General features: G+C 63.1%; 54 protein-coding genes and 1 pseudogene (2 of these 55 cut by a window edge). 30 read left to right on the forward strand and 25 right to left on the reverse strand.

The genetic code is table 11. From position 1 onward, the window contains the following. The 3 genes from LMH93_RS25515 to LMH93_RS25525 all read left to right on the forward strand — a co-directional run. Positions 1-307 carry the final stretch of a primosomal protein N' gene (locus tag LMH93_RS25515; protein ID WP_230064724.1) on the forward strand. 1913 nt of this gene lie to the left of the window's left edge, so 307 of the gene's 2220 nt are visible here — the last part of the coding sequence; the start codon falls outside the window, past its left edge; the stop codon is at positions 305-307. A 187-nt stretch (positions 308-494) separates the two neighbouring features. Continuing rightward, positions 495-2231: an arginine--tRNA ligase gene (gene argS, locus LMH93_RS25520; RefSeq protein WP_003249124.1), complete on the forward strand. Its 1737-nt coding sequence runs from the start codon at positions 495-497 to the stop codon at positions 2229-2231. A gap of 1 nt (position 2232) precedes the next feature. Further along, a complete protein-coding gene (locus LMH93_RS25525) occupies positions 2233-2931 on the forward strand; it encodes an SPOR domain-containing protein (protein WP_003249122.1) in 699 nt (232 codons plus the stop codon). 91 nt (positions 2932-3022) lie between these two features. Here LMH93_RS25525 and LMH93_RS25530 read toward each other — a convergent pair whose 3' ends face one another. Beyond that, entirely contained in the window at positions 3023-3442 is a 420-nt protein-coding gene (locus LMH93_RS25530; protein ID WP_003249120.1) for an NINE protein, read from the reverse strand. A gap of 166 nt (positions 3443-3608) precedes the next feature. On the opposite strand from LMH93_RS25530, the gene LMH93_RS25535 reads away from it, so the two are divergent. Next, positions 3609-4235 carry a C40 family peptidase gene (locus tag LMH93_RS25535; RefSeq protein WP_003249118.1) on the forward strand — a complete coding sequence of 209 codons (627 nt, stop codon included), beginning with the start codon at positions 3609-3611 and terminating at the stop codon, positions 4233-4235. Between the two features lie 127 nt (positions 4236-4362). On the opposite strand, the gene LMH93_RS25540 is transcribed toward LMH93_RS25535, so the two are convergent. Next, on the reverse strand, positions 4363-5361 hold the full coding sequence (locus LMH93_RS25540) for a type IV pilus twitching motility protein PilT (protein WP_098089513.1): 999 nt from the start codon (positions 5359-5361) through the stop codon (positions 4363-4365). Positions 5362-5426: 65 nt separating this feature from the next. Between LMH93_RS25540 and LMH93_RS25545 the strand changes: the two genes are divergently transcribed. From LMH93_RS25545 to LMH93_RS25585, 9 genes are all read left to right on the forward strand, one after another. Further along, positions 5427-6113 (forward strand): YggS family pyridoxal phosphate-dependent enzyme, encoded by a 687-nt coding sequence (locus LMH93_RS25545; protein ID WP_004575484.1) that lies wholly within the window; start codon positions 5427-5429, stop codon positions 6111-6113. A 38-nt stretch (positions 6114-6151) separates the two neighbouring features. Further along, complete coding sequence (proC, locus tag LMH93_RS25550; protein ID WP_004575483.1) at positions 6152-6970, forward strand: pyrroline-5-carboxylate reductase; 819 nt, start codon at positions 6152-6154, stop codon at positions 6968-6970. A gap of 10 nt (positions 6971-6980) precedes the next feature. Further along, the gene (locus LMH93_RS25555; protein ID WP_012053960.1) at positions 6981-7571 is read left to right on the forward strand and encodes a YggT family protein; all 591 of its coding nucleotides are present in this window, start codon (positions 6981-6983) and stop codon (positions 7569-7571) included. A 99-nt stretch (positions 7572-7670) separates the two neighbouring features. After that, a complete protein-coding gene (gene metX, locus LMH93_RS25560) occupies positions 7671-8810 on the forward strand; it encodes a homoserine O-succinyltransferase MetX (RefSeq protein ID WP_003249108.1) in 1140 nt (379 codons plus the stop codon). 7 nt (positions 8811-8817) lie between these two features. Next, a complete protein-coding gene (metW, locus tag LMH93_RS25565) occupies positions 8818-9438 on the forward strand; it encodes a methionine biosynthesis protein MetW (protein WP_003249106.1) in 621 nt (206 codons plus the stop codon). Positions 9439-9460: 22 nt separating this feature from the next. Further along, entirely contained in the window at positions 9461-9895 is a 435-nt protein-coding gene (locus LMH93_RS25570; protein ID WP_012053961.1) for a DUF4426 domain-containing protein, read from the forward strand. Beyond that, positions 9892-10488, forward strand: coding sequence for an RdgB/HAM1 family non-canonical purine NTP pyrophosphatase (rdgB, locus tag LMH93_RS25575; RefSeq protein WP_004575480.1), 597 nt, complete (start codon positions 9892-9894; stop codon positions 10486-10488). The genes LMH93_RS25570 and rdgB overlap by 4 nt, the downstream gene beginning before the upstream one ends. Then, positions 10485-11660 (forward strand): radical SAM family heme chaperone HemW, encoded by a 1176-nt coding sequence (hemW, locus tag LMH93_RS25580; protein ID WP_003249098.1) that lies wholly within the window; start codon positions 10485-10487, stop codon positions 11658-11660. The genes rdgB and hemW overlap by 4 nt, the downstream gene beginning before the upstream one ends. A 9-nt stretch (positions 11661-11669) precedes the next feature. Continuing rightward, on the forward strand, positions 11670-11996 hold the full coding sequence (locus tag LMH93_RS25585) for a DUF3392 domain-containing protein (RefSeq protein WP_003249095.1): 327 nt from the start codon (positions 11670-11672) through the stop codon (positions 11994-11996). 208 nt (positions 11997-12204) lie between these two features. Here the strand turns inward: LMH93_RS25585 and trmB are convergent, their stop codons facing one another. The 4 genes from trmB to LMH93_RS25605 form a co-directional block, all read right to left on the reverse strand. After that, on the reverse strand, positions 12205-12927 hold the full coding sequence (gene trmB, locus LMH93_RS25590) for a tRNA (guanosine(46)-N7)-methyltransferase TrmB (protein ID WP_004575478.1): 723 nt from the start codon (positions 12925-12927) through the stop codon (positions 12205-12207). Positions 12928-12936: 9 nt separating this feature from the next. After that, positions 12937-13749 (reverse strand): thiazole synthase, encoded by an 813-nt coding sequence (locus LMH93_RS25595; protein ID WP_003249091.1) that lies wholly within the window; start codon positions 13747-13749, stop codon positions 12937-12939. A 54-nt stretch (positions 13750-13803) separates the two neighbouring features. After that, complete coding sequence (gene thiS / locus LMH93_RS25600) at positions 13804-14004, reverse strand: sulfur carrier protein ThiS (RefSeq protein WP_003249090.1); 201 nt, start codon at positions 14002-14004, stop codon at positions 13804-13806. Positions 14005-14106: 102 nt separating this feature from the next. Next, complete coding sequence (locus LMH93_RS25605) at positions 14107-14478, reverse strand: DUF423 domain-containing protein (RefSeq protein WP_010955645.1); 372 nt, start codon at positions 14476-14478, stop codon at positions 14107-14109. Between the two features lie 29 nt (positions 14479-14507). Here LMH93_RS25605 and mtgA point away from each other — a divergent pair. Continuing rightward, positions 14508-15253, forward strand: a pseudogene (mtgA, locus tag LMH93_RS25610) (monofunctional biosynthetic peptidoglycan transglycosylase). Positions 15254-15625: 372 nt separating this feature from the next. Here the strand turns inward: mtgA and LMH93_RS25615 are convergent. The 5 genes from LMH93_RS25615 to ftsY form a co-directional block, all read right to left on the reverse strand. Beyond that, positions 15626-16845, reverse strand: a protein-coding gene (locus LMH93_RS25615; RefSeq protein WP_156747497.1) for an IS3 family transposase whose coding sequence is annotated in 2 segments (ribosomal slippage) — positions 15626-16497 and positions 16497-16845 — 1221 coding nt in all. Because the reading frame shifts where the segments join, the coding sequence is not laid out codon by codon here. Positions 16846-16962: 117 nt separating this feature from the next. Next, positions 16963-17817, reverse strand: a complete 855-nt coding sequence (gene rpoH, locus LMH93_RS25620) for an RNA polymerase sigma factor RpoH (protein WP_003249083.1) — start codon at positions 17815-17817, stop codon at positions 16963-16965. Between the two features lie 111 nt (positions 17818-17928). Continuing rightward, a complete protein-coding gene (gene ftsX / locus LMH93_RS25625) occupies positions 17929-18954 on the reverse strand; it encodes a permease-like cell division protein FtsX (RefSeq protein ID WP_003249081.1) in 1026 nt (341 codons plus the stop codon). After that, on the reverse strand, positions 18951-19622 hold the full coding sequence (ftsE, locus tag LMH93_RS25630) for a cell division ATP-binding protein FtsE (protein WP_003249079.1): 672 nt from the start codon (positions 19620-19622) through the stop codon (positions 18951-18953). Before ftsE ends, ftsX begins: the two co-directional genes overlap by 4 nt. Before the next feature lie 2 nt (positions 19623-19624). Then, on the reverse strand, positions 19625-21109 hold the full coding sequence (ftsY, locus tag LMH93_RS25635; RefSeq protein ID WP_108191984.1) for a signal recognition particle-docking protein FtsY: 1485 nt from the start codon (positions 21107-21109) through the stop codon (positions 19625-19627). A gap of 231 nt (positions 21110-21340) precedes the next feature. On the opposite strand from ftsY, the gene LMH93_RS25640 reads away from it, so the two are divergent. From LMH93_RS25640 to LMH93_RS25655, 4 genes are all read left to right on the forward strand, one after another. Continuing rightward, positions 21341-22696, forward strand: coding sequence for a M16 family metallopeptidase (locus LMH93_RS25640; RefSeq protein WP_004575476.1), 1356 nt, complete (start codon positions 21341-21343; stop codon positions 22694-22696). Continuing rightward, positions 22689-24179, forward strand: coding sequence for a M16 family metallopeptidase (locus tag LMH93_RS25645; RefSeq protein ID WP_230064725.1), 1491 nt, complete (start codon positions 22689-22691; stop codon positions 24177-24179). Before LMH93_RS25640 ends, LMH93_RS25645 begins: the two co-directional genes overlap by 8 nt. Beyond that, complete coding sequence (rsmD, locus tag LMH93_RS25650; RefSeq protein ID WP_003249075.1) at positions 24179-24781, forward strand: 16S rRNA (guanine(966)-N(2))-methyltransferase RsmD; 603 nt, start codon at positions 24179-24181, stop codon at positions 24779-24781. The genes LMH93_RS25645 and rsmD overlap by 1 nt, the downstream gene beginning before the upstream one ends. A gap of 141 nt (positions 24782-24922) precedes the next feature. Further along, the gene (locus LMH93_RS25655) at positions 24923-25915 is read left to right on the forward strand and encodes a hydrolase (RefSeq protein WP_003249073.1); all 993 of its coding nucleotides are present in this window, start codon (positions 24923-24925) and stop codon (positions 25913-25915) included. A 52-nt stretch (positions 25916-25967) separates the two neighbouring features. Here LMH93_RS25655 and LMH93_RS25660 read toward each other — a convergent pair whose 3' ends face one another. Both LMH93_RS25660 and LMH93_RS25665 read right to left on the reverse strand, forming a co-directional pair. After that, the gene (locus LMH93_RS25660; RefSeq protein WP_003249071.1) at positions 25968-26822 is read right to left on the reverse strand and encodes a sulfurtransferase; all 855 of its coding nucleotides are present in this window, start codon (positions 26820-26822) and stop codon (positions 25968-25970) included. Positions 26823-26857: 35 nt separating this feature from the next. Beyond that, complete coding sequence (locus LMH93_RS25665) at positions 26858-27523, reverse strand: TetR/AcrR family transcriptional regulator (protein ID WP_003249070.1); 666 nt, start codon at positions 27521-27523, stop codon at positions 26858-26860. Positions 27524-27674: 151 nt separating this feature from the next. Here LMH93_RS25665 and LMH93_RS25670 point away from each other — a divergent pair, with 151 nt between their 5' ends. From LMH93_RS25670 to LMH93_RS25690, 5 genes are all read left to right on the forward strand, one after another. Next, positions 27675-29105, forward strand: coding sequence for a coniferyl aldehyde dehydrogenase (locus LMH93_RS25670; protein WP_185279810.1), 1431 nt, complete (start codon positions 27675-27677; stop codon positions 29103-29105). A gap of 10 nt (positions 29106-29115) precedes the next feature. After that, the gene (locus tag LMH93_RS25675; protein ID WP_004575473.1) at positions 29116-29601 is read left to right on the forward strand and encodes a hypothetical protein; all 486 of its coding nucleotides are present in this window, start codon (positions 29116-29118) and stop codon (positions 29599-29601) included. A gap of 20 nt (positions 29602-29621) precedes the next feature. Beyond that, positions 29622-31220 carry a GMC family oxidoreductase gene (locus tag LMH93_RS25680; RefSeq protein WP_060544908.1) on the forward strand — a complete coding sequence of 533 codons (1599 nt, stop codon included), beginning with the start codon at positions 29622-29624 and terminating at the stop codon, positions 31218-31220. Positions 31221-31332: 112 nt separating this feature from the next. Then, complete coding sequence (gene coaD, locus LMH93_RS25685; protein WP_003249065.1) at positions 31333-31812, forward strand: pantetheine-phosphate adenylyltransferase; 480 nt, start codon at positions 31333-31335, stop codon at positions 31810-31812. Positions 31813-31919: 107 nt separating this feature from the next. Then, positions 31920-32171, forward strand: a complete 252-nt coding sequence (locus LMH93_RS25690) for a YfhL family 4Fe-4S dicluster ferredoxin (protein WP_003249063.1) — start codon at positions 31920-31922, stop codon at positions 32169-32171. A gap of 160 nt (positions 32172-32331) precedes the next feature. Here the strand turns inward: LMH93_RS25690 and mutM are convergent, their stop codons facing one another. After that, the gene (gene mutM, locus LMH93_RS25695) at positions 32332-33144 is read right to left on the reverse strand and encodes a bifunctional DNA-formamidopyrimidine glycosylase/DNA-(apurinic or apyrimidinic site) lyase (RefSeq protein WP_004575471.1); all 813 of its coding nucleotides are present in this window, start codon (positions 33142-33144) and stop codon (positions 32332-32334) included. 3 nt (positions 33145-33147) lie between these two features. Next, positions 33148-33966, reverse strand: coding sequence for an HDOD domain-containing protein (locus tag LMH93_RS25700; RefSeq protein WP_173881454.1), 819 nt, complete (start codon positions 33964-33966; stop codon positions 33148-33150). A 175-nt stretch (positions 33967-34141) separates the two neighbouring features. Between LMH93_RS25700 and LMH93_RS25705 the strand changes: the two genes are divergently transcribed. Beyond that, a complete protein-coding gene (locus LMH93_RS25705) occupies positions 34142-35338 on the forward strand; it encodes a class I SAM-dependent rRNA methyltransferase (protein ID WP_004575470.1) in 1197 nt (398 codons plus the stop codon). 270 nt (positions 35339-35608) lie between these two features. Continuing rightward, positions 35609-37450, forward strand: a complete 1842-nt coding sequence (ilvD, locus tag LMH93_RS25710; protein ID WP_060544907.1) for a dihydroxy-acid dehydratase — start codon at positions 35609-35611, stop codon at positions 37448-37450. Between the two features lie 69 nt (positions 37451-37519). Here the strand turns inward: ilvD and LMH93_RS25715 are convergent, their stop codons facing one another. Continuing rightward, a complete protein-coding gene (locus tag LMH93_RS25715) occupies positions 37520-38374 on the reverse strand; it encodes a LysR family transcriptional regulator (protein WP_014861500.1) in 855 nt (284 codons plus the stop codon). A gap of 138 nt (positions 38375-38512) precedes the next feature. Between LMH93_RS25715 and LMH93_RS25720 the strand changes: the two genes are divergently transcribed. Next, entirely contained in the window at positions 38513-39181 is a 669-nt protein-coding gene (locus LMH93_RS25720; RefSeq protein ID WP_108191896.1) for an FMN-dependent NADH-azoreductase, read from the forward strand. Positions 39182-39189: 8 nt separating this feature from the next. Here LMH93_RS25720 and LMH93_RS25725 read toward each other — a convergent pair whose 3' ends face one another. Further along, positions 39190-40245, reverse strand: a complete 1056-nt coding sequence (locus LMH93_RS25725; RefSeq protein WP_230064726.1) for a haloacid dehalogenase-like hydrolase — start codon at positions 40243-40245, stop codon at positions 39190-39192. A 244-nt stretch (positions 40246-40489) separates the two neighbouring features. Here LMH93_RS25725 and LMH93_RS25730 point away from each other — a divergent pair, with 244 nt between their 5' ends. Continuing rightward, complete coding sequence (locus LMH93_RS25730) at positions 40490-41881, forward strand: L-cystine transporter (RefSeq protein ID WP_230064727.1); 1392 nt, start codon at positions 40490-40492, stop codon at positions 41879-41881. Positions 41882-42156: 275 nt separating this feature from the next. Here the strand turns inward: LMH93_RS25730 and LMH93_RS25735 are convergent, their stop codons facing one another. After that, positions 42157-42672: a dihydrofolate reductase gene (locus LMH93_RS25735; protein ID WP_003249048.1), complete on the reverse strand. Its 516-nt coding sequence runs from the start codon at positions 42670-42672 to the stop codon at positions 42157-42159. Between the two features lie 54 nt (positions 42673-42726). On the opposite strand from LMH93_RS25735, the gene LMH93_RS25740 reads away from it, so the two are divergent. Further along, the gene (locus LMH93_RS25740; RefSeq protein WP_185279812.1) at positions 42727-44118 is read left to right on the forward strand and encodes a DUF2868 domain-containing protein; all 1392 of its coding nucleotides are present in this window, start codon (positions 42727-42729) and stop codon (positions 44116-44118) included. Continuing rightward, positions 44111-45475, forward strand: coding sequence for a GTPase/DUF3482 domain-containing protein (locus tag LMH93_RS25745; RefSeq protein WP_060546528.1), 1365 nt, complete (start codon positions 44111-44113; stop codon positions 45473-45475). The genes LMH93_RS25740 and LMH93_RS25745 overlap by 8 nt, the downstream gene beginning before the upstream one ends. A 275-nt stretch (positions 45476-45750) precedes the next feature. Here LMH93_RS25745 and LMH93_RS25750 read toward each other — a convergent pair whose 3' ends face one another. From LMH93_RS25750 to LMH93_RS25770, 5 genes are all read right to left on the reverse strand, one after another. After that, positions 45751-46776, reverse strand: a complete 1026-nt coding sequence (locus tag LMH93_RS25750) for a putative 2-aminoethylphosphonate ABC transporter substrate-binding protein (RefSeq protein WP_070096193.1) — start codon at positions 46774-46776, stop codon at positions 45751-45753. An 18-nt stretch (positions 46777-46794) separates the two neighbouring features. Next, positions 46795-48519 carry a putative 2-aminoethylphosphonate ABC transporter permease subunit gene (locus tag LMH93_RS25755; protein WP_230064728.1) on the reverse strand — a complete coding sequence of 575 codons (1725 nt, stop codon included), beginning with the start codon at positions 48517-48519 and terminating at the stop codon, positions 46795-46797. 1 nt (position 48520) lies between these two features. Then, on the reverse strand, positions 48521-49579 hold the full coding sequence (locus LMH93_RS25760) for a putative 2-aminoethylphosphonate ABC transporter ATP-binding protein (protein WP_070096195.1): 1059 nt from the start codon (positions 49577-49579) through the stop codon (positions 48521-48523). Positions 49580-49810: 231 nt separating this feature from the next. Further along, a complete protein-coding gene (locus tag LMH93_RS25765) occupies positions 49811-50680 on the reverse strand; it encodes a LysR family transcriptional regulator (RefSeq protein WP_003249038.1) in 870 nt (289 codons plus the stop codon). A gap of 9 nt (positions 50681-50689) precedes the next feature. Beyond that, on the reverse strand, positions 50690-52942 hold the full coding sequence (locus LMH93_RS25770) for a heavy metal translocating P-type ATPase (RefSeq protein WP_230064729.1): 2253 nt from the start codon (positions 52940-52942) through the stop codon (positions 50690-50692). An 83-nt stretch (positions 52943-53025) separates the two neighbouring features. On the opposite strand from LMH93_RS25770, the gene cadR reads away from it, so the two are divergent. Beyond that, positions 53026-53469, forward strand: a complete 444-nt coding sequence (gene cadR / locus LMH93_RS25775) for a cadmium resistance transcriptional regulator CadR (protein WP_010955676.1) — start codon at positions 53026-53028, stop codon at positions 53467-53469. Between the two features lie 118 nt (positions 53470-53587). Here the strand turns inward: cadR and LMH93_RS25780 are convergent, their stop codons facing one another. Both LMH93_RS25780 and lgt read right to left on the reverse strand, forming a co-directional pair. Further along, positions 53588-54559, reverse strand: a complete 972-nt coding sequence (locus tag LMH93_RS25780) for a thymidylate synthase (protein ID WP_003249029.1) — start codon at positions 54557-54559, stop codon at positions 53588-53590. A gap of 51 nt (positions 54560-54610) precedes the next feature. Then, positions 54611-55367 carry the 3' portion of a prolipoprotein diacylglyceryl transferase gene (gene lgt, locus LMH93_RS25785; RefSeq protein ID WP_003249027.1) on the reverse strand. The gene runs 50 nt beyond the window's last position, so only the last 757 of its 807 coding nucleotides appear in the window; the start codon falls outside the window, past its right edge; the stop codon is at positions 54611-54613.

Genomic DNA, 55367 nt, shown 5'->3' on the forward strand with positions numbered 1-55367 from the left:
GCACCTGGCCTTGCTGCGTGCCGAAGCACACAAGCCGGGGCAGGCCGAAGGTTTCCTCGACGAAGCCTGTGCCGCCGCCGAGCGCCTGGTGGCCGAACAGCACCTGCCGGGCATCGAACTGCTGGGCCCGGTACCGGCGCCCATGGAGCGCCGCGCCGGACGATTCCGCGCACAATTGTTGATACAGGCCAATACCCGGGCGCCGTTGCATCGACTGATCAGCGCCTGGTTGCTAGTGTTGGAACAGTTGCCGAGCGGGCGCCAGGTGCGCTGGTCGCTGGATGTCGACCCGGTAGACCTGTATTGAGCTGCAAGCTGCGAGTGACCAGCGGCAAGCAAGCGCCGGGCGGGTGCGATGCCGCTTTTTCTTGCCGCTTGTGGCCCCCAGCTTGCCGCCCAAAGGTTGGCAACCTGCTCCCGGCAACGGATAATGCCCAGTTTTTCCACCTGCGCATCCAGGCGCTCACCGCGCTTGCGGTCGAAAAGAGATCCCCATGAAAGACACCATTCGCCAGCTGATCCAGCAAGCCCTCACCCAACTCGTCACCGACGGTGTGCTGCCTGAAGGGCTGTCGCCGGCGATCCAGGTGGAAAACGCCCGGGACAAGACCCACGGCGACTTCGCCAGCAACATCGCCATGATGCTGGCCAAGCCGGCCGGCATGAAGCCGCGCGACCTCGCCGAAAAACTGATCAACGCCCTGCCGGCCAGCGCCGACATCAGCAAGGTCGAGATTGCAGGCCCCGGCTTCCTCAACTTCTTCCAGAACACCGACGCCCTGGCCAACCGCCTGGATGCCGCTCTGGCCGACGCCCACCTGGGTGCACGCAAAGCCGGCCCGGCGCAAAAGGTGGTGATCGACATGTCGGCGCCCAACCTGGCCAAGGAAATGCACGTCGGCCACCTGCGCTCGACCATCATCGGCGACAGCGTTGCGCGCGTGCTGGAGTTCCTGGGCGACAACGTCATCCGCCAGAACCACGTCGGCGACTGGGGTACCCAGTTCGGCATGCTGATGGCCTACCTGCAGGAAAACCCGATCACCAGCGACGAGCTGTCGGACCTGGAAAACTTCTACCGCGCGGCGAAGAAACGCTTCGATGAATCGGAAGAGTTCGCCACTCGCGCCCGCGGCCTGGTGGTCAAGCTGCAAGCCGGTGACCCCGAGTGCCTGGCCCTTTGGACACGCTTCAAGGACATCTCGCTGTCGCACTGCCAGAAGACCTACGAGCTGCTCAACGTCAAACTGACCATGGCCGACGTGATGGGCGAAAGCGCCTACAACGACGACTTGGCCAACGTGGTGGCCGACCTCAAGGCCAAGGGCCTGCTGGTCGAAGACCAGGGCGCCCAATGCGTGTTCCTCGACGAGTTCAAGAACAGCGAAGGCGACCCCCTGCCGGTGATCGTGCAGAAGGCTGACGGCGGCTATCTGTACGCCACCACCGACCTGGCTGCCGTGCGTTACCGCAGCAACGTGTTGAAGGCTGACCGCGCACTGTACTTCGTCGACCAGCGCCAGGCCCTGCACTTCAATCAGGTGTTCGAAGTAGCCCGCCGCGCTGGCTTCGTCGGCCACCCGATGCAAATGGAGCACATGGGCTTCGGCACCATGAACGGCGCCGACGGCCGCCCGTTCAAGACCCGTGACGGCGGCACCGTGAAGCTGATCGACCTGCTCACCGAGGCCAAGGAGCGCGCCTACGCGCTGGTCAAGGAAAAGAACCCGAGCCTGGCCGACGACGAACTGCGCCACATCGGCGAGGTGGTGGGCATTGGCGCGGTGAAATACGCCGACCTGTCCAAGCACCGCACCAGCGACTACAGCTTCAACTTCGAGCTGATGCTCAACTTCGAAGGCAACACCGCCCCTTACCTGCTGTACGCTTACACCCGCGTAGCCGGCGTGTTCCGCAAGCTGGGCAAAGGCTTTGACGAAGTCGACGGCAAAATCGTGCTGCACGCAGCCCACGAGCAGGACTTGGCCGCGCGCCTGGCGCAGTTTGGCGAAATCCTCAACAACGTCGCCGAAAAAGGCACGCCGCACGTATTGTGCAGCTACCTGTACGACTTGGCCGGCCTGTTCTCGAGCTTCTACGAGAACTGCCCGATCCTCGCTGCCGAAACCCCTTCGCAGCAGCAGAGCCGGCTGCGCCTGGCCGCCCTGACCGGCCGCACCCTCAAACAAGGTCTGGAACTGCTCGGCCTGGAAACCCTGGAGCGCATGTAAGTTGGCTGCCAAGAAAAAACCTGCCCCGAAACGCGGCGCCAGCCGCCAGACGGCACCGGCCAAACAGCCGATCCCCGGCTGGGTATGGCTGGCGGTCGGCCTGACCGTAGGCGCGTTCATCGTGTTCCTGATGAAGCTCGAACCCGGTGGCGATGACATCAAGCGCACCAAGCCCGAGCAGGAGAAACCGGCGAAAACGGCCGAAGCCGGCAAGCCCGCGCAAGCTACCCCGCAACAGCCGGTGAAGCCGAAGTACGACTTCTACACCCTGCTGCCGGAGTCTGAGGTGATCGTGCCGCCGGAAGCCGTACCGGAGAAAACGCCACCGGTGCCGGCCCAGCCGGTAACCCCGGTGACACCAGCAGAAGCGGCAAAAATCGACACGGCGAGGGCCCAGGCAGCGCTGCTCGGCCAGACCCCGCCGCCGCCACCGCCCGTGATCAAGCCGGCGGCGACCACGCAGTACTTCCTTCAGGCCGGCTCGTTCCGCAAGCAGGCCGATGCTGACAAGGTACGGGCACAGATCATCCTGCTGGGCCAGTCCGTGAAAGTGGAGTCGGGCACGGTCAAGGATGAAACCTGGTACCGCGTGCTGGTCGGGCCGTTCAGCAACCGCGAGCAGTTGACCGGGGCACAGAAGCAGCTGGCTGGGGCCGGATTCAGCAACCTGTTGCTGCAACAGCGGCAGACCCGCCAGTAACAAAGAAGGCCTTGCCGCGGCGGCGCGACAAGGCCTTTTTCATGGGGGGCTGGCTTGCCCCTGAATGGGCTCTAAAACAGCCCCGGTACCGTCAGCCCCGCCCCGCATTCCTCTCGGACACCTGGCTGTTCAACGTCCAGAAGTCATACAGCACCCCCACCAGGAACAACCCGCCGGTAAAGAAGTAGATGATCGCGGTGATCCATTTGCCCTGATACAGCCGGTGCAGGCCAAACACCCCCAGGAAGGTCAGCAGAATCCAGGCGATGTTGTAGTCGATACGCCCGGACTGAAACCTCAGGTCGGCTTCACGGTCCATGGACGGGATCAGGAACAGGTCAATCAACCAACCAATGCCCAGCAAGCCGAAGGTGAAGAACCAGATGGTCCCGGTAATCGGCCTGCCGTAATAGAAACGATGGGACCCGGTGAAGCCGAAAATCCACAGCAGGTAGCCAATGGTTTTGCTGTGGGTGTCGTGAAAGGGCACCCCCTGTTGATAACTGTTCATTCATAGCCCCCGTGGGTTATCCGAAAATTTTCTAAGAAAAAATGTGACTTTCTCGTCGCTACCCGACATACGGCGCCTAGGCAAACGACCAACGGATCAATAACTGATCAAAAAGCTGTTATAAAGTTGCGCGCCCAACACATAACTATTCATAAGAGCTTCATCTATGCCGCCTTTGATCAAGACATGGCTGACCCTCTGCCTATTATTGCCCCTGGCCGCCCACGCCACCAATCGTGAGCAACGTCTTCCCAATGGTTTCACCGGCTACACGACCAACGCGTCGGTGAAACACGCACCCGCCAAGCAGACCGCGCTGCGCGCCCGCCCAAGCAATGCCGTCAGCAACCGCGGTGCGAATGTCGCCGCCATGTCGCCGAAGCAAAGCAGCGATGTGCTGAGCCGTGCGGTAAATGTGCTCGGTACCCCTTATGTTTGGGGCGGCAGCAGCCCGAAAAAAGGCTTTGACTGCAGCGGGCTGGTCAAATACGCCTTCAACGACGTCGCCGACGTCGACCTGCCGCGCACCTCCAATGCCATGGCCCAGGGCCATGGGGTGAAGGTGGCCAAGGGTGATCTGAAGCCTGGCGACCTGATCTTCTTCAACATCAAGAGCCGTCGGGTCAATCACGTCGCCATCTACCTGGGTAACGACCGCTTCATCCACGCGCCACGCCGTGGCAAGCGGGTGAGTATCGACACCTTGAGCAAGCCTTACTGGCAGAAGCACTACGTGGTGGCCAAACGGGTGCTGCCGAAAGAGCAGCAACAGCTGAGTCTGGCCAAGCGTTAATCTGATCGGCGCTATCCGGTACCGGCCCCTTCGCGGGCACGCCCGCTCCCACAGGTACCGCGTCGCTCTCGCGGGCAGCGCCATACCTGTGGGAGCGGGCGCCCCCGCGAAAGGGCCTTTGCAGGTACTACAAGCCTTTGATCAACCCTCGCTCCCTCAGCCTCCGCAACGCCCCCTCCATCGTCAGCATCCCCTCCGCCGCCCCGCCCTGCATCACCGAAGACAACTGCGCCAACCGCCCCTCCCGAATCAGGTTACGCACCGCCGGCGTCGCCACCAGCACTTCCCGCGCAGCCACCCGCCCACCCCCCACGCGCCTGACCAGCACCTGCGCGACCACCAGGCGCAGCGACTCGGCCAGCATCGCCCGCACCAACGGCTTTTCCTCGGCAGCAAAAACCTCCACCAACCTGTCGATGCTGCTGGTCGCCGAACGCGCATGCACGGTTGCCAGCACCAGGTGCCCGGTTTCGGCCGCGCGCAGGGCCAGGCGAATGGTTTCCAGGTCGCGCAACTCGCCGATCATGATCACGTCGGGGTCCTGGCGCAGCGCACTGCGCAGCCCCTGAGCAAAGCCGCGACTATGGCGCCCCATCTCACGCTGGTTGACCAGGCTGCGCTGGCTGGCATGGATGACCTCGACAGGGTCTTCCAGGGTAATGATGTGCAGCGCCCGCTCGCGGTTCAGCTGGTCGAGTAGCGTTGCCAGGGTACTGGACTTGCCACTGCCGGTCGGCCCGCCCACGAGGATCAAGCCATCCCGGCATTGCGCAACAGCTTGAAACACATCCGCAAGGTCCAGCTCACTCACCGTCGCAATGCGCCCCGGAATCAACCGAAAGGTAACCGCCGGGCCATTCAACTGGCGAAACAGGTTCAGCCGAAAGCGCCCAAGCGCCGGCAACTCCAGCGCAAGGTCCATTTCATCGCCTTGGGCCCACTGCCGGCGCTGGTCGTCATCCAGCACGCTCGCCATGCCCTCGATCAAGGCACCCTGGCTCAAGGGCGGCAAGCCCATACGCTGCAACTCGCCATCCAGGCGCAGCATCGGAATCTGGCCCGTCGCCAGGTGCAGGTCTGAAGCCCCCGCATCCACAGCTCGGGCCAACAGGTCGGTCACATCCATGAGACTCCCCAAAGGCCTTCAAGCAGGTAGAATGCCGCAGACCCTACAGCTGCCGGCATCGATCCATGTCCACCCTAGCAGACAACCTTTCCGCGATTTCCGCCCGTATCGCCAGTGCTGCCCAGGCAGTCGGGCGTGATCCGGCCAGCGTCCAGTTGCTGGCCGTGAGCAAGACCAAGCCCGCCAGCGCTATCCGCGAGATCCATGCCGCCGGTGTGCGCGACTTCGGGGAGAATTACCTACAGGAAGCACTGACAAAGCAGCAGGCCCTCAGCGACTTGCCCTTGATCTGGCACTTCATCGGCCCCATTCAGTCGAACAAGACCAAAGCCATCGCCGAGCATTTCGACTGGGTGCATTCCGTGGACCGCCTGAAAATTGCTCAACGCCTGTCGGAACAGCGCCCTGCCGGGTTGGCGCCGCTGAACATCTGCCTGCAGGTAAACGTCAGCGGCGAAGACAGTAAATCCGGCTGCACCCCGGCCGACCTACCCGCGTTGGCCAAAGCCGTAGCCGCACTGCCCAACCTGCGCCTGCGCGGGCTGATGGCAATCCCGGAACCCACCGAAGACCGCGCCACCCAGGAGGCCGCCTTCGCCAGCCTGCGCAAGTTGCAGGAAGGCCTGGGGTTTGGCCTGGACACCCTGTCCATGGGCATGAGCCACGACCTGGAAGCGGCTATCGCCCAGGGCGCGACGTGGGTACGAATTGGCACGGCCCTGTTCGGCGCCCGCGACTACGGCAACACCTGATTCCATGCTTCACTCACTCTTTTCCACAAGGACCTGACATGAGCAAGACACGTATTGCCTTTATCGGCGCCGGCAACATGGCCGCCAGCCTGATCGGTGGTCTGCGTGCCCAGGGCCTGGACGCCTCGCAGATCCGCGCCAGCGACCCGGGCGCCGAGACCCGCAGTCGCATCCAGGCCGAGCACGGCATTGAAGCCTTCGAGGACAACGCCCAGGCCATCGATGGCGCTGACGTCATCGTGCTGGCGGTCAAGCCACAAGTCATGAAAACCGTATGTCAGGCACTGCAACCCAACCTGCAGGATGGCCAGCTGATCGTTTCAATCGCCGCCGGCATCACGTGCGCCAGCCTGCAAAGCTGGGTGGGTGCTCGCCCGGTGGTGCGCTGCATGCCCAACACCCCGGCATTGCTGCGCCAAGGCGTGAGCGGCCTGTACGCCACCGCTGAAGTGTCCGGCGAACAGCGTCAGCAGGCCGAACAACTGCTGTCGGCCGTGGGCACCGCCCTGTGGCTGGAGCAAGAACAGCAACTGGACGCCGTGACAGCTGTGTCCGGCAGTGGCCCGGCGTACTTCTTCCTGCTGATCGAGGCCATGACCGCGGCAGGCGAAAAACTCGGCCTGCCACGCGAAACGGCCTCCCAACTGACCTTGCAGACGGCCCTGGGCGCCGCGCGCATGGCAGTTGCAAGCGATGTCGATGCCGCTGAACTGCGCCGCCGCGTCACTTCGCCCGCCGGCACCACGGAAGCGGCGATCAAGTCGTTCCAGGCCAGCGGCTTCGAAGCCATCGTCGAGCAGGCGCTGCAGGCTGCAGCCACGCGCTCTGCCGAGCTGGCCGAACAACTGGGCAAATAAGGAGTTTTAGATGAATGCACTGTCAGGCGCCGCGATTTTCGTGGTGCAAACCCTGGTCAGCCTTTACCTGGTCATCGTCCTGCTGCGCTTCGTGCTGCAACTGGTCAAGGCCAACTTCTACAACCCGCTGTGCCAGTTCGCCGTTCGTGCCACCCAACCGCTGCTCAAGCCGATCCGCCGGATCATCCCTAGCGTTGGCGGGCTGGATACCTCGTCGCTACTGCTGGCGGTGGTCATCCAGGCCTTGCTGATGGGCTTTGTGCTGATGGTCACCTACGGTACCTTCGGCGACGTCCTGCACCTGCTGATGTGGGCGATCATCGGCATCACCTCGCTGTTCCTGAAGATTTTCTGGGTGGCGATGATCGTCATGGTGATCGTTTCCTGGGTTGCCCCCAACAGCCACAACCCGGCGGCCGAACTGGCCTACCAGATCAGCGAGCCCGTGCTGGCGCCGTTCCGCCGCCTGGTGCCAAACCTGGGCGGCATGGACATCTCGCCGATCTTCGCCTTCCTGGCGATCCAGGTGATCCAGTCGTTTGTCATGCCTCCGCTGGCCGCCTACGCGGGTATGCCTCAAGAGCTGTGGCGAATGATCTGAGGCTCGCCAGAGCCAGCGTGCCCCCAGTCGCAAGCCTTTGCTTGCCGCTGGGGGTAGCGCTCTTTAGACTTACGCCTCCGTCAAGCGTGAGCAGGGTCGATGTCAACTGTCTTTCCCGAAGATTCCGTCGGTCTGGTAGTACCGCAAACCGCCCGGTTCGATGAACCGCTGGCACTGGCCTGTGGCCGTTCACTGGCCAGTTACGAACTGGTCTACGAGACCTATGGCACCCTGAACGCCAGCGCGAGCAACGCCGTGCTGATCTGCCATGCCCTGTCCGGCCACCACCATGCCGCTGGCTACCATGCCGCCACCGACCGCAAGCCGGGCTGGTGGGACAGCTGCATCGGCCCTGGCAAACCGATCGACACCAACCGCTTCTTCGTGGTCAGCCTGAACAACCTCGGCGGCTGCAACGGCAGCACCGGCCCCAGCAGTGTCAACCCGGCCACCGGCAAGCCATATGGCGCCGAGTTCCCGGTATTGACCGTGGAAGACTGGGTGCACAGCCAGGCACGGCTGGCCGACCGCCTGGGCATCCAGCAGTGGGCAGCTATCGTCGGCGGTAGCCTGGGGGGCATGCAGGCGCTGCAATGGACGATGACCTACCCCGAGCGCGTACGCCACTGCGTCGACATTGCCTCGGCACCCAAGCTGTCGGCGCAGAACATCGCCTTCAACGAGGTGGCGCGTCAGGCCATTCTTACCGACCCCGAGTTCCATGGAGGCTCGTTCCAGGACCAGGGCGTGATCCCCAAGCGCGGCCTGATGCTGGCACGCATGGTCGGCCACATTACCTATCTGTCCGATGATTCGATGGGTGAAAAATTCGGCCGAGAGCTGAAAAGCGACAAGCTCAACTACGACTTCCACAGCGTCGAGTTCCAGGTCGAAAGCTATCTGCGCTATCAGGGCGAGGAGTTTTCCGGCCGTTTCGACGCCAACACCTACCTGCTGATGACCAAGGCACTGGACTATTTCGACCCGGCCGCCACGCACGGTGGTGATCTGGCCGCCACCCTGGCCCACGTCAAGGCAGACTACTGCATCATGTCGTTCACCACCGACTGGCGCTTTTCTCCGGCCCGTTCGCGCGAGATCGTCGACGCGCTGATGGCCGCGCGCAAGAACGTCTGCTACCTGGAGATCGATTCGCCCTACGGGCACGATGCCTTCCTGATCCCCACACCTCGCTACATGCAGGGTTTCTCGAACTACATGAACCGCATTGCCATCTGAGGACAGCATGAGAGCCGATCTGGAAATCATCCACGACTGGATCCCCGCCGGCAGCCGGGTACTCGACCTGGGCTGCGGTAGCGGCGAACTGCTGGCCTCGCTGCGTGACCGCAAACAGGTCACCGGCTACGGCCTGGAAATCGACGCCGACAATATCGCCGCCTGCGTGGCCAAGGGCGTCAACGTCATCGAACAGGACCTGGACAAAGGCCTGGGCAACTTCGCCAGCAACAGCTTCGACGTGGTGATCATGACCCAAGCCCTGCAGGCCGTGGAATACCCCGACCGCATCCTCGACGAAATGCTGCGAGTGGGCCGTCAGTGCATCATCACCTTCCCGAACTTCGGCCACTGGCGCTGCCGCTGGTACCTGGCGACCAAAGGCCGCATGCCGGTATCGGACTTCATGCCGTATACCTGGTACAACACGCCGAACATCCACTTCTGCACCTTCGCCGACTTCGAAGAACTTGTGCACGAACGCCGAGCCAAGGTACTCGACCGCCTGGCGGTCGACCACTTGCACCGCAACGGGTGGGGTGGCCGGCTATGGCCTAATCTTCTAGGTGAGATCGGCATCTACCGCGTCAGCAGTCCGGGCCTGCAAGAGCATCAGCTCGCGGTCTGACGCCCACCGGAGGAATCGCACCATGCGTCGCCTAGCCCTGTTCCTGATCAGCCTGTGCCTGGCCCTGCCAGTATTGGCTGCCGATGCCGCACGCCCCGAGCGCAAGGAGGTATTTGGCGACGTGACGGTGCACTACAGCGCATTCACCTCGAGCATGCTCACACCCGAGGTGGCCGCGGCCACCGGCCTGGTTCGCAGCAAGAACCAGGGCGTGCTCAACATTGCCGTGCTCAAGGCCGGCAAACCCACCCCAGCACTGGTCAGCGGTAAGGTCAGAGACCTGACCGGGCGCATCAGCCCGCTGTCGTTCAAGCAGATTACCGAACCGGGCGCGGTGTACTACATCGCCCAGTTCAAGATCGAACAACCAGAAACCGTCACCTTCGACCTGACCATCGAAACCGGCGGCATCAGCAACTCTCTCAGCTTCAACCAGGAAGTGTTCCCAGGCGAATGATGAATTTCCAGCAACTCGTATTGGCCAGCCACAATGCCGGCAAACTGAAGGAACTCCAGGCCATGCTCGGCCATTCCGTGCAACTGCGCTCGATTGGTGAGTTCAGCCAGGTGGAGCCGGAAGAAACCGGCCTGTCGTTCGTCGAGAACGCCATCCTCAAGGCGCGCAACGCCGCACGCATTTCCGGCCTGCCGGCCCTGGCCGATGACTCTGGCCTGGCAGTGGACTTCCTCGGCGGCGCGCCGGGCATCTACTCGGCGCGTTATGCCGACGGCAAAGGTGACGCGGCAAACAATGCCAAGCTGCTCGAAGCCTTGAAAGACGTGCCTGAAGCTGAGCGCAGTGCACAGTTCGTCTGCGTTCTGGCGCTGGTGCGCCACGCCGACGACCCATTGCCGATCCTGTGCGAAGGCCTGTGGCACGGGCGCATCCTGTTCGAGGCCAGCGGCGAGCAGGGCTTTGGCTACGACCCGCTGTTCTGGGTACCGGAGCGCAACTGCTCCAGCGCCGATCTAGCCCCAGCAGACAAGAACCAGCTCAGCCACCGCGCCCGTGCCATGGCCCTGCTGCGCAAACGTCTGGGCCTGGCATGATCGAAATGCTGTCGCCCCCCGGCGCGGCAGGCTTTAGCAGCCTGCCGCCGCTGGCGCTGTACATCCACATTCCGTGGTGCGTACGCAAATGCCCTTATTGCGACTTCAACTCCCACGCAGCCGGGCCTGAACTACCGGAAGATGCCTACGTCACAGCCCTGCTCGACGACCTCGACCAGGAACTGGCTGCCGTACAAGGTCGCCCGATCAGCTCGATCTTCTTCGGTGGCGGTACGCCAAGCCTGTTCAGTGCCAACGCCCTTGGCCGGCTACTGCGTGGCATAGAGCAACGTATTCCGTTCGCGCCAGACATCGAGATCACCCTCGAAGCCAACCCGGGCACCTTCGAGCAGGACAAGTTCAAGGCCTACCGGCAGACCGGTATCAACCGTCTTTCGATCGGCGTGCAGAGCTTCCAGCCAGCCAAGCTGGAGGCACTGGGGCGCATCCACAATGGCGACGAAGCGGTGCGGGCCGCCGACATGGCGCGCGCGGCCGGTTTCGACAATTTCAACATGGACCTGATGCACGGCCTGCCCGACCAGTCGCTGGACGATGCGCTGGGTGACCTGCGCCAGGCCATCGATCTGGGGCCGACACACCTGTCGTGGTATCAGCTGACCGTGGAGCCGAACACGGTGTTCTGGAACCAGCCGCCAGAGCTGCCCGAAGACGATATCCTCTGGGATATTCAGGAAGCCGGCCAAGCGCTGATGGCCGAGCACGGCTACCGCCAGTACGAGGTATCGGCCTACGCCCAGGCAGGCCGCGCCGCCCGGCACAACCTCAACTACTGGCGCTTCGGTGACTTCATCGGCATTGGCGCTGGCGCTCACGGCAAGCTCACCTTTGCCGACGGGCGCATCCTGCGTACCTGGAAGACCCGCCTGCCCAAGGATTACCTGAACCTGGCCAAGCCGTTCAAGGCCGGCGAGAAGCTGCTGCCAGTCGATGAACTACCGTTCGAGTTCCTGATGAACGCCCTGCGCCTGACCGATGGCGTGGAAGCCGAACTGTTCACCCAACGCACCGGCTTGCCGCTGTCACAGCTGCAGGAAGCACGCCGTGCCGCCGAACAAAAGGGCCTTTTGCAGGTCGAACCGGATCGACTGGTAGCCACGCCGAGGGGCCAGTTGTTCCTCAATGACCTGCTGCAGTATTTCTTGACCTAAGGATGACCCATGGATCTGGTACTTGATCTGCTCGCGACGGTTTCCCGCTGGAGCCGCAGCAACCTGTCGGAGATTTCACTGGCCTTGGTAGGCTGCCTGCTGGTGCTGTTCGGCACCGATGTCAAAGCCTGGGCCGAGCAGCGCCTGGGCGGCCTCGCGGGCGCCCTGCGCGTGCCGTTCATGGCGCTGATGGTCATGATCGGTAGCGGTGCTGCGCTGATCTATGCCACACCGTGGGTGGTGAAGGGGCTCAGCCAGTTCAACAACTATGCGTTGGCGCCTGTGTTGCTGGTGGTGCTGGTATTGATTGGCGTGGTGGCAGATCGCCGAGGCTGAGCCAATGGCCCCGGGCCTTTGTAGGAGCGGGTTCACCCGCGAAAGGGCCGGCCGTGCTGGCCAATCTCCACCCGCCGTTCACCGTTGCCGTCACTACCGTATTCGCGGGTGAACCCGCTCCTACAAAGAAAAAACCGCCCTTCTCAAGGCGGTTTTTTTCGCCTGCATTCCTGCAAGCATCGGCACATCGAGAAGCCGTATCAGCCGCTCAATCGACCTTCTCGAACTTCAAGTCCCACACCCCGTGCCCCAGCCGCTCACCGCGGCGTTCGAACTTGGTGATCGGGCGCTCTTCGGGGCGCGGCACATAGGTGCCGTCTGCCGCACGGTTGCGATAGCCAGGAGCTGCGCTCATCACTTCCAGCATGTACTCGGCATACGGCTCCCAATCGGTGGCCATGTGGAACACACCACCAGGCTTGAGCTTGCGACGTACCAGCTCGGCGAACTCCAGCTGGACGATGCGGCGCTTGTGGTGACGCGCCTTGTGCCATGGGTCTGGGAAGAACAGCATCAGGCGATCAAGGCTGTTATCCGCCACGCAGCGGTTCAGCACTTCGATAGCATCGCAGTCATACACCCGCAGGTTTTTCAGCCCCTGGGTCAGCACGCCATTGAGCAGCGCGCCAACACCCGGGCGGTGCACTTCCACACCGATGAAGTCCTGCTCAGGTGCGGCAGCGGCCATTTCCAGCAGGGAATGGCCCATACCGAAGCCGATCTCCAAGGTGCGCGGGGCCGAACGGCCGAACACCTGGTCGTAGTCCACCGGGCTGTCAGCCAGTGGCAGGATGTACAGCGGGCCGCCTTGGTCCAGGCCGCGTTGCTGGCCTTCGGTCATGCGCCCGGCACGCATCACGAAGCTCTTGATGCGGCGGTGTGGGCGGGCTTCGCCGTCGGGGGTGATCGGCGTATCGTGCGATTCAGTCATCAGTTGCTCTTACTTGATCAGACCATCCAGCGGCGAAGAGGCGCTGGCATAGAGTTTCTTCGGCATACGGCCGGCCAGGTAGGCCATGCGACCCGCGACAATGGCGTGTTTCATGGCCTCAGCCATCAGCACCGGCTGCTGGGCGTGGGCGATGGCCGAGTTCATCAGCACTGCCTCACAGCCCATTTCCATGGCGATGGTGGCGTCGGATGCGGTACCCACGCCAGCATCGACCAGCACCGGCACCTTGGATTCTTCCAGGATGATCTGCAGGTTGTAGGGGTTGCAGATACCCAGGCCGGTGCCAATCAGGCCAGCCAACGGCATGACCGCAATACAGCCGACTTCGGCCAGCTGACGGGCGATGATCGGGTCGTCGCTGGTGTAGACCATGACATCGAAACCTTCCTTGACCAGCACTTCGGCGGCCTTGAGGGTTTCGATCACGTTGGGGAACAGGGTTTTCTGGTCGGCCAGCACTTCCAGCTTCACCAGCGTCCGGGACTCGTGCGATTTGCGCCCATCGAGCAGTTCGCGGGCCAGACGGCAAGTGCGTACCGCTTCCACCGCGTCAAAGCAGCCTGCAGTGTTCGGCAGGATGGTGTACTTGTCGGGCGACAGTACATCGAGCAGGTTCGGCTCGCCCGCGTTCTGGCCAAGGTTGGTGCGGCGCACAGCGACAGTGACGATTTCGGCACCCGAGGCCTCGGTGGCCAGGCGGGTTTCTTCCATGTCACGGTACTTGCCGGTACCGACCAGCAGGCGCGACTGGAAAGTACGCCCGGCCAGGGTGAAGGGCTTGTCGCTACGAACGTTGCTCATCGTTGTTCCTCGGGAAAAGGTTGCAGGGCTTGCTTGTGAACCGCCGGGCTGCTGTCAGCCGCCACCGATGGCGTGGACCACTTCGACCTGGTCGCCGTCATTCAGCAGCGTGCTGTCGTGCTGGCTACGCGGCACGATATCCAGGTTCAGTTCCACTGCAACACGGCGCCCGGTCAGTTCCAGGCGCGCCAGCAGGGCTGCAACGCTTTCGCCGGCAGGCAGTTCGTAAGGTTCACCGTTCAATTTAATGCGCATGCGCACGGCCACCATTGTTCTTTGGGGCCAGCATTCTAGCGCCGAACCGCCCTGCAACCCAAGGGCGGTGCGCGCCATTAGTCGTGATTGTGGACCACTCGGTCAACCCAGCCGCCAGGCTGCCAGGCCCAGGCACAGCCAGCCGACAAGGAAGCACAAGCCACCAATCGGGGTGATGATGCCAAGCTTGCCAAGGCCACTGAGGGTCAGCAGGTACAGGCTGCCGGAGAACAGCACGATGCCCAACGCAAACAGGCCGCCAGCCCACCCGACCAGGCGCCCGGGCAGGTGCGCCGAGAGCACCGCAACGCCGAAGATCGCCAAGGCATGGACCAGTTGGTAAGTCACGCCGGTATGGAAGATTGCCAGGTAGTCAGCCGTCAGCCGGTTTTTCAGGCCATGAGCGGCGAAGGCGCCCAGGGCGACACCGGTAAAGCCAAAAAAGGCGGCAAGCATCAGGAAGCTGCGAAGCATGGGACGACTCCTTGTATCGGGTCTGTATAATGGCCCCTTCCACCCTTAGGGCCAAGCCATCGACATGCTGTCAACGCTTATCCGTCGCCTCTCCCGCGCCCTGCTCTGGTTCGTTGCCGGCAGCATCGTGCTGGTGCTGGTGTTCCGCTGGGTACCACCGCCCGGCACGGCGCTGATGGTCGAGCGCAAGGTACAGTCTTGGGTGAATGGTGAACCGATCGACCTGCAGCGCGACTGGGAGCCATGGGAGAACATCTCCGATGAGCTCAAGGTTGCAGTCATTGCTGGCGAGGACCAGAAGTTCGCCAACCACTGGGGCTTCGACCTCCCGGCCATTCAGGCGGCGTTGGCCCACAACGAGCGCGGTGGCAACATTCGCGGCGCCAGCACCCTGACCCAACAAGTGGCCAAAAACCTGTTTCTGTGGTCAGGCCGCAGCTGGTTTCGCAAGGGGCTGGAGGCCTGGTTCACCGCACTGATTGAGCTGTTCTGGTCGAAGGAGCGGATTCTCGAGGTCTATTTGAACAGCGCCGAGTGGGGCAAGGGCGTGTTTGGTGCCCAGGCGGCGGCGCGTTATCACTTTGGTGTCGACGCCAGCCGGCTCAGCCGCCAGCAGGCGGCGCAGCTGGCTGCGGTGCTGCCTAGCCCAATCAAATGGAGTGCCAGCCGGCCGAGTGCCTACGTGGCCAGCCGGGCCGGCTGGATTCGCCGGCAGATGAGCCAGCTGGGCGGGCCCAGCTACCTGATGCAGCTGGACTCATCCAGAAAGCTTTGAATGCAGGCCCGGCCCTTTCGCGGGTAAACCCGCTCCTACGGGCAACCGCATCCTCGGCCTCCTCGCGGGCAAACCCGCGCCTACGGGCAACCGCATCCCCAGCCTCCTCGCGGGCAAACCCGCGCCTACGGGCAACCGCATCCCCGGCCTCTTCGCGGGCAAACCCGCGCCTACGGGCAACCGCATCCCCGGCCTCTTCGCGGGCAAACCCGCGCCTACGGGCAACCGCATCCCCGGCCTCCTCGCGGGCAGACCCGCGCCTACAGGCAACCGCATCCCCTGTAGGAGCGGGTTTACCCGCGAAGAGGCCAGCAAAGCCAGCATGTCTAGTCCTGAAATAGGTTTACACCTGTTCAGGTAGGCCGACAGGCCTCAAAACGCCCGATGCACCGCATCGGGCGTTTTGTTTTTCAGGGCCATATGAGGCCGTTCTGTATTGTAAATCTGCACTGCCTCGTCAACCATCTGCCTCGCTTGTTCCAGATCTTCAGGGCTACTCAACAGCAGCTCCATCTTGAGGATTCCGTTGATTCGCTCGGCCAGCGCGTTCTGGTAGCAGTCATACCCATCAGTCATGGAGCACTGAACGCCGTGCCGTTGATGTAGTGACTGGTATAGCGCCGAGCAATATTGGATTCCTCGATCCGAATGGTGGACTAATGGCTGGCGACGACGGCGCTTTCGTAATGCCTGCTTGAAGGCTTGCGCCACTGACTCGGCATGCAGGCTTTCATGGACGTGGTGGCCAACAATCTTCCTGGAGTACGCATCCGTTACCAGGCTCAGGTACAGCGGGCCCTTGCGTGCGGGCAGGTAAGTAATGTCGGCAACCCAGACGTGCTCCGGCCTTGTCGGAACGATCTGACTTGGGCCGGGTTTGAGTAAATTGGGATGGCGGTAGAAGCGATGAAAGCTTTGTGTTGTCTTGTGATAGGCCCGCTTAGGCAGCACTAGCAAACGGCGCTCTCCCAAGACCTGGAACAGCCTATCTCGGCCGACCTGGAATCGTCTGTCAGGTTGGCAATGCAGCAGATAGTGCAGCTTGCGTGTGCCCAGACGAGGCTGGCGTATCCGGATCTGCTGTACAAACTCAACCACCCGGTCTGCCTGGCGTTCTTTGCCATCAGCAACTCGATTGCGTTTGTAGTAAGCCTGTCGACTGATGCCTAGAAACTGACAAGCCCTGGCAATGCTCAGTCCTGCGACTTGACCTTGCGTGAGGACTTGCCGGATCGCTTTTTTACGACCGAGACACCATAGTCATTTTTCAGAACATCAACGACCGTCTCAAAGAATTGGGCCTTCTGGCTCATCAGCTCAAGCTGCTGCTCAAGCTCTTTGATCCGCTGCTCTGGAGTGAGCGTTTTGGGGTCAGACATCGCGCAGCTCCTCTCGTCGCGGATCGAGGCCCCCTGGCTCCAATCCTGCCGACCGTGCTTACGCAACCATACCAGAACCGTCGAGCGACCCTGGATGCCATACCGCATCTGGGCCTGCTTGTAGGTCAGTTCGCCTTTTTCTATCTGATCAACCACCGCCAATTTAAAAGACAGTGAGTAATCACGCTGTGTGCGCTTTACACCTTGCTCCATCAGACTCTCCGGAAATTCGGGATGGGAGGTGTAAACCTTATTCAGGACGGGACAGCACAAACAAAAAAGCCGCTCACCCCATAGGGCCAGCGGCTTTTCTTTACAACCCAGACTCGATCAGGCAGCGATCAGTGCCTTGACCTTGTTCATCGCATTCTTCTCCAGCTGGCGAATACGCTCAGCCGATACGCTGTACTTGTCTGCCAGTTCATGCAGCGTGGCCTTCTCTTCCGCCAGCCAACGCTGATAGAGAATGTCGCGGCTACGCTCGTCCAGACCTTGCAGCGCTTCGTGCAGGTTGCTGGTGGAATTGTCACTCCAGTCGGCATCCTCCAACTGCACCGCCGGATCGTAACGGTGGTCTTCCAGGTAATGCGCAGGCGACTGGAAGGCGCTGTCGTCGTCAGCTTCCGCTGCCGGATCGAAGGCCATGTCCTGGCCGCTGAGGCGGCTTTCCATCTCGCGCACTTCGCGCGGCTCGACGCCAAGGCTTTCCGCCACGCGATGCACTTCGTCGTTGTTCAGCCACGCCAGGCGCTTCTTCTGGCTACGCAGGTTGAAGAACAGCTTGCGCTGAGCCTTGGTGGTAGCCACTTTGACGATGCGCCAGTTGCGCAGAATGAACTCGTGGATCTCTGCCTTGATCCAGTGCACAGCGAACGACACCAGGCGCACACCCATTTCAGGGTTGAAGCGCTTGACGGCTTTCATCAGGCCGACATTGCCTTCCTGGATCAGGTCAGCCTGGGCCAACCCGTAGCCGGCATAACTACGGGCGATATGTACGACGAAACGCAGGTGGGCCATCACCATCTGACGAGCGGCCTCGACATCCTGCTCATAATAGAGACGCTCGCCCAGATCACGCTCCTGCTCGACCGTCAGCAGCGGGATGCTGTTGACCGTGTGCACATAGGCTTCCAGGTTTGCACCGGGTACCAGGGCATAGGCAGGTTGCAACGATGTGGTCATTCAAGAACCTCCGACTTACAAAACTCGCACCTTGTGGGCGCTGCCAACATTGACCTGGAACGACGGTACAAGTTCCGCAGTGAAGAAAATGTCAATGCTGGCACGTAAAAACTATCGCGGCGCCAGCTCGTTCAAGTGGCGGGCGACTGCAATCCATGCACCGATATACCCCAACAACACTGCTCCGATCAAGAGCGACAGACCATCGGAAGCCGGAACGCCGCCCAGGGCGAAGTCACTGCCATACAGCCCGGAAAGCCCTACCACCGCCTCGTTCAGCCAGTTCAGGCCAAACGCCAGGATACCCCACGCCAGCAGGCCTGCGCCCAGGCCATACAGGGCGCCCATGTACAGGAACGGCCGGCGCACGTAGGCGTCAGTGCCGCCGACCAGCTTGATCACTTCGATCTCGATACGACGGTTTTCAATGTGTAGACGAATTGTGTTACCGATTACTAACAGCAGGGCAGAAATCAGCATCACGGCCAGGCCGAAGACGAAGCGGTCACCCAGCTTGAGGATGGCTGCCAGGCGCTCGACCCAGACTAGGTCCAGTTGCGCCACGTCCACCCGCGGCAGCTCCGCCAGGCGCTGACGCAAAGCGTCCAGGGCCGGCTTGTCGACCTCGGTCGGGGTTACCACCACCACACCCGGCAGTGGGTTGTCTGGCAGTTCGCGCAAGGCCTCGCCCAGGCCGGACTGCTGCTGGAACTCCTCCAGGGCCTGCTCGCGGCTGACATACTGGGCGTCCGCCACGCCAGGCATGCCCTTGATCTCGTCGCGCAGCGCTTCGCCATCGCGGCTGCCGGCATCAAGCTTGAGGTACAGCGAAATCTGCGCAGCGCGCTGCCACGAACCGCCCAGCTGCTCGACGTTCTTCAGCAACAAGGACAGGCCCATCGGCATGCTCAGCGCCACTGCCATGACCAGGCAAGTGAAGAAGCTGCCGATCGGCTGCTTGCCCAGACGGCGCAGGCTGTCGGCCAAGCTGGCACGGTGGCTTTCCAGCCAGGCATGCAGCAGGGTGCGGAAGTCCGGGCCATCATCGTCTTCACCGCGCTTTTTCTTCGCAGGTTGCGGATCGGCCGGTTTTGGTGCGACCCGCTCGGAAACCTTCGGCGTGCGTGTAGTGTTCATTGCCCGGCCTCCCCATCGCCGATCAAGCGGCCGCGTTGCAAGGTCAGCATGCGGTGGCGCATGCGCGCGATCAGTGCCAGGTCGTGGCTGGCGATCAATACCGTCGTGCCCAGGCGGTTGATGTCCTCGAACACGCCCATGATCTCTGCAGCCAGGCGCGGGTCGAGGTTACCGGTGGGTTCGTCGGCCAGCAGCAGAGCCGGCTGGTGAACGATGGCGCGGGCGATACCCACCCGCTGTTGCTGCCCGGTGGAAAGGTCGGCCGGGAACAGCTCGCCCTTGTCGGACAGCGACACGCGCTCCAGCGCCGAGTCCACGCGCTTGGCGATCTCGACCTTGGACAGGCCGAGAATCTGCAGCGGCAAGGCAATGTTGTTGAACACGGTGCGGTCGAACAACAACTGGTGGTTCTGGAACACCACGCCGATTTGCCGGCGCAGGAACGGGATTTGCGCATTGCTGATCTGGCCCAGGTCCTGCCCTGCCAGCATCAGCTTGCCGCTGGTCGGGCGCTCCATGGCCAGCAACAGGCGCAGCAGGGTGCTCTTGCCTGCGCCCGAGTGGCCGGTGACGAACAGGAATTCGCCCCGGCGCGCCCGGAAACTCAGCTCATGCAACCCCACATGACCGTTGGGATAGCGCTTGGCAACCTGCTCGAATCGGATCATGGTCAATCTCGCTCGGCGAACAGAGCCTTGACGAACGGCTCGGCTTCGAAGGTACGCAGGTCGTCGATGCCTTCACCGACGCCGATGAAACGGATCGGGATGTTGAACTGCTTGGCCAGGGCGAAGATCACCCCGCCCTTGGCAGTGCCGTCCAGCTTGGTCAGGGCCAGGCCGGTCAGCTCGACGCTCTGGTTGAAGTACTTGGCCTGACTGATGGCGTTCTGGCCGGTGCCGGCGTCAAGCACCAGCAGCACCTCGTGCGGCGCCTCAACGTCGAGCTTGCCGATGACCCGGCGGACCTTCTTCAGCTCTTCCATCAGGTTGTCTTTGGTGTGCAGGCGGCCGGCAGTGTCGGCGATCAGCACGTCGACGCCACGGGCCTTGGCGGCCTGCACGGCATCGAAGATGACCGAAGCAGAGTCGGCACCCGTGTGCTGGGCGATCACCGGAATCTGGTTACGCTCGCCCCACACCTGCAACTGCTCGACCGCGGCGGCGCGGAAGGTATCACCGGCAGCCAGCATGACCTTCTTGCCTTCCAGTTGCAGCTTTTTCGCCAGCTTGCCAATGGTGGTGGTCTTGCCGGCGCCGTTCACGCCAACCACAAGGATCACATAGGGTTTGTTCTGGGCCTGTACGTTCAGCGGCTGCTCGACCGGGCGCAGCAGCGCAGCCAGTTCTTCCTGCAACGATTTGTACAGGGCATCGGCATCGGCCAACTGCTTGCGCGCGACCTTCTGGGTCAGGTTCTGGACAATGGCCGAGGTAGCCTCCACACCCACGTCGGCAGTCAGCAGGCGCGTCTCGATTTCGTCGAGCAGGTCGTCGTCGATGACCTTCTTGCCGAGGAACAGGCTGGCCATGCCCTCGCCGATGCTGGCACTGGTCTTGGACAGGCCTTGCTTGAGGCGCGCGAAGAAGCCGGGCTTGGCCTGTTCGACGGGTGCAGCAACAGGGGCGGGTGCCGCGCGTTCCGGGATTGCGGGCGGTGCCTTCGGCTCCAGGTCCGGCACCAGGGCCACGGGCTCTTCGGCAACCGGCAGCACCAGGTTGCTGACCGGCGCTGCGGCCTCGACAGGGGCAGACTCGACAGGGGCCGCCTGCAAGGGCATGGACGCAACCGGCTGCGGTGCAGGTGCCACCAGCGGCTGGGATGCGACCGGCTCTGGCTCAGGCGCCTGCAACGGCTGCGACGCAACCGGTTCAGGGACGGAGGCCTCGACTACCGGGGGCCGGGCCGGTGCGGCGACCGGCTGCGGCTCAGCCAGCTGTGGGGCAGCAGGGGCCTGAACGGGTTCGGGGGCCTGTGGCGCTTCGGCGGCAGATCCCTCGACCGGAGCGGCTGCAGACTGCTCGACAGCGGGGGGTTCATGCGCGGGCACGCCCGCTCCCGCAGGTGGCTGCGGCTTCTTGCGAAACCAGCTGAACAGGCCTTTCTTCTCACCAGCCTCGGCCGGCGCTTTTTTGTCGTCGTTGGAACCAAACATGGAAGACGGCTATCTCAGGGTAGCGATAGGCCAGCTATGGCCAATCGGGAATTCTCTCTACGCAGAACAGACTATCTTGAAGCCGGCTGGTTCATGCGCAACGTTTTGACTTAGTGTCCTGTGGGCCAGAACGGCGACAGGCATGGTCGCCAGGCAACCGGATCAGTATCCTAGCACCTCCTGGCCCGCCGACGCTAAACCCAGCGGGCCGCCGAACAGGTTAAACACCGTATGAACGCTCTAGCCCGCCGCGCCGCTGGCCTGTTGCTCGGCACGCTCTGCCTGCCGCTCGCGGCCTTTGCCGCCGATGTGCAACCCACCCACGAATTCATCCTCGACAATGGCCTGAAGGTCGTGGTCCGCGAAGACCATCGCGCCCCGGTGGTGGTCTCGCAGATTTGGTACAAGGTCGGCTCCAGCTACGAGACCCCGGGCCAGACCGGCTTGTCCCATGCGCTGGAACACATGATGTTCAAGGGCAGCGCCAAGGTCGGCCCCGGCGAGGCCTCGCGCATTCTGCGTGACCTCGGCGCCGATGAAAACGCCTTCACCAGCGACGACTACACCGCCTATTACCAAGTGCTGGCCCGCGACCGCCTGCCGGTAGCCCTGGAACTGGAGGCGGACCGCCTTGCCAGCCTGCGCCTGCCTGCCGACGAGTTCAGCCGCGAAATCGAGGTCATCAAGGAAGAACGCCGCCTGCGCACCGACGACCAGCCCAATGCCAAGGCATTCGAGCTGTTCCGCGCCATGGCCTACCCGGCCAGCGGCTACCACACGCCGACCATTGGCTGGATGGCCGACCTGGAGCGCATGAAAGTTGAGGAACTGCGCCACTGGTACGAGTCCTGGTACGCCCCCAACAACGCCACCCTGGTGGTGGTCGGTGATGTCACCGCCGACGAGGTCAAGGGCCTGGCGCAGAAGTATTTCGGCAATATTCCCAAACGCGCCGTACCGCCAGCCAAGCTGCCTCTGGAGCTGGCCGAACCTGGTTGGCGCCAGTTGACCCTGCACGTGCGAACCCAGCTGCCAAGCCTGATCTACGGCTTCAACGTGCCCGGCCTGCCCACCGCCAAGGACCCTCGGACGGTACATGCCCTGCGCCTGATCTCGGCACTGCTCGACGGCGGCTACAGCGCCCGCATGCCGGCCCGCCTGGAGCGTGGCCAGGAACTGGTGGCCGGCGCGTCGTCCAGCTACAACGCCTTCACCCGCGGCGACAGCCTGTTCCTGATCTCGGCGACGCCGAATGTGCAGAAGCAGAAAACCCTCGCCGACGTCGAGAAAGGCATCTGGCAGCTACTTGAAGAACTCAAGAGCACACCCCCCAGCGCCGAAGAGCTGGAACGCGTACGCGCCCAGGTCATCGCCGGCCTGGTCTACGACCGCGACTCCATCAGCAGCCAGGCCACCACCATCGGCCAGCTGGAAACCGTCGGCCTGTCCTGGAAGCTGATCGACAGCGAACTGGACGAGCTCAAGCGCGTCACCCCGCAGGACATCCAGAACGCCGCGCGCACCTACTTCACCCGCGAACGCCTGAGCGTTGCCCATGTACTGCCCGAGGAGTCCGCCCATGAGTGATCGCCGCGCACCACGCCCAACCCTGCTGGCCACGGGCATTCGTGCCCTGGCGCTGGCGGCAGTGCTGGCCGCTCCGGCCATGGCCGATAACGCTGCCAAGGCCGACAGCAGCGCAGCCCGTCCGGCCAACACCTTGCAGTCGCTGGCCGAACTGAATGGCAAGGCACCCAGCCGGCGTCAGCTGAACATCCAGCACTGGAACACCGCCGAAGGTGCCCGGGTGCTGTTCGTCGAGGCCCGCGAACTGCCCATGTTCGACCTGCGCGTCACCTTCGCTGCCGGCAGCAGCCAGGACGGCGGCACGCCAGGCCTGGCCGCTCTGACCAACGCCATGCTCAACGAGGGCGTGGCCGGCAAGGACGTCACCGCCATCGCCGAGGGCTTCGAAGGCCTGGGCGCAGACTTTGGCAACGGTTCCTACCGCGACATGGCCGTCGCATCGCTGCGCAGCCTCAGTACCAAGGACAAGCGCGAACCGGCCCTCAAACTGTTTACAGAGGTGGCGGGCAAGCCAACATTCCCCGAGGATGCCCTCAAGCGCATCAAGAACCAGATGCTGGCTGGCTTCGAATATGAGAAACAAAACCCCGGCAAGATCGCCGGCAAGGCCCTTTTCGGCAAGCTCTATGGCGACCACCCCTACGCCCACCCAAGCGACGGCACCGCAGAGAGCATCACGGGCATAAGCCTTGCCCAGCTGCGCGCGTTCCACGCCAAGGCCTATACCGGCGGCAATGCGGTAATCGCCCTGGTCGGCGACCTCAGCCGTGCAGAGGCCGAAGCCATCGCCGCCCAGGTGTCTGCCGGCCTGCCCAAGGGCCCTGCGCTGGCCGCACCGGCCCAACCCACAGACGCCAAGGCCGGCCTGACCCACATCGACTTCCCGTCCAAGCAGACCCACCTGATGCTGGCCGAACTGGGGATCGACCGCCAGGACCCGGACTGGCCAGCCCTGTCGCTGGGCAACCAGATCCTTGGGGGTGGCGCCTTCGGTACCCGGCTGATGAGCGAGGTGCGAGAGAAGCGTGGCCTGACCTACGGCGTTTACTCGGTATTCAGCCCGATGCAGGTACGCGGCCCGTTCATGATCAACCTGCAAACCCGTGCCGAGCTCAGCGAAGGTACGCTCAAGCTGGTGCAAGGCATTCTCGCCGACTACCTGAAGACGGGCCCTACCCAACAGGAACTGGACGATGCCAAGCGCGAGCTGGCCGGCAGCTTCCCGCTGTCCAATGCCAGCAATGCCAGCATCGTCGGCCAACTGGGCGCGATCGGCTTCTACAACTTGCCGCTGACCTGGCTAGAGGACTTCATGCAACAGTCCCAGGCCCTTACCGTCGAACAGGTCAAGGCAGCCATGAACAAACACCTGTCAGCCGATAAACTGGTGATCGTCACCGTTGGCCCGAAAATGCCACAAAAACCGCTGCCAGCACCCACTGACAAGCCCTCCGAGCAACCGCTCGGGGTACCGGAGCACTAATGCCAAGATCCACCCCTCCCGCCCGCCCGCAAGCGGGCCAAAGCAAGGGCCAGGGCCACCTGCGCATCATCGCCGGCGAGTGGCGCAGCCGCCGCCTGGCGGTGCCGGAAGGCGAAGGCCTGCGGCCAACGCCTGACCGCGTACGGGAAACCGTATTCAACTGGCTGGCACCCTACATCGAGGGCGCCCGCGTGCTGGACGCCTTCACCGGCAGCGGTGCCTTGGTGCTCGAAGCCCTGTCCCGTGGGGCCGAGGATGCCGTGGCGCTGGACAGCAACCCTGCGGCCATCGCCAACCTGAAGAACAACCTCGAAATCCTGCGCTGTCCCCGCGGGCAAATTCTGCAAACCGACGCCCTGCGCTACCTGCAAGGCCCGGCCAAGCAGCAGTTCGATGTCGTGTTCCTCGACCCGCCGTTCCACCAGGACCTGCTGGCCAACACCTGCAACATGCTGGAGCAGCATCAGTGGCTGAGCGAGCAGGCTTGGGTCTACACCGAAAGCGAAGCGGCACCCTCGACCTTGCAACTGCCAGGCAACTGGCGCCTGCACCGCGAGAAGAAGACCGGCCAGGTGCACTACGCACTCTGGCAGCGGGGCTGATTACCCGCCGGGTGGGGTGTAATGGGTTGCCACACCCCACCTGTGCCATGCTTGGAGCTGCACCTTCACTCCCACCAATGGCGCAGGTACTGTGGCGCTGTTTCGTGGCAAGCTAGCAAGGCACATCATGAGCCACCCAGCATGCCCAGCCCCAACGCCACATTCCGTCCGGCCATCGGCCTGTCCAATCCCCACCTGCAGACCTTGTGGGGGCCACTCTGGCGCAAGCTGCCTGAGCTGCAGCGTGACCGCGAACGACTGTGGCTGGCTGACGGCGACTTCATCGACCTGGACTGGCATGGCCCGCACCAACCCCATGCGCCACTGGTACTGGTGCTGCATGGGCTGACCGGCTCGTCTCACTCGCCCTACGTGAAAGGCTTGCAGCAAGCGCTGCAAGGTCGCGGCTGGGCCAGCGTGGCAGTGAACTGGCGGGGTTGTTCAGGCGAGCCCAACCTGTTGCCGCGCAGCTACCATTCCGGCGCCAGCGAAGACCTGGCGGAAATTGTCAGCCATCTTCGCGCCCAGCGCCCGCTGGCGCCGCTGTATGCAGTGGGTTATTCGCTGGGTGGCAATGTATTGTTGAAGTACTTGGGTGAGAGCGGCGTCGCCAGCCAACTGGAGGCAGCGGCTGCAGTTTCGGTGCCCTTTCGCCTGGACCACTGTGCCGACCGTATCGGCCAAGGGTTCTCCAAGGTGTATCAGGCGCATTTCATGCGCGAGATGCTGGCGTATGTTCAGCTCAAGCAGCGGCACTTCCACGACCAGGGCCAGCATGAACAGCTGGCGACACTGGAGCGCCTGGGCCAACTCACCAACTTGCGCACATTCTGGGACTTCGACGGTAAAGTCACTGCACCGCTCAATGGCTTTCGCGATGCGCACGACTACTATCGTCGCTCATCCAGCCACTTCTTCCTTGGCCAGAACCGCACGCCAACGCTGATCATCCATTCCAGCGATGACCCCTTCGTGTCCAGCCACAGCCTGCCGACGGCCCGTGAACTGTCACCACAAACCCGCTTCGAACTGCATGACCGCGGTGGGCATGTGGGCTTTGTCGATGGCAGCCTGCGAAATCCGGGGTACTACCTGGAACGACGGATTCCGCAGTGGCTGGTGGACGGCAGCTAGCGCTCGAATGCGTAAAGGCTGCGCGCTCCCACAGAGATTTAACCCGATCTGCTTACTCGCCGGTGGCCACAGCATGCTGCGGATTGTTGATCCACTCGCTCCACGACCCCGCATACAGCTTGCCCAGCGGATACCCCGCCAGGGCCATTGCAAACAGGTTATGGCAAGCGGTTACCCCAGACCCGCAATAAGACACCAACTGCTCCGGCGCCCGTCCACCCAGTTTTTCGGCAAAACGCTGCTTTAGCTGATCCGCCGGCAAAAAACGCCCGTCAGCCCCCAGGTTGTCGGTAAACGCCGCGCACTGGGCCCCGGGAATATGCCCTGCCACCGGGTCGATCGGCTCCACTTCACCGCGAAAACGCGGCAAGGCACGCGCATCGATCAAGGTCAGGTCTGCACTACCAAGGCGCTTGCCCAGATGGTCGGCATCGATCAGCAGCTTCGCGTCAGGTTCACCACTGAAAGTGCCCTCACGTTTGGGCGGCGGGTCCAGGCTCAACGGCAGGTGCGCCGCGTGCCAGGCCTTCAGGCCACCGTCCAGAATCGCCACACCGCTGCGCTTGCCCAGCCAGACCAGCAGCCACCAGGCGCGGGCGGCAAAGGCGCCGGGGCCGTCGTCGTACAGCACCACCTCGCTGTCGTTGTTCAGGCCCCACTCTCGCAGGCGCTCGACCAGCCGCTGGGCATCGGGCAGCGGGTGGCGCCCGGTGCGCCCCTTGCTCACCGGTCCGCTGAGATCCCGGTCCAGGTCGGCAAAATGCGCCCCCTCAATATGCCCCTGGGCATAGCTGCGCTGGCCATAGTCCACATCCTCGAGGGCAAAGCGGCAGTCGAGGATCACCAACTTGGGCGAGCCCAGACGCTCGGCCAACTGCTGCGGGGTGATCAATTGCGCAAGGGGCATGACAATCTCCTGATCGATGGCACTAGGGCCCTGGGCTAGTGCTCCAGGGCCTGGTTGAACGGTACATGGAATTCCTGACACAGCGCGTCCACGGCAGGACGGGCATTGTCGGTGACGAAACCGAGCTCCAGCACCAACACCTGATAGACGCCGCGCTTGAAGGCTTCTTCACCCAAGTGCGCGGAATGTTCACGCGTGGTGCTGAGAAAACGTACCCATGATGTCAGCACGATCCAGGCATTGATGGTCAGCGATTCGATCTGCGCCGGCACCATGGCCAGGATCCCAGCCTCGACAAAGCCGCGGTAGATCGCCTGGCCCTGGCGCAGGCAGCGTTCGGAAAAACGCCGGTAACGGGCGGCCAGTTCGGCGTCGCTGTCCAGCAGATGCTCCAGGTCACGGTGCAGGAAGCGGTAGTTCCACATCGCCGCCAGCAAGGCCTTGAGGTAGAAGCGCTTGTCTTCCACGGTTGCCGCGCGGCCCTGCGGCGGGCGCAGAAAGCTGTCCACCAGCGCTTCGTACTGGCTGAACAACAGGGCAATGATCGCCTGCTTGTTGGGGAAGTGGTAATACAGGTTGCCGGGCGAGATTTCCATGTGCGCGGCAATGTGGTTGGTACTGACGCTGCGTTCGCCCTGCTGGTTGAACAGCTCCAGGCTGTTCTGCACGATGCGCTCTCGGGTCTTCATGCGCGGGGCCATGCTCAGCTCCCAGTCTGCGGGCTTTCATCAAAGGTTTATCTTACGGCGTATTACAGATGGAATGCACCGTTGAGCGGCATGGAAAAATTCGCACCATGGTACAAATTAGAGTATAGGCTCTAGGCAACCCCGGCCCGGACTCGACACCACCATGAACTCGCCCAGTGCCTTGCCCCCTCTGCAATTCGACCTCGACCTCGCAACGACGTTCGCGGCCCAGCGCCAGGCCTTTGCCGGTAACCCGCTGCCACCAGCGGCGCAGCGGCGCCAGTGGCTGAAAAGCCTGCGTGAAGCCTTGCTGAGCAGCCAGGCAGGACTGATCGAAGCCATCAGCCAGGATTTTGCCGGGCGCAGCGCCGATGAGACCTTGCTGGCCGAACTGCTACCGTCGGTGCAGGGCCTGCGCCACGCCGAAAAGCACTTGCAAAGCTGGATGCGCACCCGCCGACGCCGCGTCGGCCTGGCGTTCCAGCCGGCCAGCGCACAGGTGCGCTATCAACCCTTGGGCGTGGTCGGCATCATCGTGCCGTGGAACTACCCGCTGTTCCTCGCCATCGGCCCGTTGACCTGCGCCCTGGCCGCCGGCAACCGGGTCATGCTCAAGCTTAGCGAGGCCACGCCCGCGACTGGCCTGGCCCTACAGCAACTGCTCGAGCGTGTGTTCCCCACAGACCTGGTCAGCGTTGTGCTCGGTGAGGTCGAGGTGGGCCAGGCCTTCGCCCGCCTGCCGTTCGATCACCTGCTGTTCACCGGTGCCACCAGCGTGGGCCGCCAGGTGATGCAGGCTGCCGCACACAACCTGACCCCGGTCACCCTGGAGCTGGGTGGCAAATCCCCCGCTATTGTTTCTGAGGATGTGCCGCTGGACAGCGCCGCCGAGCGCATCGCCTTCGGCAAGACCCTCAACGCCGGCCAAACCTGTGTCGCCCCCGACTACGTACTGGTGCCGCGCGAACGGCTGCCCGCCTTCAGCGACGCCTACCAGCGCGCCGTGCACCGCCTGTACCCGCGTATTGCCGACAACCCCGACTACACCGCCATCATCAACCCGCGCCAGTTGCAGCGCTTGCAGCACCTGCTGGACGATGCCCGCGCCAAAGGCGCGCAAGTACTCGACTTGTACCCAGGCGAAGCCCCTCAGGGCCGGCGCCTGCCACCACACTTGCTGCTGGACGTGAACGACAGCATGCAGGTGATGCAAGACGAAATCTTCGGCCCGCTATTGCCGTTAGTGCCTTATGACGGCCTCGACCAGGCCTTGGCCTACATCAACCAGCGCCCACGCCCACTGGCGCTGTACTTCTTTGGCTATGACCGCCGCACCCAGGAGCATGTGCTGCGTCACACCCACTCCGGCGGTGTGTGCCTGAACGACACCTTGCTGCATGTTGCCCAGGACGATCTGCCCTTCGGCGGCATCGGCCCTTCAGGCATGGGCCACTACCATGGTCATGACGGCTTCCTCACCTTCAGCAAGGCCAAGGCGGTACTTGCCAAACAACGCTTCAACGCCGCACGGCTGATCTACCCGCCTTATGGCGAAGCCTTGCAGCGCCTGGTCTACAAACTGTTCATCCGCTGAGGATCGCACCATGCACCGCCGCGACCTGTTGCGTTTCAGCCTCGGCGCCAGTGCTTTTCTGGCGGGTGCCAGCCTGGTGGGGTGCAGCGTGCAAACAGCCGCGACCGGCTTTCAGGTACTCCGTGACGACGACCTGCCACTGCTGCGTGCGCTGATCCCGGTGGTCCTGGCCGGTACACAGGCCACCGAGGCGCCGGTGTTGCGCAGCCTCGACAACAAGCTGGCGGCGTTGTCGCCGGAAATGCTCAAGCTCACCCGGCAATTATTCGACGTGCTCAGCCTGCCGCTGACTCGCGGCCCGCTGACCGGCGTCTGGGGCAGCTGGGGCCAAGCTGGCGCCACACAGGTCACGGCGTTCCTGCAGCGTTGGCAGGACAGCTCGCTGAACCTGCTACGCATGGGGCACGCCTCGTTGCTGCAACTGCTGCAAATGGCCTGGTACGAACGCCCTGAATCCTGGGCAGACTGCGGTTACCCAGGCCCACCGAAAATCTGAAAACAACAAGAGCATCGCCAATGCCTGTCCCCGACCCGTTTCGCCAAGGCCTCGAACGCGGCTGGATCACCCACGACGCCTCGCGCCTGGAGCACGACCTGTTTCTGGAGGCCGACATTGCCGTGATCGGCAGCGGTGCCGGCGGCGCCACCAGCGCGCAGATGCTCAGCGCTGCCGGTTTCAAGGTACTGCTGATCGAAGAAGGCCCCCTGAAAACCAGTGGCGATTTCCACCTGCTGGAGAGTGAAGCCTACGCAAGCCTGTACCAGGAAGGCCTGGGGCGCATGAGCAAGGATGGCGCCATTACCATCCTGCAGGGCCGCGCCGTGGGTGGCACCACGCTGGTGAACTGGACCTCGAGCTTTCGTACCCCGCCGCAAACCCTGGCGCACTGGGCCTCGGTCCATGGCGTGAACGGTTTGGGCGAGGATGCACTGCGCCCCTGGTTCGAGCGCATGGAGCAGGAACTGGGCATCAGCCCTTGGGCCTTGCCGCCGAATGCCAACAACGAGGTGCTGCGCCGGGGTTGCGAACAGCTGGGTTACCGCTGGGGGGTGATCCCGCGCAATGTGCGCGGCTGCTGGAACCTGGGCTACTGCGGCATGGGCTGCCCGGTGAATGCCAAACAATCGATGCTGGTGACCCGTATACCTGCCACCCTCGAGCAAGGCGGCGAACTGCTGTACCTGGCGCGGGCCGAGCGCTTCACCCACAACGGCGAACGCATTCAGAGCCTGACATGCCAGGCCCTGGACGCCCAGGGCATACACCCTACTGGCCGGCAGGTCGGCGTGCGGGCACGTCATTACCTCCTGGCCGGTGGCGGTATCAACAGCCCGGCCCTGCTGCTGCGCTCTGCCGCGCCCGACCCGCATGGTCGCCTGGGCAAGCGAACCTTCCTGCACCTGGTCAACTTCAGTGCGGCACGCTTCAGCGAGCGTATCGACCCCTACCATGGCGCCCCGCAATCGATCTACAGCGATCACTTTCAGTGGCAAGGCGGCGTAGACGGCCCGGTTGGCTACAAGCTGGAAGTACCGCCGCTGCATCCTGCCCTGGCCAGCACCCTGCTGGGCGGGTACGGCCACGAGAGTGCCCAGCGCATGGCCGAGCTGCCACATACCCATGTGATGCTGGCGCTGCTACGCGATGGTTTTCACCCCGAAAGCCAGGGCGGGACCGTGGAACTGCGCGGCGATGGTTCACCCGTGCTCGATTACCCGGTCACCGACTACCTGCGGGATGGCCTGCGGCGCGCCTACCGCAGCATGGCGCACATACAGTTCGCCGCTGGCGCCACCCAGGTAACCCCAGTGCACAGCGACGCCAGCGCCGCCTCTCGCCTGGAACAGGCCCTGACCATGATCGACAAACTGCGCCTGGAGCCCTTCCGCACGCGCTTGGGCAGTGCCCATGTGATGGGCGGCTGCGCCCTCGGCGAAGATCCGCGTCAGGCGGTGTGCGACAGCCTGGGACGCCATCACCAGCTGGAAAACCTGTCGATTCACGACGGCTCGCTGTTCCCCACCAGCATCGGCGCCAACCCGCAATTATCGGTGTATGCCATCAGCGCCAGGCTCAGCGAAGCACTGGTCAGCCGCCTGGCACACAGCGCATGACAACGAACATGGCCCCTGTCTATAGTGCCATCAGTCGGCCGCATGACTTGGCCGGGGCGCCGTCGCTGCGCTACCATCCGACTCCCCAACGCACTCCAGCCAGGATGACGCGATGAACCGAGTGTTGTACCCGGGTACTTTCGACCCCATTACCAAAGGCCATGGCGATCTGGTCGAGCGCGCTTCGCGGCTATTCGACCACGTGATCATCGCGGTGGCGGCCAGCCCCAAGAAAAACCCCTTGTTCCCCCTGGAGCAACGGGTTGAGCTCGCCCGTGAGGTCACCAAGCACCTGCCCAATGTCGAAGTCATCGGCTTCTCTTCCCTGTTGGCGCATTTCGCCAAGGAACAGGGCGCCAACGTCTTCCTGCGTGGCCTGCGTGCGGTGTCCGACTTCGAGTACGAGTTCCAGCTGGCGAACATGAACCGGCAACTGGCCCCCGACGTCGAGAGCCTGTTCCTGACGCCGTCGGAGCGTTATTCGTTCATTTCCTCGACCCTGGTCCGGGAGATTGCTGCGCTGGGCGGTGATATCAGCAAGTTCGTCCACCCGGTGGTGGCCGACGCACTGACTGAACGCTTCAAGAAGTAAGCCTGACGCCTGATTGTCGCGCCCGCGTGCACTGCGGGCGCGAATGCGGCACAATTGTGCCCATTGCGTTGAACATGCCCGGGCTGTGAGCCCCGGCCGGAGTCCCCATGTCCCTGATCATCACCGACGATTGCATCAATTGCGACGTCTGCGAACCCGAGTGCCCGAACGAGGCTATCTCCCAAGGCGAAGAGATCTACGTGATCGACCCTAACCTGTGCACCCAGTGCGTAGGCCATTACGACGAGCCACAGTGCCAGCAGGTCTGCCCGGTCGACTGCATCCCGCTGGATGAAGCGCACCCGGAAACCGAAGAACAGCTGATGGCCAAGTATCGCCGGATCACTGGCAAGGGCTGATCACTGCCCTTCGCTGCACGGTCCCTGTGGGAGCGGGCATGCCGCGAACACCGGCGTAGCCGGTGCCATTCATCGCGTCGCCTGCTTCGCAGGCTTGCCCGCTCCCACAGTTACCGCGCCAACGTTCAGGTTTTGCTTCAACAGGTTTGCAGCGAACGTTTTATCGTTGGCAGCGCGGGCAGTACACGCTCGCCCTCTGCCCCAGCTTCACTTCGCGCAACTCAGTGCCGCATACCTTGCACGGCTGCCCGCCACGCCCGTACACAAACAGTTCCTGCTGGAAGTACCCCGGCTGCCCGTCGCCACCGATAAAGTCGCGCAGGGTGGTACCGCCCTGCTCGATGGCCGCCGCCAGCACCCGTTTGATCTCGGTCGCCAGCTTCAGGTAGCGCGCCCGGGAAATCCCGCCCGCCTCCCGGCGTGGGTCGATACCGGCGGCAAACAACGCCTCGGTGGCGTAGATGTTGCCCACCCCTACCACCACCGCGTTGTCCATGATGAACGGCTTGACCGCCATCGACCGCCCGCGGGACAGCTGGAACAGCCGTTCACCATCGAACAGGTCGGTCAGCGGCTCAGGCCCCAGGCGCAGCAGTAGCTCATGGTTCAGAGGGTCCAGGCTCCACAGCATGGCACCAAAGCGGCGTGGGTCGGTGTAGCGCAGCATCAGCCCGGACTCCAGCTCGATGTCGACATGCTCATGCTTGGCCGCCGGCAAGCCCAGCTCGACCAGCCGCAGGTTGCCCGACATGCCCAAGTGGCTGATCAGCGTACCCACTTCGGCATTGATCAACAGGTACTTGGCACGTCGCTCCACGCTGACGATGCGCTGCCCTGACAGGCGCACATCGAGGTCTTCCGGAATCGGCCAGCGCAGACGCCGGTCGCGTACCACCACACGGCTGACGCGCTGGCCTTCCAGGTGTGGCGCAATACCGCGCCGGGTGGTTTCTACTTCTGGCAATTCCGGCATGTGTCAGTGTCCGCCCAACTCGCGAATGTTCTGCTTGAGGTTTTCGAAATCGTATTCCGACAAACCAATGTAATCGAGCACCAACGGGCCGACCACATTCCATTCGTGGTCCACCGCCTGGTTGCCCAGCACACGGTAGGACGCGCAGATATGCTCGGCCATCTTCAGCACCGCCAGCAGGTTTTTCAGCTGGCTCTGGGTATTGCGCGAGGTATCGTCGCGGAACACGGCCAAGGCATTGTGGTGGTTGGCGATGGCCGCACTGAGGTGCTCGGGCAAGCGCCAGGATTTGGCTGTGAAGTAGCCGACCACTGAATGGTTGGTGTTGAACGTGCGGTTTTCGGTATCGACCACGCGTGTTTCTTCGTCGGCCTTGGCGTATGCCTCTTCCAGCACGTCCATGTAATTGGGGAAGCGCTTGAGCATCAACGGCACGCCACAGTCATGGAAGAGGCCAAGGGTATAGGCCTCGTCCGCCGCCTGTATGCCGGTACGCTTGGCCAGCGTCAGGCAGGTCATCGCGACGTCCTGGGCGGTATCCCAGAAGCGGTTGAGGGTAACGATGGTCTCGTCACTCATCTCGCCCTTGATCGACTGGGCGTTGATCAGGTTGATGATCGAACGGCTCCCCAGCAGGTTCACCGCACGCTGGATCGAACCGATCTTGTTGGACAACCCGAAGTGCGGAGAGTTGACCAGCTTGAGCAAGGCGCCAGAGAGGCCCGGGTCCTGGGAAATCAGCTTGGCGATGGTTTCCAGGTCCGGGTCAGGCATGTACTGCTCGAACTGCAGATCGACCATGATCTGCGGTTGAGGCGGGATGGTGATGCCTTGCAAGGCTTGCTGGATCTGTTCGGCGCTGAGTTCTTGGGACATACGTACACACTCGTTTAGGACGTGGGATTTTAACCCTCTAAGCGCCCCCGGGCACCACACCTGTAAAAGCTAAAGCACTGCAGACACGCTATAATCCCGCTCTTTTTCCCGGAGCGACGTCATGTCCCTGCCCAGCCTTCGCCTCAAAGCCAATGCCGACCGCCGCCTGCGCGCCGGCCACCTGTGGGTCTACAGCAACGAAGTCGATGTCAGCGCGACCCCTTTGCAAGGCTTCCAGGCGGGTCAGCAGGCCATTCTCGAGGCAGCCAACGGCAAGCCGCTGGGCATCGTCGCACTGAGCCCGAACAACCTGATCTGCGCCCGCCTGCTGTCACGCGACATCAAGCTGCCGCTGGACAAGTCGCTGCTGGTACACCGCCTGAACGTCGCCCTGTCGCTGCGCGAGCGCCTGTTCGACCAGCCGTGCTACCGCCTGGTCTACGGTGACTCCGACCTGCTCCCAGGCCTGGTGGTCGACCGTTTCTTCGATATCCTCGTGGTGCAGTTGGCCTCGGCCACCATGGAAGCGCACAAGGATGACGTGATCGCCGCACTGGTGCAGGTGCTCAAGCCCAGCGGCATCCTGTTCAAGAACGATTCGGCCGCGCGCGACGCCGAAGGCCTGCAGCGCTATGTCGAGACCGTCTACGGCGAAGTACCGGACTGGGTGCCGCTGGAAGAGAACGGCGTCAAGTTCGAAGCCCCGGTGCGCGAAGGCCAGAAGACGGGCTGGTTCTACGACCACCGCATGAACCGCGCCCGCCTGGCACCGTACGTGAAGGGCAAGCGTGTACTCGACCTGTTCAGCTATATCGGTGGCTGGGGCGTACAGGCCGGTGCCTTCGGCGCCAGCGAAGTGTTCTGTGTCGATGCCTCGGGCTTTGCCCTGGACGGCGTGGAGCGTAACGCTGCACTGAACGGCATCAGCGAGAAGCTGACCTGCATCGAAGGCGACGTGTTCGAAGCCCTGCGCGAACTCAAGGCGGCCGAAGAACGCTTCGACGTGATCATTGCCGACCCACCTGCCTTCATCAAGCGCAAAAAAGACCTGAAAAACGGCGAAGCGGCCTACCGCCGCCTGAACGAACAGGCCATGCGCATGTTGAACAAAGACGGCATCCTCGTCAGCGCCTCGTGCTCGATGCACCTGCCCGAGGACGACCTGAACAACATCCTGCTGACCAGCGCCCGCCACCTGGACCGCAACATGCAGCTGCTCGAGCGAGGCGGTCAGGGCCCGGATCACCCGGTACACCCGGCCATCGCCGAAACCCGCTACATCAAAAGCATCACCTGCCGGTTACTGCCAAACAGCTGATATCTGCCAAAAAGGGCCGCCCAGCGGCCCTTTCCTGCCGCAATCCCCCCGCCAACCATCCACATCTGCATTCCCTCACCGCGCCAGCGGTGTAGAATCGGCCTATTCATCGCCAGTCATCCCCGGCGGGTTTATGAGCTCTGGTCAAGCACGCGGCGATCCCGCGCGGTCTTGGCCCCATCCGTGCCAGTGGCAACCGGCCTGCGGCGCAAAGGACAAGAGAAGCTCACTCCCCTATTTGTGACCTGATTAAGCCGCCAGGAGTGTTTCATGCCTGATTATCGTTCCAAGACTTCCACCCAAGGCCGCAACATGGCCGGCGCCCGTGCCCTTTGGCGCGCCACCGGGATGAAGGACGAAGACTTCAAGAAACCGATCATCGCCATCGCCAACTCGTTCACCCAGTTCGTTCCGGGCCACGTGCACCTGAAGGACCTGGGCCAGCTGGTGGCTCGCGAAATCGAACGCGCCGGTGGCGTGGCCAAGGAATTCAACACCATCGCGGTCGATGACGGCATCGCCATGGGCCACGACGGCATGCTGTACTCGCTGCCAAGCCGCGAAATCATTGCCGACGCGGTGGAGTACATGGTCAATGCGCACTGCGCTGACGCCATCGTCTGCATCTCCAACTGCGACAAGATCACCCCCGGCATGCTGATGGCCGCCCTGCGCCTGAACATCCCGGTGATCTTCGTTTCCGGCGGCCCGATGGAAGCCGGCAAGACCAAGCTGGCCAGCCACGGCCTGGACCTGGTCGATGCCATGGTCATCGCGGCCGACTCCACGGCCTCCGACGAAAAAGTCGCCGAATACGAGCGCAGCGCCTGCCCGACCTGCGGTTCGTGCTCCGGCATGTTCACCGCCAACTCGATGAACTGCCTGACCGAAGCCCTGGGCCTGGCCCTGCCGGGCAACGGTTCGACCCTGGCCACCCACGCTGACCGCGAGCAGCTGTTCCTCACGGCCGGCCGCACCATCGTCGAGCTGTGCAAGCGCTACTACGGCGAGAATGACGAGTCGGTCCTGCCACGCAGCATCGCCAACTTCAAAGCGTTCGAAAACGCCATGATGCTGGACATCGCCATGGGCGGCTCGACCAACACCATCCTGCACCTGCTGGCCGCAGCACAGGAAGGTGAAGTGGCGTTCGACCTGCGCGACATCGACCGCCTGTCACGCAAAGTGCCGCAGCTGTGCAAAGTGGCGCCAAACATCCAGAAGTACCACATGGAAGACGTCCACCGCGCCGGCGGCATCTTCAGCATCCTCGGTTCGCTGGCCCGTGGTGGCCTGCTGCACACCGACCTGCCGACCGTGCACAGCCGCAGCATGGAAGAAGCCATCGCCAAATGGGACATCACCCAGACCGATGACGAAGCGGTGCACACCTTCTTCAAGGCCGGCCCGGCCGGTATCCCGACCCAGACCGCATTCAGCCAGTCGACCCGTTGGGAAACCCTCGACGACGACCGTGAAAACGGCTGCATCCGCAGCTTCGAACACGCCTACTCGCAAGAGGGCGGCCTGGCCGTGCTGTACGGCAACATCGCACTGGATGGCTGCGTGGTCAAAACGGCCGGTGTGGACGAATCGATCCACGTGTTCGAGGGCACCGCGAAGATCTTCGAAAGCCAGGACAGCGCCGTGCGCGGCATCCTCGCCGACGAGGTGAAAGCCGGCGACATCGTCATCATCCGCTACGAAGGCCCGAAAGGCGGCCCGGGCATGCAAGAAATGCTCTACCCGACCTCGTACCTCAAGTCCAAAGGCCTGGGCAAGGCCTGCGCCCTGCTCACCGACGGCCGCTTCTCAGGCGGTACCTCGGGCCTGTCGATCGGCCACGCCTCGCCAGAGGCTGCGGCGGGCGGCGCCATCGGCCTGGTGCGCGACGGCGACAAGGTACTGATCGACATCCCTAACCGTTCGATCAACCTGCTGGTCAGCGATGAAGAGCTGGCGGAACGCCGTGTCGAACAGGACAAGAAGGGCTGGAAGCCAGCCGAGGTCCGTCCACGCAAGGTGACCACCGCGCTCAAGGCCTATGCCCTGCTGGCCACCAGTGCCGACAAAGGCGCAGTGCGTAACAAGGCAATGCTCGAAGGGCTGTAAGGGCTTTTCTGGCATTTGCACAACCGGCGTCTCGTACGCCGGTTTTTTTGCCTGTGGATAAAGGCTGGATCAAAGCTCTCCCTTCGCGACACATTGGCGTAATTGCGCCAGCAGCAGGGCAGCCGAGCGCTTCGGTGTCGCCGCCGACGTCAGCACGAACTGTGCTTGAGGCAAGGCTGGCAACGTCGACACTTCTACAAGGCCGGCAGCCAGAGCAGACGATCGCGTGACAGGCGTTACCCCAAGCCCCCCACTGACGGCGGTCATCAGCCCCCCGACACTTGGGCTCTGGCAAACGATGCGCCATTGCCGCCCGGCGCGTACCAAGGCCTCGATAGCTGCGGCCCGATAAGGGCATTGATCAGAAAATACCGCCAAGGGCACAGGCGTGGTGACCTCATCGCTGCCCAGCGCAATCGGCCCTCTCGCCCACACCAATGGTTCGGACCAAAGCACCTCGCCCCGTTCTTCATCGCTGCAGCGGCTGCCCAATACGATATCCAGCCCACCCGAGTGGACGAGCGAGAGCAACTCCCCAGTCAGGCCGACGGTCAGGGACACCTCTGCATCGGGATGTGCCACCGAAAAACGACGCATGCAGTCGATGATCGGGGCTTTCACCATTTCCTCGCTCAACCCCACGTACACCGTGCCTGACACCCGCCGCCCTGCTCCAAGGCTTGCGCGGGCATCATCGTGCAACGCCAGGATGGTGCGGGCATAGCCTGCCAACCGAGCGCCTGCGGGTGTCAGGCTGACCGAACGGGTCGTACGCTCCAGCAATTTTTGTCCAGCTTCGCGTTCAAGCCGCCGAATATGAGCGCTGATCGCCGACTGCGTAAGGTGCAGCCTGTGCGCAGCGCGGGTGAAACCACCGGTGTCGGCAACGGCAATCAAGCTCCGCAAAAGCACAGTATCGAACACAGATTCATCACCTATCTCACTCAATCTCGAGAGCATACGTCATTTCTATAATGAATCGCCCTGAATCAGACTGTGCGCCGAACGCCTGGGCGGTGAAGCGTCAGGCAAGGCTCATCAACACTACCTGGGAGAAGCCCCGTGGTTGAACGTATCTTGTATGTCTGCGCCTCACCCAGAGGAGAGCGGTCCGTTTCCGCTCAGATTACCGACGCATTCCTGGCGGCATTGGCCGAGCGCAAAGCGGTGGAAATCGACCACCTGAATCCTTGGGAATGCGACCTGCCTGAAGTAGATGGCGCCTTGCTCGCGGCGAAATACGCAGGGCTTGGCGATGCCCCGCTGTCAACCGCACAGGCCGCTGCATGGGATCGGATCAAGACCCTCGCTCAACGGTTCCACCGGGCGGATACCTTGGTGTTCAGCGTACCGTTGTGGAATTTCGGCATTCCGTACAAGCTCAAGCACCTGATCGACGCAATTTCACACAAAGACGTGCTGTTCACCTTCGATGAACACGGGTTGAACGGCATGCTTGGCGGGCGTCGAGCGGTTGCCATCTACACCCGTGGTTTGGGGTACGGGCCCACCTCACAGACACCCGACCAGTTTTTTGGCCTGGAAAAAACCTTCATCGACACATGGTTTCGCTTCGTTGGGATTAACCAGGCGCACAGTGTAGTGGTCGAACAGACCCTCGGCCCTGAGGGCGCCAGGATTCGTGAACGTGCCATTGAACAAGTGACCCTGTTGGCACAGAACATTGACCAGAAAGCGGCCCAGACCCTCATTGTGGGCCGCGATGGTTGATATTCCCGTTACTGGATCTGCTCCGGCGTGACGATCACCCAGTTCTTGTCTGCCGTCACCGGCAACCCTTCCTTGGCCTGCGCCGCCGTATTCTTGGCAATCATCCCGTTGAGCTGGTCAATGTACTTGGCCTTGCGGTTTATCCACAGGTGGATACCACCTTTGCCCACATCCACCCCGTGGAACTGCATGTAGCCATCGCTGGTCGGCGTGTCGCCGCCCACCAGCACCGGTTTCTTCCACTCATCGATGTAGGTAAGGATCGCCGCCTGCTTGCCCGCCATCCAGGTGGCCGGGGTCCACAGGTAAGGGGTCAGCTCCAGGCCCTCGTTAGCCTTGGCATCGTAGTGCCCGGCGCTGATCTGCTTACGCGCAGTGGTCAGCTGGCCGCTGGCGCGGTCCTTGAGCAGCAGGCTCACGCCAATCACGTTCTGGGGCTTCACGTTGTAACCATACTTGGGGTCCGAGGCGACCATGCGCACCAGCTCCTCGGAGGCCGCCGAAATCACATAGACCTCGATGCCGTTCTCCATCAGCTTGTTGTACAGCTCGGCCTGGCCCTTGAAGACCTTGGGCGGCTGAACCTCGATGGCCTTGACCTGGTCGCCTTCGTAATAGGTGCTGGGGATCGGCTTGGTCGAAGCCATCAGCTCATCCACCTGCACCTTCAGCGCCTGCAAGGTAAAGCCGGAGAACACCTGGGCTACCCACGGGTAGCAGACCATGTCATCGATTTCACACAGCCGGTAGTAATAACTGAACAGGCTTTCCTTGTGCTCGGCAGTGTCCTTGAACGGCATCAGCTTCAACGAAGGGTCGAGCTTGTCGCGGCTTAGCAGGCCCTTGTTTTCCATGAACGGAAGCAAGGCTTCTTCCAGGTCATAGCGGTAACTGGTGTTGTCCATGTCGAATACCGCGTAGTTACCCTTGTTGGCATTGGCGGCGATCATGCTGTCGAGCTGTTTGGCCGCGTCAGCAGGCCAGTGTTTGAGCTCCGTGGCGAAGGTTTCGATACTGAACAGCAGGGACAGGCCAATGGCGGCGGCTTTCACAGCGACTTTCATGTACGAATCTCCTGAAATGACCCAGAAACGCTAGTGCAACAATCCCCACTGCAAGCCCCCGATAACGACCTCCAGGCAGCCGCAAACGCCTTGTTCATTGCAATCTGCGACACCCCGTTATTCCATAAACGACTATGCAAATTCCATTTGGGTATAAATTCGTTTGTTTTCAGGCTGTTAGCATTTCCGTTCGCAATCGCTCACAGAGGCGATGCCACTTCTGCTTTTTTCTGCTGGAGCTTCAATGAACCTGCCGCTGTCACTCAACCTGCTGGCGTTCCTGGCCCTGTTGCTGGGCCTGGCACAAACCCGCCGCACCGACTGGAGCCTGGCCAAGAAGGTACTGCTTGGCCTGGTGCTGGGCGTGGTCTTCGGCCTTGTGCTGCACACGATCTATGGCGCTGGCCACCCCGTGCTCAAGGCAACCATCGCCTGGCTCGATCTGGTCGGCAACGGCTATGTCGGCCTGCTGCAGATGATCGTCATGCCGCTGATCTTCGCCTCGATCCTCAGTGCCGTGGCACGTTTGCACACTGCCTCTTCGCTGGGCCGCATCAGCGTGCTGAGCATCGGCACCCTGCTGCTGACCACGGCCATTGCCGCCCTGATCGGCATTGTGTTGACCAACCTGTTCGGCCTCAGCGCCGAGGGCCTGGTGGCCGGTGCCCAGGAAAGCGCACGCATGCAGGTTATCCACAGTGAATACGCGGGCAAGGTTGCCGACCTCAACATCCCGCAACTGCTGCTGTCGTTCATCCCCAGCAACCCGGTAGGCGACCTGGCGCGGGCCAAGCCGACCTCGATCATCAGCGTGGTGATCTTTGCCGTGTTCCTCGGCCTGGCCGCGCTCCAGTTGATCAAGGACGACGCCGAGAAGGGCGAGCGCGCCCTGTCGGCCATCGACACCCTGCAGGCCTGGGTAATGCGCCTGGTGCGGGTCGTGATGAAGCTGACCCCCTATGGCGTGCTGGCGTTGATGACCAAAGTAGTGGCCAGTTCCAACACGGAGGACATCCTCAAGCTGGGCAGCTTCGTGGTGGTGTCGTACCTGGGCCTGGGGTTGATGTTCGTGGTGCACGGCATCATCCTCGCCGCCACCGGCGTGAGCCCGCTGCGCTTCTTCCGCAAGGTGTGGCCGGTGCTGACCTTCGCCTTCACCAGCCGCTCCAGCGCCGCCAGCATTCCGCTGAACATCGAAGCACAAACCCGCCGTCTGGGCGTGCCGCAATCGATCGCCAGCTTCAGCGCATCGTTCGGCACCACCATTGGCCAGAACGGCTGTGCCGGGCTCTATCCTGCCATGCTGGCGGTGATGGTCGCGCCAGCGGTGGGCATCGACACCTTCGACCCACTGTGGATCGCCACCCTGGTGGCCATCGTCACGCTGAGTTCGGCAGGGGTTGCCGGCGTGGGCGGCGGTGCCACCTTTGCCGCGCTGATCGTGCTGCCAGCCATGGGCTTGCCGGTGGAGTTGGTGGCGCTACTGATTTCGGTGGAGCCGCTGATCGACATGGGCCGTACGGCGTTGAACGTGAACGGTTCGATGACGGCGGGCGTTGTCACCAGCCAGCTGTTGAAAGAGACTGACAAGGAAGTGCTGGCCGGTGATGAACATGCCGAGCTGAGCCACACCTGATAGATTGCCGGGGGCGCGTTGCGCCCCTTTCGCAACAAGGCCGCTCGTATCTTGCTCAAAATCTGAACACCCTGCGGTCTCCCGTAGGAGCGGGTTCACCCGCGAAAGGGCCAGGCCTGCTGGCCAATTTCACCCGCCGTCCACCGTTGCCGCCGCTATCGTATTCGCGGGTAAACCCGCTCCTACAGGGTGGTGGATACACATCGGGGGTCGGACACAGGCCGCTGTAGGAGCGGGTTCACCCGCGAAGGGCTGCAGAGCAGCCCCCAACAATCTCACCCCTTATCCCAAACCTCGAAGTGATACACCGGCTTACCTTCCTCAGCCTGTGCCTCGCTAGAAGTCAGCCTCCACTGCCCTTCATCAAACGCCGGGAACCACGCATCCCCCTCTGGCGCCAACTCAACCCGCGTCAGGTACATGCGGCTGACCAGCCCCTTCTCCAGCGCCTGCCCATACAGCTGCGCCCCACCAATCAGCATCAGCTCACCGACGCCCTGCTCGCGCGCCCACTGCTCGGCCCGCACCAACGCCTCTTCAAGCGAGGCGAACACTTCGGCACCTGCAAGCTCAAGCCCCGGCTGGCGGCTGACCACGATGTTCAGCCGCCCAGGCAGCGGCCGCCCCAGCGAGTCCCAGGTCTTGCGCCCCATGATGATCGGCTTGCCCAGGGTGGTGGCCTTGAAGTACTTGAAGTCCCCCGGCAAATGCCAGGGCATGGAGTTGTCGATGCCGATCACGCGGTTCTCGGCATAAGCCGCGATCAGGCTGAGGGGGAGTGATGTATTCATGCCAGCGAGGATAGCACCGGGCGTGTGGGTTATGCTTCTGCCTTGACCTGTGCAATGGAAGACCTTGTGACTGCACCCACGCCACTGGACAAGCGCTGGCTCACCGAAGCGGTACGCCTGCGCGAAGAACATGCCGGCCCGCTGGAAGACCAGGAAGCCAACCGCTACGCCCGCCAGCTAGGTGGCGACCTGGCCACGCGCATCGAAACACGTGCGCTGTTCCTGGCCGAGCGCGATGACATGACCGGCGCCCTGCGCCATTGGAAGCAGGGCGCGCGCCTGGCGCTGCTGGCCTTGTTGCTGATGGCCGTGCTCAGCGGCGCGGGCCTGGGGCTGGCCGCCCTCGGTGACGGGCAGCGCCCGGTGAATGTGTTCTGGGCGCTGGGCAGCCTGCTCGGGCTGAACCTGCTGATGCTACTTGGCTGGGGCATGGGTTTTGCCCTGAGCGGCGAGCATGGCGCAGGGCTGGGCCGCTTGTGGCTGTGGCTAAGCGAACGCTTTGCCCGCGATGCCAAGGCCGCGCACCTGGCGCCAGCGCTGCTGGTGCTGCTGCAACGTCAACGCCTCAACCGGTGGCTGCTCGGCCTGTTGGTACACGGCCTGTGGCTGCTGGCGATGCTCACCGCGCTGGGCATGCTACTGGTCTTGCTGGCGACCCGGCGCTATGGCTTTGTCTGGGAAACCACCTTGCTCGCCGCCGAGCCGTTCATTCACCTGACCCAAGCGCTGGGCGTCCTCCCCTCGTTGCTGGGCTTCGCCGTGCCCGACGAAGCCATGATCCGCGCCAGCGGCGACAGCCTGCCAGCCCTGGACGTGGCCCGCCAGGCCTGGGCCAGCTGGCTGCTCGGCGTGGTGCTGGTATACGGCCTGCTGCCCCGCCTGCTGCTGGCCGGGCTATGCCTGTGGCGCTGGCGCCAGGGCCGTGAACGCCTGACGCTGGACCTGGGGTTGCCCGGCTACGCGCAACTGCGCGAGGCACTGATGCCGCGCAGCGAACGCATGGGCGTGCAGGATGCTGCCCCGCAAGCCTTGCCGCAGTTTGCCGCCGGGCAGCTGGAAAGCGGCAGCAGCGGTGCCCTGCTGGTGGGCCTGGAGCTGGACGACCAGCGCCCCTGGCCACCCGCCCTGCCCAAAAGCGTGACCGATGCCGGCGTGCTCGACAGCCGCGAATCACGCAACCGGCTGTTGGAACAGCTCAGCCGCTTCCCACCGGCACGCCTGGCCATCGCCTGCGACCCACGTCGCTCGCCGGACCGCGGCAGTTTGGCGCTGCTCGCCGAACTGGCGCGCAATGCCGGCGCAACCCGTATCTGGCTGCTGCAGGCTGCACCAGGCCAGCCCCTCGATGCCGAGCGCCTGGGCGATTGGCACGAAGCCCTTGACCGCCTTGGCCTGCAACATGCCGACACCTCACCGCTGACCTGGCTGGAGCATGGCCATGACTGAGCCACTGAAACTGGCCGTGGTCGGCCATACCAATGTTGGCAAAACCTCGCTACTGCGCACCCTGACCCGCGACGTCGGTTTTGGCGAAGTGTCCCACCGCCCCAGCACTACCCGCCATGTGGAAGGTGCGCGGCTGTCTGTGGACGGTGAACCCTTGCTGGAGCTGTACGACACGCCCGGCCTGGAAGATGCCATCGCCCTGCTCGACTACCTTGAACGTCTGGAACGCCCGGGCGAGCGCCTGGACGGCCCGGCCCGGCTGGAGCGTTTTCTGCAGGGCAGCGAAGCGCGCCAACGTTTCGAGCAGGAGGCCAAGGTATTGCGCCAACTGCTGGCCAGTAATGCCGGGCTGTATGTAATCGATGCGCGCGAGCCGGTGCTGGCCAAGTACCGCGACGAACTGGAAGTACTGGCCAACTGCGGCAAGCCGTTGCTGCCGGTGCTCAACTTCGTCGCCAGTAGCCAGCACCGCGAACCGGAATGGCGTGAAGCCCTTGCCCGGCTTGGGCTTCACGCATTGGTGCGGTTCGACAGCGTGGCCCCGCCGGAAGATGGCGAGCGCCGTTTGTATGAAAGCCTGGCGCTGCTGCTGGAAAACGCCCGCCCGGCGCTGCAACGGCTGATCGACGACCAACAGGCGCAGCGCTTGGCACGCCGGCACAGCGGCAAGCGCCTGATCGCCGAACTGCTGCTCGATTGCGCTGCATGCCGGCGCAGTGTCGAGGCCGAACCGGCGGCAGAAGCCCGGGCCATCGCGGCGCTGCGCCAGGACATTCGCCAACGTGAACAACGCTGCGTCGAAGCCTTGCTCAAGCTGTATGCCTTCCGACGCGAGGATGCCCATGCCAGCGACCTGCCGTTGCTGGACGGCCGCTGGGGCGATGATTTGTTCAATCCAGAGACGTTGAAACTGCTGGGCGTGCGCCTGGGCAGCGGTGTGGCGGCGGGTGCTGCGGCCGGTGCCGGGGTCGATTTGCTGGTTGGTGGCCTTACCCTCGGCGCAGCGGCGCTGGCCGGGGCGATTGCCGGTGGCGCGCTGCAGACGGCGCGCAACTATGGGGCACGGTTGATGGGCAAGCTCAAGGGCAAGCGCGAGCTGACCGTGGACGACACTGTATTGCGTTTGCTGGCCTTGCGTCAGCAGCAGTTGATGGTGGCGCTGGATAACCGCGGGCATGCGGCGCAGGACAGCATCAGGCTGGGTGAGCTGGATGAAAAGGCCTGGCGTGAGGGCAAGTTGCCGGAGGCGCTGGTCAAGGCGCGGGCGCACCCGCAATGGTCCACCCTGAATCCCGGGGCGAAGCTGAATCAGGCTGAGCGGCAGGAACAGCTGGAGGCGCTGGTTTCACAGATTTGAGCCAGCAGGGTCGACCCTTTCGCGGGTAAACCCGCTCCTACGGCGGCCTGTGTAGTGTGCCCACCCCCAATCTGCGTAGGAGCGGGTTTACCCGCGAATACGGTGGCGGCGGCAACGGTGAACGGCGGGTGGAGATTGGCCAGCAGGGCCGGCCTCTTCGCGGGTGAACCCGCACCTACACGGCGGCCTGTGTCCAACCCCCGATGTGTGCCCACCACCAATCTGTGTAGGAGCGGGTTTACCCGCGAAGAGGCCGGCCCTGCAATAGTGAAGCGTTACTGCTGGGCCACCTTCTCCGACTTGCCGTCATAGCGCTTGCGCCATTCGGCCAGAATCTGGTCACGGTTTTTCGAAGCCCAGACAAAGTCGTTCTTGATCAACCGCTGCTCATAATCCGCCGGCAGCTCGGTTTGCGGCTTGGCGATGCCCGGCGCGGCCAGTACGGCGAAGTTTTCCTTGTACAGCTCCATGGCCGCCGGGCTGGCCGAGAAATCGGCCAGGCGCTTGGCCGCATCGGCCTTGGGCGAGCCTTTGATCACTGCGGTTGCCTCGATCTCCCAGCCCAAACCCTCCTTTGGCAACACGATGTCCAACGGCGCGCCTTGGCGCTTGAGCTGAACGGCCGGGTATTCGAACGAAATACCGATCGGGAACTCGCCCGCCGCCGCCAACTTGCACGGTTTGGAGCCGGAATGGACGTACTGGCCGATGTTCTGGTGCAGCGCATCCATGTAGGCCCAGCCCTGCGGCTCGCCAAAGGTTTGCAACCAGGCACTGACATCCAGGAAGCCGGTGCCGGACGAGGCCGGGTTGGGCATGACAATCTTGCCTTTGTACTCAGGCTTGGTCAGGTCCTGCCAGCTCACCGGTTTGCTCAGGCCCTGTTTCTCGGCCTCGATGGTGTTGAAGCAAATGGTGGCGGCCCACACGTCCATGCCGACCCAGGCTGGCGGGTTGGCGGCGTCACGATAATTGCCGGAAATCTTGCCCAGGTCCTTGGGCGCATAAGCTTCGAGCATGCCGTTCTGATCGAGGATGGCCAGGCTCGATGCCGCCAGCCCCCACACAGCGTCGGCTTGCGGGCGCTCTTTCTCCGCCAGCAGCTTGGCAGTGATGATGCCGGTGGAATCACGCACCCACTTGATCTCGATATCCGGGTTGGCTTTCTCGAAGGCCTGTTTGTAGGTTTTCAGCTGCTCGGCTTCCAGGGCGGTGTAGACCGTCAGCTGGGTAGCAGCGGCCGAAGCCTGCAGGCTGAACACGGCGGAAACGGCAGCGGCAAGGGCAATGTGCTTGTGCATGGGTAGGTTCCTTTCAGGTCAGACGGTCGCGGCGCGTTGGCGCCAGGCTTGGGAGCGGCGCAGCAGGCCGCGCGAGGCTGCAGCCAGCAACAGTGAAGCGCCGGCACTGGTCAGCAGGATCAAGGTGGACATGGCAGCGGCCCCGCCAACGTTGCCGGCGTCGTCCATGTTCAGCACGGCAACGGCAGCCAGGAGGGTGTCGGGGCTGTACAGGAAAATCGCTGCCGACACGGTGGTCATTGCCGACACGAACAGGTAGCGGATGATATCCAGCAGTGCCGGCAGGCAGATCGGCACGGTCACGCGCAGGAAGTGCCTGTACAGCGGCGCTTTCAGCGACATCGCGGCAGCCTCGAACTCGCCGTCGAGCTGGCGCAGGGCGGTGGTCGCGGTCATCTGCGCGGTGGTCAGGTAATGGGCAATGGTGCACACCACCAGCAACCCCATGCCGCCGTACAGCACATGCAGCGGGTTACCGTTCAGGTTGAAGAAGAATACGTAGCCCAGGCCCAGCACCAGGCCCGGCACGGCCATGGGGATGAAGCTGAGCAGGCGCAGCGCATGGTTGAGCAGGCGTTGGCCCTGGGTCTTCTCCATCAGGTAGGCACCGGTGAAGATCACGATGCTGCCGATCAGTGCGGTGCCAATGGCCATGGTCACGCTATTGCGGTAGGCCAGCCAGCCGCCACCGGCAGTGTCTTCGAACAGGTAGTGGCGCAGCGACAACGACAGGTTGTAGGGCCAGAAAGTGACCAGCGAGGAGTACACCGCCATACCGATCACCACCAGCAACGCCGCGCACACCAGCAGCACAATGGTCAGGAAGCAGGCATCACGACCGCGTGATGGCTTGGGTTCGAACACCTGGGCACGGCCACCCATGGCGTCGCCCTGGCGTCTACGCAGCCAGGCGTCGACGGTAAAGCTGAACAGGGCCGGCAACAGCAGCACCATGCCGATCAGCGCACCACGGCCGAACTGTTGCTGGCCCACCACCGCCTTGTAAGCTTCCAGCGCCAGCACTTGATAATCGCCCCCCACCACGACCGGTACACCGAAGTCTGTGATAGTCAGCGTGAATACCAGGCAGAACGCCGCGAATACTGCCTGGCGCGAGGCTGGCCAGGTGATGCTGGTGAACGCCCGCCACGAGCCTGCCCCCATGCTGGAGGCCGCATCGAACAGGCGAGCATCGGCCAGTGACAGTGCCGACAGCAGAATCATCAGCGCATGCGGGAAGGTGTAGATGGCCTCGCCCAGCACGATGCCCCAGAAGCCGTAGATATTGTCGCTGAGCAACCCACGCAGCAGGCCCTGATTGCCAAACAGGTAGACCAGGGCGATCGCCGGCAGCATCGACGGTGCCAGCAATGGCAGCAGCGAAATCCCCCGCCACAGGCCCTTGGCCGGGATCAACGTGCGTTGCAGGGCAAAGGCGAACAAATAGGCCAGCGGTACCACAATGGCCGCGACAGTGAAGGCCACCGACAGGCTGTTGCCAAGCAACCAATGGAAGCTGGCGCTGGTGAACAATTCACGGGCCGCCAGCAAGCCACCGCCCTGGCCCGCTTCACCGCTGAAACCACGCCAGAAGATCGCCAGCAACGGCATCAGCACGGCCAGCACCAACAGAATCAGCAGCAGGCTCTTGCCGCCGATGACGAACAGCCGGTCACCCAGGGCGATGCCAGCACGCGGCGCGACGTTGGCCTGGCTCAACGGCAGGGGCATTGGCGCGGCCATCTCAGGCAAACACCTGCAGGCTCTGCGGCGGCAATGCCACCCAGATGTCCTGCGAACCCAGGCGCGGCATGGCCTCGGGGGCCAGTTCGGCCAGCAGGGCATGGCCTGGCAGGGCCTTGAGTTCAAAGCTCATGCGGCAGCGGTTACCGAGGAAGGTGATTTCGCGGACCATGGCCGGGAACAGGTTTTCTTCGTGCACCACCGGGTTGACCGTGATCGCCTCCGGGCGGCAGAACAGCCGGCCACTGCTGGCCTGGGCTGAACCCGGCGCCAGGCGCATGTTCATGTCGCCGACCAGGGCATGGCTGTCGCTGCGGCGCTGGAACGGCAGCCAGTTGCCCTGGCCAACGAACTCGGCCACGAACGGCGTGGCCGGGTGGTCGTAGATTTCCTGCGGGGTGGCGTACTGCTCGACCTGACCGTTGTTCATCACCGCAATGCGGTCGGCCATCAACATGGCCTCGTCCTGGTTGTGGGTAACCATCAACGTGGTGATGCCCAGTTGGCGCTGCAGCTGACGCAGTTCGGTGCACAAGTGCTCGCGCACCCGGGCGTCCAGCGCCGACATCGGCTCATCGAGCAGCAGCAGCGATGGCGACGGTGCCAGCGCGCGGGCCAGGGCCACACGTTGCTGCTGGCCACCGGAGAGCTGGCCTGGGTACTTCTTCTCGCTGCCAGACAGGCCAACCAATTCGAGCATTTCGGCCACCCGCTGACGGCCCTGCTCGCGACCACTGCCCGTCAGGCCATAGGCGATATTGGCTTCGACGGTAAGGTTGGGAAACAGCGCATAGGACTGGAACAGGATGCCGTAGTCCCGCGCCTGGGGTGACAGCTTGGAGATATCGCGTTCGCCGATGTACAGCGTACCGCGGTCCTGGCGCTCCAGGCCGGCAATGCAGCGCAGCAGCGTGGTCTTGCCACAACCGGACGGGCCGAGCAGGCACACCAGTTCGCCCGCGGCGATGTCCAGCGAGACATCGTTGAGCGCCGTAAAGGCACCGAAGCGCTTGTGGATGTTGCACACTTTTATCTGTGCGCCGGGGGTGGTGTGGTTCATGGCATGGCCTCATCGAAGAGATGGGGCCATGCTAGGCAGGCTGTGCGAAGGTTCTGTGGCTTTAAGGCAAAAGCCGGTGATAGTGGTATAGGCAGATTTAGTAGTGGCCTGTGCCGGCCTCTTCGCGGGTAAACCCGCTCCTACAACGGCATGCATGTTCGCGGAAAATGCAGGCACGCGGGTACGCTGAAATGTAGGAGCGGGTTTACCCGCGAAGAAGCCAGCAAAAATCTAGAACTGCGAACCGGCCACTTCCTGCGCCACCCCCAGGAATGCCGCCGGCAACCGGGCCTGGCGCCGCTCCTTCAGGCAATACAGGTACTCGTGCATCACCGGCGCATTCTCCAGCGCCAGCACCCGGAGTTCGGGGTTGTGCGGCACCTCATGACGGGCAATCACGCTGATGCCGATATTGCGCAGCACCGCTTCGCGGATCGACTCGCGACTGCCGATCTCCATCAGGGCGCCGGCCTTGACCCCGGCCTCCTGCATCATCTGCTCGGTCAGCTTGCGTGTGGTCGAGCCCTTCTCGCGCATCAGCAGGCAATGCCCCGACACCACCTCGATCGACACCGTCTGGCGTTGGGCCAGAGGGTGGTTGCGGTGCACCGCCACCACCAAGGGGTCAGTGCCCAGTATCCGCCGCACCAACCGCGCGTCCTCCACCCATTGCGACGACGCGGCAATATCCACCCGGTAATCCTCGAGCATTTCCAGCACCTGCTGCGAGTTGCCGATCTCCACCGCCACTTCAACCTGCGGCAAGCGTTCGCGATAGATCTTGACCAGGTCGAGAATGTAGTAAGGCGCAGTGGCCGCAATGCGCAGGCTGCCCTGGGCCTGACCACTGTTGCGCAGCTCGAACTCGATGTCGGCTTCCTGCTGCAGCAGCGCCTTGACCATCGGCAGCAGGCGTAAGCCCTCCTCGCTCAACACCAGGCGCCGCCCGCCGCGGTAGAACAACTCCACGGCGTACTGGCCTTCCAGGCTGCGGATCTGCGTGGTCACCGTGGGCTGGCTGAGGCCTAGCTTCTTCGCCGCCTGGGTAATGCTGCCCAGACGGGCCACCATGTAGAAGGCCTTCAGCTCGGAACTCAGCATGCACGTCCTCTATTTGCGCAAAAGGCGCAAGCCGTTGAACACCACCAGCAAGCTCACGCCCATATCAGCGAACACCGCCATCCACATCGTGGCCATGCCGGCAAAGGTGATCGCCAGAAATATCGCCTTGATGCCCAACGCCAGAACGATGTTCTGCATGAGGATCGCCGCACTTTGGCGCGACAGCCTGACGAAGGCCGGGATTTTGCGCAAGTCATCGTCCATCAGCGCCACATCAGCCGTCTCGATGGCGGTGTCGGTGCCGGCAGCAGCCATGGCAAAACCGATTTCGGCGCGGGCCAGCGCCGGGGCGTCGTTGATGCCGTCACCGACCATGCCTACCCGATGGCCTTGGGCGTACAACGCCTCAATGGTTTTCAGCTTGTCGGCCGGCAACAGGTTGCCCTCGGCGCGGTCGATCCCCACCACGGCGGCAATGGCCTGCGCAGTATGCGGATTGTCACCGGTCAGCATGACAGTCTTGATACCCAGTTGATGCAATTCGGCGATCGCCTGACGGCTGCTGTCCTTGACCGTGTCGGCCACGGCGAACAGTGCCAGAGGGCCGGATCGGTCGAGCAGCAGGACCACGGTCTTGCCCTGGCGCTCCAGCGCATCCAGTTGGGCCTCCAGCGCTGGCGAACACAGCCCCAGTTCCTCGACCAGGCGATGGTTGCCCAAGTGGTAGACCTCACCGGCGATGACACCACGCACGCCACGCCCGGCCAGGGCGGCGAAGTCACTGACCTCGCTCAAGGCCAGGCCTTGCTGCTTGCCGAACTCGGCAATGGCGCGGGACACCGGGTGGTCCGAACGCTCGCCCAGGCTGGCCGCCAAGGCTTGCGCACGGTCTTCGAACAGCGGCGCCAGCACCTTGGCGTCAGTCTGCACCGGCTTGCCATGGGTGATGGTGCCGGTCTTGTCCAGGGCCAGGAAATCCAGGTGGCGACCACCCTCCAAGTACACGCCACCCTTGATCAGGATGCCTTTGCGCGCAGCGGCGGCCAGGCCACTGACGATGGTCACCGGAGTCGAGATCACCAGCGCGCAGGGGCAGGCCACCACCAGCAGCACCAAGGCGCGGTAAACCCAGTCGAACCAGGCGCCAGCCATGAACAGCGGGGGTAACAGCGCCACGGCCAGGGCAATGGCGAATACCACCGGGGTGTAGATACGCGAGAAACGGTCGACGAAGCGTTGGGTAGGCGCCCGCGCGCCCTGCGCTTCCTCCACAGCCTTGATGATCCGCGCCAGGGTCGACTGCCCGGCAGCGGCGGTGACGCGAAACTCCAGCGCCCCCGCCTGGTTGATGGTGCCAGCGAACAGCTTGTCGCCCACCCCCTTCTCCACAGGCAGGCTTTCGCCGGTAATCGGCGCCTGATCGACGCTGGATTGCCCGCTGGTCACTTCACCGTCCAGGCCGATGCGCTCACCGGGGCGCACCCGCACCAGTGCGCCGATGGCCACCTCACGCACTTCCAGCTCGCGCCACTGGCCATCGGCCTGCTGCACCGTAGCCATGTCCGGGGTCAGCTGCATCAACCCGCCAATGGCATTGCGCGCACGGTCCAGCGAGCGCGCTTCGATCAGTTCGGCAACGGTGAACAGCACCATCACCATAGCCGCTTCCGGCCACTGGCCGATCAATACGGCCCCCGTCACGGCGATACTCATCAGCGCATTGATGTTGAGGTTACGGTTTTTCAGGGCAATCCAGCCCTTCTTGTAGGTACCCAGGCCGCAACCGAGGATCGCGGCAAGCGCCAGCCCCGCCACCACCCACTCAGGGGCCAGTGCAGCAAAGTGCACGATTTCGGCGGCGATCGCGGCGACGCCCGACAATGCCAGTGGCCACCAGCGGGCCTTGGCCGGTTGTGGCACGCTGGCGCTGCCGTCGTCCTGGGCGGCAATCGGCTCGGCCTTCATGCCCAGGCTGTCGATAGCCCGCTCGATATCGGCGGTGCCGTCCAGGGTGTGGCGCACGCCAAGCACGCGGTTGATCAGGTTGAATTCCAGCTGTTCGATACCGGCCAGCTTGCTCAGTTTGTCCTGAATCAGGGTCTGCTCGGTGGGGCAGTCCATGGCCTCGATGCGGAAACGGCTGAGTTGTGCCTGGGCACTGGCCGTTTCGCTCAGTTGCACCAGCGGCGGCGCGGCTTTGGCGCCGCAGCAGCTGTGGCCGTGGGCAGCATGGCCATGGTCGTCATCACCATGAGCGTGATCGTGCGGATGCTTGTGTTCGTGGCTGACAGGCTGGTTCATGGGGTCATCCTTAAATTGAGCCTGTTGCCAAGTGAACACCCTGTAGCCACTATAGGGTCAAGCCACTTGCTGGAGATTTCGTGATGAAGATCGGAGAACTGGCCAAAGCCACCGACTGCGCGGTGGAAACCATCCGCTACTACGAGCGTGAAAACCTGCTGCCAGAGCCGGCGCGCAGCGAGGGCAACTACCGGTTGTACACCCAGGCCCATGTGGAGCGGCTGACCTTCATCCGCAACTGCCGCACGCTGGACATGACCCTGGACGAAATCCGCAGCCTGCTACGCCTGCGCGACAGCCCCGACGACGCGTGCGGCAGCGTCAATGCGCTGATCGACGAGCATATCGAGCATGTTCAGGCGCGGATCGATGGCTTGGTGGCATTGCAAGAGCAGCTGGTGGAGCTGCGGCGGCGCTGCAACGCGCAGGGGAGTGAATGCGCGATCTTGCAGCAACTGGAGACAAACGGGGCGGTATCGGTGCCAGATACCGAACATTCGCATGTGGGGCGGAGTCACGGGCATTGAGCCAAAAGCTTCGCGGGTGAACCCGCTCCCCCAGGGACCGCGCACGACTTAGGCCTGTGCAGTACCCTGTGGGAGCGGGTTCACCCGCGAAGAGGCCAGTTCACACAATGGAGATCTATCAGACCGCCATCGGCGCTGTCATCGGCGCATGGTGCTCATAGCCTTCCAGCCAGAAATCACTCGGTTCGATCTTCTCTAGCCACTCCGGCTCGTATTTACCAGTCTCGGCAAACGACGGCACACGGTCGCTGATGACCAGCTTCGGCGCTTCCAGCGGCTCGCGCTTGAGCTGCTCGTTGAGCATGTCCAGGTGGTTTTCATACACATGGGCATCGCCGATGAAGTAGGTGAACCAGCGCGGTGTATAGCCGGTCAGGCGGCCAAACAGCGACAGCAGCGCCGCGCCTTCGGTGAGGTTGAACGGCGTGCCCAGCCCCAGGTCGTTCGAGCGGATGTAGAGGGTCAGGGAAATTTCCCTGGTCTCGACATTCGGGTGGAACTGGTACAGCAAGTGACACGGTGGCAGTGCCATTTCGTCCAGTTGCGCGCAGTTCCAGCCGTGGAACAGGATGCGGCGGCTACCCGGGTCGTTGGCGATGGTGTCCAGGCACTGGCGCACCTGGTCGATTGCCTTGTACAGGATGACGAACGCGACGCCGTCCTCTTCGTCCTGGGCAATACGGCGGAAACCGGCTTGCTCGGCCATTTCGATGGCCGCCGGGTTGCTCAGCGGGATGCGCTTGTAGCCCGGCCACTGGCGCCATTGCACGCCATAGATCTCGCCCAGGTCGTCATGGCCCTGACGGAACGGGTTGGCCAGCCACTGGGCGTTTTCGTTGGCGTTCTGGTCCCAGACCTTGCAGCCCAGCTCGCGGAACTCACCGGCGTTCTTCACGCCACGCAGGAAACCGACCATTTCACCGATCGCCGACTTGAACGCCAGCTTGCGCGTGGTAATGGCCGGAAAGCCCTTCTGCAGGTCGAAACGCAGCATCGCGCCCGGCAGGCTGATGGTGCGGATGCCGGTGCGGTTTCCCTGCAACGTGCCGTTATCAATGACGTCGCGGACCAGGTCCAGATACTGTTTCATGGCTTACCTGTAGCAAAAACGGCAGGGGGATCGCCCCTGCCGTGGGATTAATCAGGCGGGTTTCGCCGTGGGCTTGCGATTATAAGCCCACCAGATCAGACCGAGGCCAGCCAGGATCATCGGCACACAGAGAATCTGACCCATGGTCAGCCAGCCCCAGGCGATGTAACCCAGCTGAGCATCCGGCACCCGCACGAATTCGACGATGAAGCGGAAGATACCGTAGAACAGCGCGAACATGCCTGACACCGCCATGGTCGGCCGTGGCTTGCGCGAGAACAGCCACAGGATGACGAACAGCGCCACGCCCTCAAGGGCGAACTGGTACAGCTGCGACGGGTGGCGCGGCAACTGGGCCGGGTCGCTGAACGGCGGGAAGATCATCGCCCATGGCACGTCGGTGGGTTTGCCCCACAGTTCGGCGTTGATGAAGTTGCCGATACGCCCGGCACCCAGGCCAATCGGCACCAGCGGGGCGACAAAATCCATCAGCTCGAAGAACGACTTGTTGTTGCGCTTGCCGAACCACAAGGCCGCCAGCATCACGCCGATGAAGCCGCCGTGGAACGACATACCGCCTTTCCACACCTCGAAGATCAGCGTCGGGTTGGCCAGGTAGGCGTGCAAGTCGTAGAACAGCACATAGCCCAGGCGACCGCCGACAATCACCCCCATCGACAGCCAGAACACCAGGTCGGACAGCTTCTCGCGGCTCCAGGTGGGGTCGAAGCGGTTGAGCCGGCGTGAGGCCAGCAACCAGGCACCGCCGATGCCGATCAGGTACATCAGGCCGTACCAATGGATTTTC

It is taken from the genome of Pseudomonas sp. CIP-10 (genome assembly GCF_020911845.1).
Lineage (GTDB): Bacteria > Pseudomonadota > Gammaproteobacteria > Pseudomonadales > Pseudomonadaceae > Aquipseudomonas > Aquipseudomonas alloputida.

Bases quoted from the DNA above. Each gene is read 5' to 3' on its own strand.
- argS (WP_003249124.1), top strand. From the start codon at position 495: ATGAAAGACACCATTCGCCAGCTGATCCAGCAAGCCCTCACCCAACTC.
- LMH93_RS25530 (WP_003249120.1), bottom strand. From the start codon at position 3,442: ATGAACAGTTATCAACAGGGGGTGCCCTTTCACGACACCCACAGCAAA.
- LMH93_RS25535 (WP_003249118.1), top strand. From the start codon at position 3,609: ATGCCGCCTTTGATCAAGACATGGCTGACCCTCTGCCTATTATTGCCC.
- LMH93_RS25540 (WP_098089513.1), bottom strand. From the start codon at position 5,361: ATGGATGTGACCGACCTGTTGGCCCGAGCTGTGGATGCGGGGGCTTCA.
- LMH93_RS25545 (WP_004575484.1), top strand. From the start codon at position 5,427: ATGTCCACCCTAGCAGACAACCTTTCCGCGATTTCCGCCCGTATCGCC.
- proC (WP_004575483.1), top strand. From the start codon at position 6,152: ATGAGCAAGACACGTATTGCCTTTATCGGCGCCGGCAACATGGCCGCC.
- LMH93_RS25555 (WP_012053960.1), top strand. From the start codon at position 6,981: ATGAATGCACTGTCAGGCGCCGCGATTTTCGTGGTGCAAACCCTGGTC.
- metX (WP_003249108.1), top strand. From the start codon at position 7,671: ATGTCAACTGTCTTTCCCGAAGATTCCGTCGGTCTGGTAGTACCGCAA.
- metW (WP_003249106.1), top strand. From the start codon at position 8,818: ATGAGAGCCGATCTGGAAATCATCCACGACTGGATCCCCGCCGGCAGC.
- LMH93_RS25570 (WP_012053961.1), top strand. From the start codon at position 9,461: ATGCGTCGCCTAGCCCTGTTCCTGATCAGCCTGTGCCTGGCCCTGCCA.
- rdgB (WP_004575480.1), top strand. From the start codon at position 9,892: ATGATGAATTTCCAGCAACTCGTATTGGCCAGCCACAATGCCGGCAAA.
- hemW (WP_003249098.1), top strand. From the start codon at position 10,485: ATGATCGAAATGCTGTCGCCCCCCGGCGCGGCAGGCTTTAGCAGCCTG.
- LMH93_RS25585 (WP_003249095.1), top strand. From the start codon at position 11,670: ATGGATCTGGTACTTGATCTGCTCGCGACGGTTTCCCGCTGGAGCCGC.
- trmB (WP_004575478.1), bottom strand. From the start codon at position 12,927: ATGACTGAATCGCACGATACGCCGATCACCCCCGACGGCGAAGCCCGC.
- LMH93_RS25595 (WP_003249091.1), bottom strand. From the start codon at position 13,749: ATGAGCAACGTTCGTAGCGACAAGCCCTTCACCCTGGCCGGGCGTACT.
- thiS (WP_003249090.1), bottom strand. From the start codon at position 14,004: ATGCGCATTAAATTGAACGGTGAACCTTACGAACTGCCTGCCGGCGAA.
- LMH93_RS25605 (WP_010955645.1), bottom strand. From the start codon at position 14,478: ATGCTTCGCAGCTTCCTGATGCTTGCCGCCTTTTTTGGCTTTACCGGT.
- rpoH (WP_003249083.1), bottom strand. From the start codon at position 17,817: ATGACCACATCGTTGCAACCTGCCTATGCCCTGGTACCCGGTGCAAAC.
- ftsX (WP_003249081.1), bottom strand. From the start codon at position 18,954: ATGAACACTACACGCACGCCGAAGGTTTCCGAGCGGGTCGCACCAAAA.
- ftsE (WP_003249079.1), bottom strand. From the start codon at position 19,622: ATGATCCGATTCGAGCAGGTTGCCAAGCGCTATCCCAACGGTCATGTG.
- ftsY (WP_108191984.1), bottom strand. From the start codon at position 21,109: ATGTTTGGTTCCAACGACGACAAAAAAGCGCCGGCCGAGGCTGGTGAG.
- LMH93_RS25640 (WP_004575476.1), top strand. From the start codon at position 21,341: ATGAACGCTCTAGCCCGCCGCGCCGCTGGCCTGTTGCTCGGCACGCTC.
- LMH93_RS25645 (WP_230064725.1), top strand. From the start codon at position 22,689: ATGAGTGATCGCCGCGCACCACGCCCAACCCTGCTGGCCACGGGCATT.
- rsmD (WP_003249075.1), top strand. From the start codon at position 24,179: ATGCCAAGATCCACCCCTCCCGCCCGCCCGCAAGCGGGCCAAAGCAAG.
- LMH93_RS25655 (WP_003249073.1), top strand. From the start codon at position 24,923: ATGCCCAGCCCCAACGCCACATTCCGTCCGGCCATCGGCCTGTCCAAT.
- LMH93_RS25660 (WP_003249071.1), bottom strand. From the start codon at position 26,822: ATGCCCCTTGCGCAATTGATCACCCCGCAGCAGTTGGCCGAGCGTCTG.
- LMH93_RS25665 (WP_003249070.1), bottom strand. From the start codon at position 27,523: ATGGCCCCGCGCATGAAGACCCGAGAGCGCATCGTGCAGAACAGCCTG.
- LMH93_RS25670 (WP_185279810.1), top strand. From the start codon at position 27,675: ATGAACTCGCCCAGTGCCTTGCCCCCTCTGCAATTCGACCTCGACCTC.
- LMH93_RS25675 (WP_004575473.1), top strand. From the start codon at position 29,116: ATGCACCGCCGCGACCTGTTGCGTTTCAGCCTCGGCGCCAGTGCTTTT.
- LMH93_RS25680 (WP_060544908.1), top strand. From the start codon at position 29,622: ATGCCTGTCCCCGACCCGTTTCGCCAAGGCCTCGAACGCGGCTGGATC.
- coaD (WP_003249065.1), top strand. From the start codon at position 31,333: ATGAACCGAGTGTTGTACCCGGGTACTTTCGACCCCATTACCAAAGGC.
- LMH93_RS25690 (WP_003249063.1), top strand. From the start codon at position 31,920: ATGTCCCTGATCATCACCGACGATTGCATCAATTGCGACGTCTGCGAA.
- mutM (WP_004575471.1), bottom strand. From the start codon at position 33,144: ATGCCGGAATTGCCAGAAGTAGAAACCACCCGGCGCGGTATTGCGCCA.
- LMH93_RS25705 (WP_004575470.1), top strand. From the start codon at position 34,142: ATGTCCCTGCCCAGCCTTCGCCTCAAAGCCAATGCCGACCGCCGCCTG.
- ilvD (WP_060544907.1), top strand. From the start codon at position 35,609: ATGCCTGATTATCGTTCCAAGACTTCCACCCAAGGCCGCAACATGGCC.
- LMH93_RS25725 (WP_230064726.1), bottom strand. From the start codon at position 40,245: ATGAAAGTCGCTGTGAAAGCCGCCGCCATTGGCCTGTCCCTGCTGTTC.
- LMH93_RS25730 (WP_230064727.1), top strand. From the start codon at position 40,490: ATGAACCTGCCGCTGTCACTCAACCTGCTGGCGTTCCTGGCCCTGTTG.
- LMH93_RS25735 (WP_003249048.1), bottom strand. From the start codon at position 42,672: ATGAATACATCACTCCCCCTCAGCCTGATCGCGGCTTATGCCGAGAAC.
- LMH93_RS25740 (WP_185279812.1), top strand. From the start codon at position 42,727: ATGGAAGACCTTGTGACTGCACCCACGCCACTGGACAAGCGCTGGCTC.
- LMH93_RS25745 (WP_060546528.1), top strand. From the start codon at position 44,111: ATGACTGAGCCACTGAAACTGGCCGTGGTCGGCCATACCAATGTTGGC.
- LMH93_RS25750 (WP_070096193.1), bottom strand. From the start codon at position 46,776: ATGCACAAGCACATTGCCCTTGCCGCTGCCGTTTCCGCCGTGTTCAGC.
- LMH93_RS25755 (WP_230064728.1), bottom strand. From the start codon at position 48,519: ATGGCCGCGCCAATGCCCCTGCCGTTGAGCCAGGCCAACGTCGCGCCG.
- LMH93_RS25760 (WP_070096195.1), bottom strand. From the start codon at position 49,579: ATGAACCACACCACCCCCGGCGCACAGATAAAAGTGTGCAACATCCAC.
- LMH93_RS25765 (WP_003249038.1), bottom strand. From the start codon at position 50,680: ATGCTGAGTTCCGAGCTGAAGGCCTTCTACATGGTGGCCCGTCTGGGC.
- LMH93_RS25770 (WP_230064729.1), bottom strand. From the start codon at position 52,942: ATGAACCAGCCTGTCAGCCACGAACACAAGCATCCGCACGATCACGCT.
- cadR (WP_010955676.1), top strand. From the start codon at position 53,026: ATGAAGATCGGAGAACTGGCCAAAGCCACCGACTGCGCGGTGGAAACC.
- LMH93_RS25780 (WP_003249029.1), bottom strand. From the start codon at position 54,559: ATGAAACAGTATCTGGACCTGGTCCGCGACGTCATTGATAACGGCACG.